37 protein-coding genes and 2 tRNA genes (1 of these 39 only partly in view) are annotated in these 43,104 nt (G+C 60.3%); 18 read left to right on the top strand and 21 right to left on the bottom strand.

The window, feature by feature from the left end; all coding sequences use genetic code 11:
- Both DK870_RS19105 and colR read right to left on the bottom strand, forming a co-directional pair.
- Positions 1 to 797, bottom strand: the 5' portion of a protein-coding gene (locus DK870_RS19105) for a HAMP domain-containing sensor histidine kinase (protein ID WP_060754247.1). It extends 484 nt beyond the left edge of the window; only the first 797 of its 1,281 coding nucleotides appear in the window; it begins with the start codon at positions 795 to 797; its stop codon lies off the left edge, out of view.
- A complete protein-coding gene (gene colR / locus DK870_RS19110) occupies positions 787 to 1,470 on the bottom strand; it encodes a two-component system response regulator ColR (RefSeq protein ID WP_060754248.1) in 684 nt (227 codons plus the stop codon). Before colR ends, DK870_RS19105 begins: the two co-directional genes overlap by 11 nt.
- 205 nt (positions 1,471 to 1,675) lie before the next feature.
- Between colR and DK870_RS19115 the strand changes: the two genes are divergently transcribed.
- From DK870_RS19115 to DK870_RS19130, 4 genes are all read left to right on the top strand, one after another.
- Positions 1,676 to 3,625, top strand: a complete 1,950-nt coding sequence (locus DK870_RS19115; RefSeq protein WP_161549397.1) for an LTA synthase family protein — start codon at positions 1,676 to 1,678, stop codon at positions 3,623 to 3,625.
- Between the two features lie 89 nt (positions 3,626 to 3,714).
- Positions 3,715 to 4,413, top strand: a complete 699-nt coding sequence (locus DK870_RS19120) for a response regulator transcription factor (RefSeq protein WP_060754249.1) — start codon at positions 3,715 to 3,717, stop codon at positions 4,411 to 4,413.
- Positions 4,403 to 5,704 carry a sensor histidine kinase KdpD gene (locus tag DK870_RS19125; protein WP_161549398.1) on the top strand — a complete coding sequence of 434 codons (1,302 nt, stop codon included), beginning with the start codon at positions 4,403 to 4,405 and terminating at the stop codon, positions 5,702 to 5,704. Before DK870_RS19120 ends, DK870_RS19125 begins: the two co-directional genes overlap by 11 nt.
- An 86-nt stretch (positions 5,705 to 5,790) precedes the next feature.
- Complete coding sequence (locus DK870_RS19130; protein WP_161549399.1) at positions 5,791 to 7,218, top strand: glycosyl hydrolase family 8; 1,428 nt, start codon at positions 5,791 to 5,793, stop codon at positions 7,216 to 7,218.
- A 74-nt stretch (positions 7,219 to 7,292) separates the two neighbouring features.
- On the opposite strand, the gene groL is transcribed toward DK870_RS19130, so the two are convergent.
- The 5 genes from groL to DK870_RS19155 form a co-directional block, all read right to left on the bottom strand.
- Complete coding sequence (groL, locus tag DK870_RS19135; RefSeq protein WP_060754252.1) at positions 7,293 to 8,939, bottom strand: chaperonin GroEL; 1,647 nt, start codon at positions 8,937 to 8,939, stop codon at positions 7,293 to 7,295.
- A 50-nt stretch (positions 8,940 to 8,989) separates the two neighbouring features.
- A complete protein-coding gene (locus DK870_RS19140; protein ID WP_003227685.1) occupies positions 8,990 to 9,283 on the bottom strand; it encodes a co-chaperone GroES in 294 nt (97 codons plus the stop codon).
- A gap of 247 nt (positions 9,284 to 9,530) precedes the next feature.
- Positions 9,531 to 10,007 carry an FxsA family protein gene (locus tag DK870_RS19145; protein ID WP_060754254.1) on the bottom strand — a complete coding sequence of 159 codons (477 nt, stop codon included), beginning with the start codon at positions 10,005 to 10,007 and terminating at the stop codon, positions 9,531 to 9,533.
- A gap of 66 nt (positions 10,008 to 10,073) precedes the next feature.
- Complete coding sequence (locus DK870_RS19150; RefSeq protein ID WP_060754255.1) at positions 10,074 to 10,805, bottom strand: HugZ family protein; 732 nt, start codon at positions 10,803 to 10,805, stop codon at positions 10,074 to 10,076.
- A gap of 115 nt (positions 10,806 to 10,920) precedes the next feature.
- Entirely contained in the window at positions 10,921 to 11,928 is a 1,008-nt protein-coding gene (locus tag DK870_RS19155) for a DUF481 domain-containing protein (protein ID WP_060754256.1), read from the bottom strand.
- 192 nt (positions 11,929 to 12,120) lie between these two features.
- On the opposite strand from DK870_RS19155, the gene DK870_RS19160 reads away from it, so the two are divergent.
- The 4 genes from DK870_RS19160 to DK870_RS19175 all read left to right on the top strand — a co-directional run bounded on the left by DK870_RS19160 (position 12,121) and on the right by DK870_RS19175 (position 16,900).
- A complete protein-coding gene (locus DK870_RS19160) occupies positions 12,121 to 12,435 on the top strand; it encodes an MGMT family protein (protein WP_232965689.1) in 315 nt (104 codons plus the stop codon).
- A gap of 43 nt (positions 12,436 to 12,478) precedes the next feature.
- Complete coding sequence (locus DK870_RS19165; RefSeq protein ID WP_060754258.1) at positions 12,479 to 14,011, top strand: AmpG family muropeptide MFS transporter; 1,533 nt, start codon at positions 12,479 to 12,481, stop codon at positions 14,009 to 14,011.
- Positions 14,012 to 14,210: 199 nt separating this feature from the next.
- Positions 14,211 to 15,926: a proline--tRNA ligase gene (locus tag DK870_RS19170; protein ID WP_060754259.1), complete on the top strand. Its 1,716-nt coding sequence runs from the start codon at positions 14,211 to 14,213 to the stop codon at positions 15,924 to 15,926.
- 20 nt (positions 15,927 to 15,946) lie between these two features.
- On the top strand, positions 15,947 to 16,900 hold the full coding sequence (locus tag DK870_RS19175; RefSeq protein WP_060754260.1) for a hypothetical protein: 954 nt from the start codon (positions 15,947 to 15,949) through the stop codon (positions 16,898 to 16,900).
- A gap of 130 nt (positions 16,901 to 17,030) precedes the next feature.
- Here DK870_RS19175 and dinB read toward each other — a convergent pair whose 3' ends face one another.
- Positions 17,031 to 18,089: a DNA polymerase IV gene (gene dinB, locus DK870_RS19180; RefSeq protein WP_060754261.1), complete on the bottom strand. Its 1,059-nt coding sequence runs from the start codon at positions 18,087 to 18,089 to the stop codon at positions 17,031 to 17,033.
- Positions 18,090 to 18,368: 279 nt separating this feature from the next.
- On the opposite strand from dinB, the gene DK870_RS19185 reads away from it, so the two are divergent.
- The 4 genes from DK870_RS19185 (at position 18,369) to DK870_RS19200 (ending at position 23,071) form a co-directional block, all read left to right on the top strand.
- Positions 18,369 to 18,445, top strand: a tRNA-Met gene (locus DK870_RS19185).
- 341 nt (positions 18,446 to 18,786) lie between these two features.
- Positions 18,787 to 18,863: transfer RNA gene (locus DK870_RS19190), tRNA-Met, on the top strand.
- A 279-nt stretch (positions 18,864 to 19,142) separates the two neighbouring features.
- Positions 19,143 to 21,785, top strand: a complete 2,643-nt coding sequence (mprF, locus tag DK870_RS19195) for a bifunctional lysylphosphatidylglycerol flippase/synthetase MprF (RefSeq protein WP_090368783.1) — start codon at positions 19,143 to 19,145, stop codon at positions 21,783 to 21,785.
- On the top strand, positions 21,785 to 23,071 hold the full coding sequence (locus DK870_RS19200) for a virulence factor family protein (RefSeq protein WP_060754263.1): 1,287 nt from the start codon (positions 21,785 to 21,787) through the stop codon (positions 23,069 to 23,071). The genes mprF and DK870_RS19200 overlap by 1 nt, the downstream gene beginning before the upstream one ends.
- A gap of 134 nt (positions 23,072 to 23,205) precedes the next feature.
- Here the strand turns inward: DK870_RS19200 and recJ are convergent, their stop codons facing one another.
- Positions 23,206 to 24,915, bottom strand: coding sequence for a single-stranded-DNA-specific exonuclease RecJ (recJ, locus tag DK870_RS19205; RefSeq protein WP_060754264.1), 1,710 nt, complete (start codon positions 24,913 to 24,915; stop codon positions 23,206 to 23,208).
- Between the two features lie 51 nt (positions 24,916 to 24,966).
- Positions 24,967 to 25,509, bottom strand: a complete 543-nt coding sequence (locus DK870_RS19210; RefSeq protein ID WP_090368781.1) for a YaeQ family protein — start codon at positions 25,507 to 25,509, stop codon at positions 24,967 to 24,969.
- A gap of 149 nt (positions 25,510 to 25,658) precedes the next feature.
- Here DK870_RS19210 and DK870_RS19215 point away from each other — a divergent pair, with 149 nt between their 5' ends.
- A complete protein-coding gene (locus tag DK870_RS19215) occupies positions 25,659 to 26,858 on the top strand; it encodes a CaiB/BaiF CoA-transferase family protein (RefSeq protein WP_161549401.1) in 1,200 nt (399 codons plus the stop codon).
- Positions 26,858 to 27,742 carry a TIGR02285 family protein gene (locus DK870_RS19220; RefSeq protein WP_161549402.1) on the top strand — a complete coding sequence of 295 codons (885 nt, stop codon included), beginning with the start codon at positions 26,858 to 26,860 and terminating at the stop codon, positions 27,740 to 27,742. The genes DK870_RS19215 and DK870_RS19220 overlap by 1 nt, the downstream gene beginning before the upstream one ends.
- Before the next feature lie 170 nt (positions 27,743 to 27,912).
- Here the strand turns inward: DK870_RS19220 and DK870_RS19225 are convergent, their stop codons facing one another.
- The 5 genes from DK870_RS19225 to xerD form a co-directional block, all read right to left on the bottom strand.
- A complete protein-coding gene (locus tag DK870_RS19225) occupies positions 27,913 to 28,197 on the bottom strand; it encodes a DUF3509 domain-containing protein (protein ID WP_060754268.1) in 285 nt (94 codons plus the stop codon).
- Between the two features lie 281 nt (positions 28,198 to 28,478).
- Positions 28,479 to 29,888, bottom strand: a complete 1,410-nt coding sequence (thrC, locus tag DK870_RS19230; protein WP_090368774.1) for a threonine synthase — start codon at positions 29,886 to 29,888, stop codon at positions 28,479 to 28,481.
- Between the two features lie 67 nt (positions 29,889 to 29,955).
- Positions 29,956 to 31,260 carry a homoserine dehydrogenase gene (locus DK870_RS19235; RefSeq protein ID WP_060754270.1) on the bottom strand — a complete coding sequence of 435 codons (1,305 nt, stop codon included), beginning with the start codon at positions 31,258 to 31,260 and terminating at the stop codon, positions 29,956 to 29,958.
- 129 nt (positions 31,261 to 31,389) lie between these two features.
- Positions 31,390 to 32,121, bottom strand: coding sequence for a thioredoxin fold domain-containing protein (locus DK870_RS19240; protein WP_161549403.1), 732 nt, complete (start codon positions 32,119 to 32,121; stop codon positions 31,390 to 31,392).
- A 150-nt stretch (positions 32,122 to 32,271) separates the two neighbouring features.
- A complete protein-coding gene (xerD, locus tag DK870_RS19245; RefSeq protein ID WP_090368769.1) occupies positions 32,272 to 33,168 on the bottom strand; it encodes a site-specific tyrosine recombinase XerD in 897 nt (298 codons plus the stop codon).
- 107 nt (positions 33,169 to 33,275) lie between these two features.
- Here xerD and DK870_RS19250 point away from each other — a divergent pair, with 107 nt between their 5' ends.
- Positions 33,276 to 35,084: a sodium:proton antiporter gene (locus tag DK870_RS19250; protein ID WP_161549404.1), complete on the top strand. Its 1,809-nt coding sequence runs from the start codon at positions 33,276 to 33,278 to the stop codon at positions 35,082 to 35,084.
- 1 nt (position 35,085) lies between these two features.
- Here DK870_RS19250 and DK870_RS19255 read toward each other — a convergent pair whose 3' ends face one another.
- The 6 genes from DK870_RS19255 to ffh form a co-directional block, all read right to left on the bottom strand.
- Entirely contained in the window at positions 35,086 to 35,499 is a 414-nt protein-coding gene (locus tag DK870_RS19255) for an acyl-CoA thioesterase (protein WP_003193963.1), read from the bottom strand.
- A gap of 81 nt (positions 35,500 to 35,580) precedes the next feature.
- On the bottom strand, positions 35,581 to 35,931 hold the full coding sequence (rplS, locus tag DK870_RS19260; protein ID WP_003175895.1) for a 50S ribosomal protein L19: 351 nt from the start codon (positions 35,929 to 35,931) through the stop codon (positions 35,581 to 35,583).
- Between the two features lie 45 nt (positions 35,932 to 35,976).
- A complete protein-coding gene (gene trmD, locus DK870_RS19265) occupies positions 35,977 to 36,750 on the bottom strand; it encodes a tRNA (guanosine(37)-N1)-methyltransferase TrmD (protein WP_174554031.1) in 774 nt (257 codons plus the stop codon).
- Positions 36,732 to 37,268, bottom strand: a complete 537-nt coding sequence (gene rimM, locus DK870_RS19270) for a ribosome maturation factor RimM (protein WP_060754274.1) — start codon at positions 37,266 to 37,268, stop codon at positions 36,732 to 36,734. Before rimM ends, trmD begins: the two co-directional genes overlap by 19 nt.
- A 5-nt stretch (positions 37,269 to 37,273) precedes the next feature.
- A complete protein-coding gene (gene rpsP, locus DK870_RS19275) occupies positions 37,274 to 37,525 on the bottom strand; it encodes a 30S ribosomal protein S16 (RefSeq protein WP_025854836.1) in 252 nt (83 codons plus the stop codon).
- 250 nt (positions 37,526 to 37,775) lie between these two features.
- Positions 37,776 to 39,152: a signal recognition particle protein gene (gene ffh / locus DK870_RS19280; protein WP_060754275.1), complete on the bottom strand. Its 1,377-nt coding sequence runs from the start codon at positions 39,150 to 39,152 to the stop codon at positions 37,776 to 37,778.
- Between the two features lie 234 nt (positions 39,153 to 39,386).
- Here ffh and DK870_RS19285 point away from each other — a divergent pair, with 234 nt between their 5' ends.
- The 3 genes from DK870_RS19285 (at position 39,387) to DK870_RS19295 (ending at position 42,982) form a co-directional block, all read left to right on the top strand.
- A complete protein-coding gene (locus tag DK870_RS19285) occupies positions 39,387 to 40,199 on the top strand; it encodes an inner membrane protein YpjD (protein ID WP_060754276.1) in 813 nt (270 codons plus the stop codon).
- A 12-nt stretch (positions 40,200 to 40,211) separates the two neighbouring features.
- Positions 40,212 to 41,450 (top strand): transporter associated domain-containing protein, encoded by a 1,239-nt coding sequence (locus DK870_RS19290; RefSeq protein ID WP_060754277.1) that lies wholly within the window; start codon positions 40,212 to 40,214, stop codon positions 41,448 to 41,450.
- A 221-nt stretch (positions 41,451 to 41,671) separates the two neighbouring features.
- Positions 41,672 to 42,982: an MFS transporter gene (locus tag DK870_RS19295; protein WP_161549405.1), complete on the top strand. Its 1,311-nt coding sequence runs from the start codon at positions 41,672 to 41,674 to the stop codon at positions 42,980 to 42,982.
- Positions 42,983 to 43,104 lie beyond the last annotated feature (122 nt).

The following is a 43,104-nucleotide window of genomic DNA, read 5'->3' on the forward strand; positions in this document are numbered from 1 at the left end:
TGCACCAGCTCGCGCATTTCCTCACTGGCGCGGGCGATGCGCTCGACCTGGGCACGGCCGCGCTGATCAATCGCCGGGTTCTCCAGTAACAGTTCGCAGGAAGTGGCCAACACCATCAAGGGTGTGCGCAATTCATGGCTCACGTCGCTGGTAAACAACTGCTCACGGGACAACGCCTGCCGCAAGCGGCCGAGCGTGGCATCGAAAGCCACCGCCAGTTCACCCACTTCATCGGCCGCATAATCCGGGGCCAACGGCGGCGCCAGGCCCAGCAACTGGTCACGATGGCGTACCTGGCGGGCCAGGCGTACCACCGGTGCCATCACCTTGCGGGCCAACACCCAACCCAGGAACACCGCCAGCGCCAGGCTGAGCACGAACCCCACCAGCACCACCGCAAACAACACGCGCTCACGCTCTTCAAAGTCGCTCTGGTCTTGCAGCAGGACATAGCGCCGACCGTCGACCACTTCGACCATGGCGTGGTACGACAGCGCTTCGCGAAACACCTCATGAAAGCCTGGGTCCAGGTGTCGCAAATCCTTGGGCAGTTCGAAATCGCCGCGCCCACCGCTGAAATAGAACAACTGGTCCGGCTCCGGCCGGTGGCTCCAGTCTTCGACGCTGTCCATCAATAGCAACCGTTGCAGGTCGCCACCCAGGCCCGCCGAGATCAGTTTCTCTTCCACCAGGTGCACCGTCGCAACAATGCCCATGGCGAAAGCCCCCGCCACCAGCGCGCTCATCAAGGCAAAGGCGATGATGATCCGCTGGGCAAGGCTTTGCTTAAACTCCATCACGCCCCTCGGCCAGGCGATAACCGACGCCGTGCACCGTCTGCAGCAATGGCTTGGCGAAAGGTTTATCGATCACCTGGCGCAACTGGTGAACGTGGCTGCGCAGGCTGTCGCTGTCCGGGCAGTCATCGCCCCACAGGGCTTCTTCGAGGACTTCGCGGCGCAACACATGCGGACTCTTCTGCATCAGCACCGCCAGCAACTTCAGGCCCACCGGGTTGAGCTTGAGCAGGCGCCCTTCGCGGGTGACTTCCAGGGTATCGAGATCGTAGTACAAGTCGCCCACCTGCAAGGCGCGACGACCACCGCCCTGGGCGCGGCGCAGCACAGCTTCAATGCGCGCAGCCAATTCGGACAAGGCGAACGGCTTGAGCAGGTAATCATCGGCACCCGACTTGAAGCCCTGCAACCGGTCATCCAACTGATCGCGGGCAGTGAGCATGATCACCGGTGTGTCACGGCGCGCGTCTTCGCGCAGGCGTTTGCACAAGGTGTAGCCATCAATGCCTGGCAGCATGATGTCGAGCACGATCAGGTCGTAATGCTCGGTGGCCGCCAGGTGCAGGCCCGACAAACCGTCCTGCGCGCAGTCAACGGTATAGCCCTTGAGCCCCAGGTAGTCTGCCAGGTTGGCCAGAATATCGCGGTTGTCTTCAACCAATAGAATTCGCATGAGCAGTGTCTCCGTACTGTCGTGCCAGCCGTGCTGGCTCGCGCAGCTTAAGGCCTGGCGTGGCTCAGGGATAGACCTGTCGGACTTATCGATTAATCTTCTCAACCAACTTTATGATCTAATGAGTTTTTCACTATAGATTCACAGGCCGCCAACAAGGCCTGGCCGAAGATCATCGCCCATTAATAGAAGGATTATGCTGGACATGGGGTTTCTCAAAACCGCGCCTATGCGCTACCTGCTGCTCGTCACCGGCGCATGGTTGGTTATTTTCCTGCTCACCCGCAGCGTCCTGCTACTGACTCACCTGAGTGAAGTCGGAGGCAACGTACTGCCGGTGTTTGGCGTGGGCTTGCTGTACGACTTGGGCTTCCTGACCTATGCAGCCTTGCCGCTGGGCCTGTATTTGCTGCTTTGCCCACCGGGGCTGTGGCGCCGTCGCGGCCATCGCTGGTTCCTGCAAGCGGTGTTGACGGTCAGCCTGTTCGCCATGTTGTTTACCTCGGTGGCCGAATGGCTGTTCTGGGACGAGTTCGGCGTGCGCTTCAACTTTATCGCCGTGGATTACCTGGTGTATTCCGACGAGGTGCTGAACAACCTGCTGGAGTCTTATCCGATCGGCAAGTTGCTCAGCCTGTTGGCGATGCTGGCGGTGGTGCTGAGCGTGGCACTGCGCAAACCCTTCAACGCCGCCTTGAATGCACCGCTGCCGCCGATGCGCGGCCGCTTGCTGAGCGCCTTGAGCCTGTTGATCGCCGCCGGCCTCAGCCTGCAACTGATCAGCCAGGATAGCCCGCGTACCCAAGGCGGCAACGCCTACAAGAACGAACTGGCGAGCAATGGCCCGTATCAGTTTTTCGCGGCATTTCGCAATAACGAGCTGGACTACACGCAGTTCTACAAGAGCATGCCAACCGAGGTGGTCGCCCAGCAGCTACGCACCGAACTCAGCGAGCCCAACGCGCGCTTTATCGGCAAAGACCCGCTGGATATCCGCCGTGCCATCGAGAACCCCGGCACCTTGCGCAAGCCCAATATCGTGCTGGTGACCATCGAAAGCTTCAGCGCCAAATACATGGGCAGCAACGGTGATGGGCGCAACCTTACGCCCAACCTCGATGCGCTGCGCAAGCAAAGCCTGTACTTCAATAACTTCTATGCCACCGGTACGCGTACCGACCGTGGCCTGGAAGCCATCACCCTGGCCATTCCGCCAACGCCAGGGCGCTCGATCGTCAAGCGCATAGGGCGCGAAAGCGGCTTTGCCAGCCTGGGTCAACAACTCAGCGCCATCGGCTACGACAGTGTGTTTGTCTATGGCGGGCGTGGTTACTTCGACAACATGAACGCGTTCTTCAGCGGCAATGGCTATCGGGTCGTGGACCAGAGCAGCGTGGCCGAATCGGATATCTCGTTTAAAAATGCCTGGGGCATGGCCGACGAAGACCTCTACCGGCAGACCCTGAAACTGGCCGACGCCGACTACGCCAAGCAGCAGCCGTTTCTGCTGCAATTGATGACCACCTCCAACCATCGCCCCTACACCTACCCGGACGGGCGTATTGATATCAAGTCCGGCAAGGGCCGAGACGGTGCGGTCAAATACACCGACTACGCCATCGGCCAGTTCCTTGAGGCCGCACGCCAGAAGCCCTGGTTCGATAACACGATCTTCGTGTTCGTCGCAGACCATACGGCCGGCAGCGCGGGCAAGGAAGACTTGCCGATCACCAACTACCAGATCCCCCTGTTCATCTACGCCCCGAAATTGATCGAGGCCCGGGAAACCGCGCAACTGGCCAGCCAGATCGACTTGGCGCCCACTTTGCTGGCCCTGCTCAACCTGAGCTACGAGTCCACCTTCTTTGGGCGCAACCTGTTGCAAGACAGCCCATTGCCGCCACGTGTGGTGGTCGGCAACTACCAGCACCTGGGGTTGTTCGACGGCAAGGACCTGGCGATCCTCAGCCCGCGCCAAGGGTTGCGTCGCCATGACCAGGCGCTGGGTGAAAGCCAGGAGTTACGCGTGGGCAGCGATGATCCGTTGATCCAGCGGGCGATCACCTACTATCAAGCTGCCAGCTACGGTTACACACAACAACTGCTCGGCTGGAAAGCCCCCAAGAACGCGGCACCGGCGCTCACCGCCGACTGATAAACCCACGAAGTGCGCGTCCCGCCCTTGCCTCCTCCCAGGCAAGGGCGTAACACTTGCGGCCTTGCTTCGGCGACGGCCCCTTTTTCATGTCCGACACCCTCCTGCTGATTGAAGACGACCGCCCACTGGCCGCGTTGACGGCCGAGTTCCTGCGCGCCGAAGGTTTTACCGTTGCGGTGGAGCACCGTGGCGATCATGCAGCCCAGCGCATTCTCGATGAACAGCCGGCGCTGTTGATCCTGGACGTGATGTTGCCGGGTATCGACGGCTTCACTCTGTGCCGACAGATCCGTGATCACTACCCCGGGCTGATCCTGATGATGACGGCATTGGATGAAAACGCCGAACAATTGACCGGCTTCGATGTGGGTGCGGACGACTATGTGGTCAAGCCCGTCGACCCGCTGCTGTTGCTGGCGCGTATCCGCTCACTGCTGCGCCGCCGTGCGCAAACGCCCCGCGCCACTTACCAATGGGGTAGTTTCCGATTGGACTTGAACAGCCATTTCGCTTGGCTCAAAGAAACCCCTTTGCAGTTTTCGGTGGCCGAGTTCGAATTGCTGGCGATTTTCGCCCGCCATTGCGGCGTGTTGCTGACCCGCGAAAAACTCCTCCAGAGCCTGCGGGGCCTGGAGTACGACGGGGTCAACCGCTCCATCGATATGCGCGTGTCGCGCCTGCGTAAAAAGCTGATGAACCTGGCTTGCCCAGTGACCATCCAGACCATCACGGCCCAAGGCTATCTCTTTGTCGAAATCCCACAGGACGGCCAAGATGCTGTCTAAAGTGCGCCCCTGGATGGCCGTCGTGGCGGGCACCGCTTGGGCGGCCTTGACGTGTTATCTGTTGTGGCTGTGCGCCAACGCTTCGGTGTTTGTCGGTGAAGACAGCTTTCTACGCTTGATGGCTGGGCCGGGCTACCTGGTGGCCGAGCAGCTCAAGGCCTTGCCGGCCGACCAACGCGAATCGCACATGGACACCTTGCGCGCACATTTCCAGTACCCGGTGGCACTGGTCGCGCTGGATGACGTCGAGCTGCCGCCGGAAGCCTTGGTGATGCTGGAACATCAACAGCCGGCGCTCAATAGCGACGAAGACATTACCTACTTCCCGCTGGACGATGACACCGTGATCCAGTTCGGCCCCATGTGGGGCACGGCTGAGGTCGATGACCTGCTGAAATTTCCGATTTACTGGATAACAGCAGGCGTCGCTGGCCTGCCGGTGTTACTGCTGCTCTGGCTCGGCTTACGCGCACACAGCCGGCGCGCCAGCGAACTGGGCAAGCTCAATGCCTGCCTCGGTACACTGGCGCACACGCCGAATGTGATGTTGCCCGCGATGGGCAAGGAATGGGCGCCGTTGCTGCAGACGCTGCAACAACATGCCCAGGCCATCAGCGCCATGGGCGAACGCCACCGCGAAGTCTCCCAAGCGGTGTCGCATGAACTGCGCACGCCCCTGGCACGCATGCGCTTTGCCCTGACCCTGCTGGGCAAAAGTGACGACCCGCCCACGCGCACCCGACTTCAGGAGCGCTTGCTCACCGACGTCGAAGAACTGGAAGCCTTGGTGCGGGCCAGCCTGGCTTTCGCACGAATGGCCGGTTCTGCATCAGACCTGCACTACGAGCCCATCCGCATTCGCGAGTGGCTGCATCAGGAATTTGCCTTGCTGGACGGACATCAGCGCCACCTGAGCCTGGAGACCGACCCACCGGAGCTGGAGCTGATCGGCGACCGTGCGCTGCTGCACCTGATCGTGCGTAACCTGCTGAGCAACGCCATCACCTATGCCCGCGACCAGGTGTGTGTCAGCGCGGCCTACCATGGCCAACACCACCTGATACTGCACGTCGACGATGACGGCCCTGGCGTCGTGGCGGAAAACCGTGAAAAAATCTTCGAGCCTTTCGTACGGCTGGCCATGGGCGGTGACGCCCCAGGCGGCTTCGGCCTTGGCCTGGCGCTGGCCAAACGGGCGACGCAGTGGCACCGCGGTGAACTCTCGGTGGCCCGCAGCCCGCGGGGTGGCGCACGCCTGAGCCTGGTCCTGCCGCTGCGCCCACCTCAGTAGCGCATAGCGTGTTACAGCCTGTGACAGCGAACAGTTCGTATCGCCCGTAACCTCGCCACCTGAATTCCAGGTTGGAGAGCCCGCCCATGCGTCCCCCGAAAAAGCACCTGCACCGGCTGATGGGGTCATTGTGCATTGCCGCCAGCTCATTGTTCGTCAGCGATGCCTGGGCTTTTGCCCAAGCGGCGCCTTACCACGCCGGCTCGATCAAGCCAAACCACCTGCCCCAGGCGGTCATGGATCAGCAACTGACCCGGTTCTACACGCAATGGAAGGCGCTTTATCTATCCGCCGAATGCGGCAACGGGCGCTATTTCATCAAGGTCAATGCCGACGGCAAGCCGGTGGGCGGCGGCACCGCCCCGCACACCATTACCGTATCCGAAGCCCACGGCTATGGCATGCTGCTCAGCGTGATGATGGCCGAGCAGGACCCGGACGCGCAGCAGATCTTTGACGGCATGGTGCGCTATTTCAAAGACCACCCAGCCAAATCCGATCCCGGGTTGATGGCCTGGAACCAGATCGAAGGCTGCGGCAACTCCACTGGCCGGTTCCGCGGCAACGCCAGCGCCACCGACGGTGACCTGGATATCGCCTACGCCCTGCTGCTGGCTGACCAGGCGTGGGGCAGCCAAGGTGCGATTGACTACCGCAGCCAAGCCAACCAAGTGCTGGCGGCGATCATGCACCATGAGGTACACCCGCGAACCCATCATCTGCTGCTCGGCGACTGGGCCGGCACCGATGGCGATTCCGAGCTTGAATACGCCACCCGCAGCTCGGATTTCATGCAGTCGCACCTCAACAGTTTTTTTGCGATGACCGGTGACAGGCGTTGGCTGGCTGTTCGTGACAAAACCTACTCGATCATCCACACCTTCACCGAGCGCTACAGCGCAGGCAGCGCGCTGCTGCCAGACTTCATCAGCCACCTCGACACCTCGATCACACCCGCCCGCGCCGACCTGCTGGAAGGCAAGCACGACGGCGATTACGCGTGGAATGCGGCCCGCTACCCGTGGCGGGTCGGCCTGGACTACCTGATGTACGGCGACGTGCGTGCGCTGGAGGCCCTGACTCCGTTCAACCACTGGGCGCGCACAATCACCGGCGATCAGCCCGCGGCGTTCAACAACGGTTACCGGGTCGATGGCAGCGTATTCGACGAAGACCAGGATGACCCGGTGTTTATTTCCGCCTTGGGGGTCAGCGCCATGATCAGCCCCGGCAACCAGCCATGGCTCAATAACATCTGGGACAACCTGCAACACCGTCCACTCAAGGCCCATGACTACTACGCCAATACCCTCAAGTTGCTGGGGATGGTGGTCATGTCCGGCCACTGGGAACGGCCCAGGCCTGCGCCCCCTGAAAGAACCGCGCACCTGCCTGTTCATCAGCCGCTCGACCAAGCTCTATCGCAACCCATGGCCCTCATGTCGAGTACCCGACTGACCTTGGCACGGGGGTTCACGTTCAAGAAACTGCTGAGGCGCCGCTCAATAGGCTGAGCGCTGGCGCTGCATAAAAAAACCCCGCCTGCATCACTGCAGGCGGGGTTTTTCAGGTGCCGGGTAAGGCTGGCTTACATCATGCCGCCCATGCCACCCATGCCGCCCATGTCTGGCATACCGCCGCCAGCTGCGCCTTCTTTCTTCGGTGCATCAGCGATAGCCGCTTCGGTAGTCAGGATCAGACCGCCGATGGAGGATGCCGCTTGCAGCGCGGAACGGGTTACCTTGGTTGGGTCCAGGATGCCCATTTCGATCATGTCGCCGTATTCGCCAGTAGCAGCGTTGTAACCGTAGTTACCTTTGCCGTTCTTGACTTCGTTGACCACAACGCTCGGCTCGTCGCCGGAGTTGGCAGCGATCTGACGCATCGGAGCTTCAACAGCGCGACGCAGAACAGCGATACCGACGTTCTGGTCAGCGTTGTCGCCGGTCAGGCCAGTCAGGGCTTCCAGAGCACGGATCAGCGCAACGCCACCGCCAGGTACCACGCCTTCTTCGACGGCTGCGCGGGTTGCGTGCAGGGCGTCTTCAACGCGGGCTTTCTTCTCTTTCATTTCAACTTCGGAACCAGCGCCAACCTTGATCACTGCAACGCCGCCGGACAGCTTGGCCAGACGCTCTTGCAGTTTTTCACGGTCGTAGTCCGAGGAAGTTTCAGCAACCTGGGCACGGATCTGAGCGATACGGGACTCGATGTCGCCGTCAACGCCAGCACCGTCAACGATGATGGTGTTTTCCTTGGAGATGGTCACGCGCTTGGCGCTACCCAGGTTTTCCAGGGTGGCGCTTTCCAGGCTCAGGCCGATCTCTTCGGAGATAACGGTACCGCCGGTCAGGACGGCGATGTCCTGCAGCATGGCCTTGCGACGGTCGCCGAAGCCCGGTGCCTTGACGGCTGCGACTTTGACGATGCCACGCATGTTGTTCACAACCAGCGTCGCCAGGGCTTCGCCTTCAACGTCTTCGGAAATGATCAGCAGTGGGCGGCCGGCTTTGGCAACGGCTTCCAGCACTGGCAGCATTTCGCGGATGTTGGAGATCTTCTTGTCGACCAGCAGGATCAGCGGGCTGTCCAGCTCGGCAACCATGGTGTCCGGCTTGTTGACGAAGTACGGGGACAGGTAGCCACGGTCGAACTGCATGCCTTCTACAACCGACAGTTCGTTTTCCAGGCCGGTGCCTTCTTCAACGGTGATCACGCCTTCTTTACCGACTTTTTCCATGGCTTCGGCAATGATGTCGCCGATGGAGCTGTCGGAGTTGGCGGAGATGGTACCTACCTGAGCGATAGCCTTGGAGTCCGCGCAAGGCTTGGACAGGTTCTTCAGCTCTTTGACGATGGCGATGGTCGCCTTGTCGATACCGCGCTTCAGGTCCATCGGGTTCATGCCGGCAGCGACGGCTTTCAGGCCTTCGTTGACGATCGACTGAGCCAGAACGGTGGCGGTGGTGGTGCCGTCGCCTGCGTCATCGTTGGCACGGGAGGCAACGTCTTTGACCAGCTGCGCGCCCATGTTTTCGAAACGGTCTTCCAGTTCGATTTCTTTGGCGACGGAAACGCCGTCCTTGGTGATGGTCGGAGCGCCGAAGCTCTTCTCGATGATCACGTTACGGCCTTTCGGGCCCAGGGTCGCTTTTACCGCGTCAGCCAGGACGTTGACACCGGTGAGCATTTTCTTGCGGGCGGAATCGCCGAATTTAACTTCTTTAGCAGCCATGATCGATATTCCTTAAATTCTTTGGAGTAACGGAAAAATGAGCGGGGAAATCAGCCTTCCAGTACGGCGAGAATCTCGTTCTCAGCCATTACCAGGAGGTCTTCGCCGTCAACTTTCACAGTGTTGCTACCGGAGTAAGGGCCGAAAACAACCTTGTCACCGACTTTAACGGCCAGCGCACGTACTTCACCGTTTTCCAGAGTCTTGCCTGGGCCCGCAGCGACGATCACACCGTGGTTGGCTTTTTCAGCAGCCGAACCTGGCAGAACGATACCGCCAGCGGTTTTCTTTTCTTCTTCGCTGCGACGGATTACGACGCGGTCGTGCAGAGGACGAAGCTTCATTGTCGATCTCTCCTAATTGTGTTTTTCATCGGCCGGTATCAATTCCGGCGGGTTAAATTCCGGCGGGGCCGGTCGCGGTTCGCAAAGCAAACCGCTGAAGTCTGTCTGGTGTCGCCACCAGAAACCTTGCGGTGACCGTTACATAAGGGCGCCTGGGCTTATTACAAGGGGCCATGAATGAAATTTTTTGTGTCTACGGTCGGGTAAAAGCAACACGGCACCCGAAGGTGCCGTGCCGATAAAGCGCTTATTTGGAGTCGCGGTGTTCGAACTCGCCTTCGATCACGTCACCTTCACGCCCCAGGGGCTGGCGCGGAGCCGGACCGCCACGGGGTTGCAGGTCATCGGCGAAGGCACGCTGGCGAATCGCAGCCTCTTCGGCGCGCTGGCGCATCTTGCCGGCCAGCAGCTTGCGGGTGAACGGCAGCAGCATGACCAGGCCGACCACGTCGCTGACAAAGCCCGGCAGGATCAACAGGCCACCGGCCAGGGCCATCATCAAGCCTTCTAGCATGGTCTGGGCCGGCAACTCGCCGCGATTCAGGCTTTCACGGGCACGCAGGGCCGTAGCCAGGCCCGCGACGCGCAGCACCAGGACGCCGAGCATCGAGCCGGCAATAATCAGCAACAACGCCGGGAAAAACCCGATTGCGCTGCTGACTTGAACGAATACGAACAGCTCCAGCACCGGGAACAGCAGAAAGAGCAATAAAAAAGGGCGCATCAAATGGTTCCTCAACGCAAGAATGCCTTGCTAGTCCACCTTAGATGACGTCGCCATTTCGTGAATTCAAGCGCCGGCCGCTGCTTTTTTCGGCCAGACCTCGGCGTGAGCCAATGAAACCAAGGCCTCGCGCACTTGTGTCGGAGTATTACAAGGCTCGGCAAACGGCAACCAATGCAACGTTTGGCCGATGCGCAGGTGCATGCCTTCACTGTCGATACCGACCAATTGCGCAGGCTCGGACGTCGGCAAACCGGCCAGGTCGACGTAATGGGCAATCGCTTTGGTGTGATCGCTGTTCATGTGCTCGATCATGCTGCGCTCAGCCTTGCCCGCGAAGGGGTTGGCCAGGGTCAACTGGTCGACCCAGTGAATCGCGCCAAAACCACCGATATAACGGTGGCGTACCGGCTTGAGTACCCAGAAATCAAAATCATGGGCCTTGTGGTAGTTGGCCGATTCGGGGAAGTAGCGGTAATAACGCTCGGCCGCCGCGTCGATCGCCGCCTGATCGTCCAGTTGCTCGGCTTCGGCCAGGTAGGTCAGGCGCCCGACGGCCTGCACGTCATCGGCCTCGCGCTCACCCACCAGCAGCGAGCATTTCGGGTCCTTGTGCAGGTTATGGGTGTGCTGGGCGATGCGGCTGATCAGGATCAGCGGGCGGCCCTGCTCGTCCAGGCAATAAGGCACGACCGAACCGAAAGGGAAGCCGGGCATGGCTTTGGACAGTGTGGAGAGAGCCCCACGGTATTCCTTGAGCAACAGCTCTCGGGCGTTCTTGGCAACGTGCGCGCTCAACGTATGACTCCTCGGGTATTCGGTCGCCCATGGCACATGGGAATGGATCTCAACACAAGGTAATCAATATCCGCGCAGGTTGCCAGCGCCGCCCCGGCAGCTTTTGCCGTGTGGGTTACCAGGCCACGCCAAAGCCCGCGGTGTAGCGCGTCTTGCTCAAGCTGCTTTCCGAATCGCCACTGATAATGTCGCGCTCGGCCTTGAGATTGAGCGAAGCCCACTCGGTGACTTTGTAGCGCAGGCCCATTTGCGCATCCACGGAGTATTCGGACGGCCCGGCCAGCGGCTTGCCCAATTCACCGCTGGTGAAGAACTCAACGGTCTTGCCCACCAGGTAGCGGTTGTAGTTCCACTTCATGGCCAGGGAGTAGAAGTTGTCCTTGCCGCCGTCGGCATATTCGTAATCGGTGCGGTTGACCAGGGAGCCGAGGGAGAATGCGCCCAGCTCATCATCCCAGAACTGGTAGCCGGGGCCGGTACCCACGGTGCGTTGCCGCGACAGGTCTTCCACCTTGTCGCGCTTGTAGGTCAGGCGGCCCTGCCAGAACCAATGTTCGGTGATGAAGCGGTCCAGGTCATATTCCAGGGCCCAGTTGTCGGTGGTGGTGACGTCGTCCTGGAACTCGCGGTTGTACTCACCCTTCCCGGTATGACGCCACTGGCCGTGACGGGCGGTGGTCTTGAAGTCAATGTCGTAATCGTTGGTGTCTTTGTCGGCCCGCTTGTAGTCCAGCGCCAGGTCGACATTGCCCTTCCACACCAAGTCCTCGATCACTGGCTTGGGCTTGATGATCTGCTGGATGCTCGCCAGGTCCACGGTCTTGGGCGCTTCACCGTTGGCCAGGACCACCTTTCCATCGTCTGCGGCCTTCAGCGACTTGGCTTTCTCACCGGTATAGGCGTCCTGCTTGACCAGCAACTCCTGGTCGCTCTCCAGGGTTTTCACCTGCTTCCAGTCCACCGGGATCGAGCCGGCGTAGTCTGTCTGGATCAGCAGTTTGCCGCCGTCAAAGACTTTGATCTTGCCGGTCAGCCGGTCGCCGTTCTTCAACCACACGGTGTCGGCGAGCAAAGGGGTGGAGGCGCTTAAAACAGCAAGGCACAGCAGGGTTCTGGACAACATAAGCAGATTCGGGGCTCGAGGTTGGCGAAAAAAGGGCGCTATCGTGTTAGATAGCTACGACTGACTCAAGGATTTATATTGAGTTCAATTCTCATCGCCATGTTTACAGACGTTTCTTACAAATACGCGAAGATCTCAACGGATATATCCACAGTGAATCCACCTGCCGATACGCCGCAAAACCCCGCCGAGATGCGCCGTACCGCGCTGTACCTGACGCTGGCGCAAGTCCCGCAAGGTTGTGTCGTGAGTTACGGCGAATTGGCGCGCCTGGCCGGCCTGGGTCGGGCGGCACGCTGGGTGGGGCGCACCCTCAGCCAACTGCCCGAAGACACTCGACTGCCCTGGCATCGCGTGCTGGGCGCCGGTGGTCGGATAAGTCTGCCGGTGGGCAGTGCTTCAGGTGACGAACAACGTGCGCGTTTACGCAGCGAAGGTGTCAGCATCCTGAACAATCGCGTTGATATTCAGCGTCATGGCTGGCGCCCGGTAGAGCACAGCGGTTAGAGTGCGCGCTTTGTTTCCGCAAATCTGAGGCAGATTCCAGCCCATGCCCCGTAAAACCTGGCGCGCCGCGCTCGCCGCCTATGCCAGCCCTTCGACGTTGGTGCTGTTGTTGCTCGGCTTCGCCGCCGGCTTGCCTTACATGTTGGTGTTCTCGACGCTTTCCGTATGGCTGCGCGAGGCCGGTGTGGCCCGCGAGACCATCGGTTATGCGAGCCTGATCGGCTTGGCCTATGCCTTTAAATGGGTCTGGTCACCGCTGCTCGACCAATGGCGCCTGCCGCTCCTCGGAAAACTGGGGCGACGCCGCTCATGGTTGGTGCTTGCCCAGTCGCTGGTGATCCTCGGATTGATCGGCATGGGGTTCTGCGACCCGCAAAAACACCTGTCCTGGTTGATCGCCATTGCGGTGATCGTGGCCTTCGCCTCGGCCACCCAGGACATCGCCGTAGATGCCTATCGCCTGGAAATCGCCGACGACAGCCGCCAGGCCGCCCTGGCCGCCAGCTACATGTCCGGCTATCGCATTGCAGCCTTGCTGGCCACGGCCGGCGCGCTGTTCTTTGCCGAAGGTTTCGGCTCTACCGGCTTCAACTATAAGCATTCGGCCTGGACCGGCACCTATGTCATGTTCGGCGTGCTGATGATCCCGGCACTCCTGACCACCTTGTTCATGCGCGAACCCGATGTGCCGCTGCGTACCCAACTGCAGGCCGGCCGCTACAGCTTCTCGCACCAACTGGTCTCGGTATTCGTCTTGATCGTGCTGCTGGTGTCGGTCCCGGCGATGTTCACCCAGCTGTACAACACCGATTTCGCCAGCGTGCTGTTCCACGGCGTCACCCTGTGGGAGCTGTTGATGGAAGATCGCGCCTTCCTGCGTGCCATCCTCTATATCCTGCTCACCACCCTGTGCCTGTCGACCATGGGCCGCCGCGGCCTGGCGCCGGTGCTGACACCGGTCAACGACTTTATCCTGCGCTACCGTTGGCAGGCGTTGCTGCTGCTCGGGCTGATCGCGACCTATCGCATGTCCGACACCGTGATGGGCGTGATGGCCAACGTGTTCTATATCGACCAGGGCTTTACCAAGGACCAGATTGCCGGGGTCAGCAAGATCTTCGGCCTGATCATGACCCTGCTCGGCGCCGGCATGGGCGGCCTGCTGATTGTGCGTTTCGGTATCTTGCCGATCCTGTTTATCGGCGGCGCGGCCTCGGCCGCGACCAACCTGCTGTTCGTGATGCTGGCCGATATGGGCCCGGACCTGCAGATGCTGATCTTCACCATTTCCCTGGATAACTTCAGCTCGGGCCTGGCCACTTCGGCGTTTGTCGCCTATCTGTCGAGCCTGACCAACCTCAAGTTCTCCGCCACCCAATATGCGCTGCTCAGTTCGATCATGCTGTTGCTGCCGCGCCTGATTGGCGGGTACTCCGGCGTGATGGTGGAGAAGTTCGGTTATCACAACTTCTTTATCATCACCTGCCTGCTGGGCGTACCGACGTTGTTCCTGATTGCGTTGCACTGGTTTCAGGAAAGTCGACGGGCGCGGTTGAGTCCTCCAGTAGAAGACTGACAAGCACTCCGTGGCGAGGGCGCTTGCCCCCGGTGGGGTGCGCAGCGCCGTCAAAAAAAAGCGGGCGACTGCTGCGCAGTCGAACGGGAGCAAGCTCCCTCACTACAGACAGCCCTTTATTCTGATACCTGTACGGCGGCGGCTCACGCCCGTACAATCCCAAGTCATTTCAAGTCCAAGCAACCGACAACGGCCTACCATGCGTACCAGTCAATATTTGCTCGCCACACAGAAAGAAACGCCTTCCGACGCGGTTGTGATCAGCCATCAGTTGATGCTGCGCGCCGGCATGATCCGCAAACTGGCCTCCGGCCTGTACACCTGGCTGCCCATGGGCTTGAAGGTGATGCGCAAGGTCGAAGCCATCGTTCGTGAAGAAATGAACGCCGCCGGGTCTCTGGAAGTGTTGATGCCGAGCACCCAACCGGCTGAGCTGTGGCAGGAATCCGGGCGCTGGGAAGAGTATGGCCCTGAGTTGCTGCGCTTCAAGGATCGCCATGGTCGCGACTTCTGCGCCGGCCCGACCCACGAAGAAGTGATCACCGACCTGATGCGCAACGAGCTGAGCAGCTACAAGCAGCTGCCGCTGAACCTGTATCAGATCCAGACCAAATTCCGTGACGAAATCCGCCCACGCTTCGGCTTGATGCGTGGCCGCGAATTCATCATGAAAGACGCCTATTCATTCCACGCCGACCAGGCGTCCCTGCAGGTCACCTACGACCGCATGCACACGGCCTATTGCAACGTGTTCACGCGCCTGGGCCTGAAGTTCCGCCCGGTTGAAGCCGACAACGGCTCCATCGGCGGTGCCGGCTCCCATGAGTTCCATGTGCTGGCCGAGTCCGGCGAAGACGATATCGTATTCAGCAACGGTTCGGACTACGCGGCAAACATCGAGAAAGCCGAAGCCGTGCCACGCGAAACCTCCCGCCCGGCACCGACTGAAGAACTGCGCCTGGTGGACACCCCGGACACCAAGACCATCGCGGCCCTGGTGGAAAAATTCAATCTGCCGATTGAAAAGACCATCAAGACCCTGATCGTGCGCGCCGAAGAAGAAGGCAAGCTGATTGCGCTGGTGATCCGTGGCGACCACGAACTCAACGAAATCAAGGCGGCCCAGCAACCTGGCGTCGCCAGCCCACTGGTCATGGCCACCGATGCCGAACTGCGCGACGCGATTGGCGCCGGCGCCGGCTCCCTCGGCCCGCTGAACCTGCCGCTGCCGATCATCATCGACCGCTCGGTCGAGCTGATGAGCGACTTCGGTATTGGCGCGAACATCGACGACAAGCACTACTTTGGCGTGAACTGGGAACGTGACCTGCCGGTTCCGACCGTGGCTGACCTGCGCAACGTTGTTGCCGGCGACCCAAGCCCGGACGGCAAGGGCACCCTGGAAATCAAGCGCGGCATCGAAGTCGGGCACATCTTCCAGCTGGGTAACAAGTACAGCAAGGCGATGAAGTGCGAAGTACTGGGCGAGAACGGTAAGCCGATCACCCTGGAAATGGGCTGCTACGGCATTGGCGTTTCGCGCGTGGTGGCCGCTGCCATCGAGCAGAACAACGACGACAAAGGCATCATCTGGAGTGACGCCCTTGCGCCGTTCCAGATCGCCCTGGTGCCGCTGCGTTATGAAACCGAGCAAGTACGCGAAGCCACCGACAAGCTGTACGCCGAACTGACGGCGGCCGGTTTTGAAGTGCTGCTGGATGACCGGGACAAGAAGACCAGCCCGGGCATCAAGTTCGCCGACATGGAGCTGATTGGCATCCCGCACCGGATCGTGGTCAGTGACCGCGGCCTGGCTGATGGCAATCTGGAATACAAGAGCCGGACCGAAGCCGAAGCCCAACCGTTGCCGGTGGCTGACGTGCTGTCTTTCCTTCAGGCGCGTATTCGTCGCTGAAAACCAGATCAAGAGAAGTCATGTTCAAGCGAAACACCAGAGCCCTGGGGGGCGCCGCCTTGTGCGGTGCCCTGCTGGTCAGCGGCTGTGCCAACCATATGTCACAGCGCAGTGAGCACGAGGAGCGGATCGAGCGCAAGTTGCTCGACCACAGCCTGCAGATCGATGTAGGCGAGCCCAAAGTGCTGGAACTGCCGCAACGCCGGGTTCGGATTCACGAGCAAAAGACCTTTGAGGTCACCGAATTCGAAGTGACCCGCCGTTACGATCGCTATACCCCCTACCAACCCTGGCGCAAGGTCTACGAGATGCCTTTGGGCGCGGTAGCCCTGGTGGCGGGCGCGGGAGCCAACGTGGCGAACATCTTCGCCCTCGGCAACCTGCCCACCAGCATGACCCGCGACTGGCTGAGCTACGGCGTGGACGGCATCAACCCGTTCATGAACGTGCAATCCCATGGCCGTGCGCAACAGAACCTGGCGGGTATCGATGAAGTCCAGCGCGACAAGCGCCTGGAGTATTCGAGCCTGCCCTGGAGCGAACGCCCGGTACAGGTCACCGCCGGCAAGCAAACCCATGAACTGACCACCGACCGCAACGGCGTCTTGCGCCTGAACCTGTTGGACAGTCCGTTTGCCGAGCAAGACCTGAACCGGATCAGCACGCTGAAAATCAGCGTCGAAGATGGCCAGGACGACGTGCACTCAGACTCCACCTTGGCGATCAGCAGCACTCTGCGCAGCAAGTTGCTCGAAGCCCATGGCCTGATTTACGACGACCTGGAAGACGACGAAGTCAACCAGTGGGTGCATCGCGTCAAGCGTCTGTCAGAGCTGGGCCTGGAAGAAGAAGCCAGTGAGCTGGAGCAAAGCCTGATCGAGCTGACCCGCAATGATCCTGAATTGCAGCAGGAATTCCTGCAGGCACTGACCAAGGATGCGGGGCGACTTGTCGCAGATCCTGGGACTCGCTGATATTCCTGGGCCAATGTAGATCCAAATGTGGGAGGGGGCTTGCTCCCGATAGCAGTGTGTCAGCTATGCATAAGCTAACTGATAGACCGCAATCGGGAGCAAGCCCCCTTCCACATGTTGCTCCCGGTGTTTACCAGGAGAACTCTAATTGCTCGTTGCCACCACTCAAGTCCAGTAAGCGCACACCTATACCGAGCAAGCGCACCGGTTTCCCACCCCGATTGAACGCCTGCGTCAGCAGCTGTTGATAACTCTCCAAATCCCGCCCTGCCCCCGCCTGCTCCAAGGTCGTCTGGGTAAAGTCATGAAATTTCACCTTAACGAACGGCTTGCCCGCACGGTAGCTGCTGTCGATGCGCGCCATGCGCCCGGCCAGGGTTTCCATCAGCTCAGGGAGTTTTGCCAGACAACTTGAGAGATCCGGCAGGTCCACATCGTAGGTATTTTCCACACTGATGGATTGCCGACGGCTGTCGTTGTGTACCACGCGGTCATCGATCCCACGCGCAAGGCTCCAAAGCCGCTCACCAAAACTGCCGAATTCGCGCACCAGCGCCAGCTTGTTCCACTCACGTAGTTGCAGGCAGTCCTCAATGCCCAGGCGCGCCAATTTGTCGGCCGTCACCTTGCCCACACCATGCAACTTGTTCACCCGCAACTGGGAAACAAAGTCTTCGACCTGGTCTGGGGTGATCACAAACAGACCGTTGGGCTTCTTCCAATCGCTGGCGATCTTCGCCAGAAACTTGTTCGGCGCTACGCCGGCCGACACCGTGATGTGCAATTGGTTGGAGACGCGGCGACGAATGTCCTGGGCTATACGTGTGGCGCTGCCGCCAAAATGCTGGCTATCGGAGACGTCCAGGTAGGCTTCGTCCAGCGACAGCGGTTCGATCAGGTCGGTGTAGTCACGAAAGATCGCCTGGATTTCCTTCGACGCTTCCTTATAGGCATCCATACGCGGCTTGACGATGGTCAGGTCGGGGCACAATTTCAGGGCGTGGCGTGATGACATAGCGGAACGCACCCCGTACGCCCGAGCTTCATAGTTACAAGTAGCGATCACGCCCCGGCGATCGGCGGAGCCACCCACGGCCAGGGGCTTTTGGGCCAGGCTCGGGTCGTCACGCATCTCAATGGCGGCGTAGAAGCAATCACAGTCGATGTGGATGATTTTGCGCTGCGTCATATAAACGGGGGTGTGGCCCAACGGGTGGTCAGTATCGCATTCGTTACTGTATATAGCACCAGTAGTTTGAAACTTCCGTTTGAGCGGTAGGAAATCGCCCAAAGGAATTTATTTTCTCAATCGAATCCAGCGCCCCAATAGAGCTGAAAGCCTCGGCCAGACTGGCCCCGCGCCCATCCATAGCTGACTTTTCAGAGCTAACCGATTGAACCACAAGCGCTTTTTTTAGAATCACGGGTTGACACGGTGACATTCCTCTGTAAAATGCCGACCCACAGACGCGGGATGGAGCAGTCTGGTAGCTCGTCGGGCTCATAACCCGAAGGTCGTCGGTTCAAATCCGGCTCCCGCAACCAAACATCAAAAAAGGCTACTCGAAAGAGTGGCCTTTTTTGTGCGTGCTGATTTTTCCTTGTTAAGCCACTACGTGCTGCGGCATAACTCTGTAGTAGTGAGCGGGCTTGCCCCGCACTGGGTGGCGCAGCCGCCCCAACAAGGACGCCGCGCGATTTCAAAAAGACCGAGGTGGCTGGATCTAGGGCGGCTGCGCCACCCAGCGCGGGGCAAGCCCGCTCACTACAAAGCGTTTTCAATCGCGGACTTAGGCCAGCCCGAGCGGCTGATTCACACTTATTTGACTCATTAGCCCATTAACGGTTGACACCTCGTCGCTGGACTGTAGAATGCCGCCCACAGACGCGGGATGGAGCAGCCTGGTAGCTCGTCGGGCTCATAACCCGAAGGTCGTCGGTTCAAATCCGGCTCCCGCAACCAAATATCAAGAAAGGCCACTCGAAAGAGTGGCCTTTTTTGTATCCTGTGAAAAAGTTCTTCTGAAACAATGGCATGGCATCTTTCATGAAACCGTACACGGTTTGCAGAGTCCATGTCATTGCAAGCTATGCTCAGTACTCAAGCAAGACCCTCTACGACCAATGGCCGCAGTCGCCGCTCCCGGCGATACGCGTTAATATTTGTAATTATTTTGTCCATAGGGATTGGTAACTTGGCTCGATACCTCCATCCTGTCGCGCACGATCCACGAGGTGATTGATGCGCGCCAACTCGTCTGAACCACAAGACACCGTCACAGCAGAACAACCGATCCCACCCACCCGCTTGCGCTGGATAGATCTGTTGAGCAAGTACCGCCAACCCATCGGGCTGGCCGTCACCCTGTTGCTGTTCGCAATCGCCCTGATCGCCTGCCGACACCTGTTGCTGGAACTGGACCTGTACGCCCTCCACGACTCGATCCTGGAAGTGCCCAAGCCGGCGCTGCTGGGTGCGTTTGCCGCAGCGGTCGCCGGCTTTATCATTCTATTGGGCTATGAATTTTCCGGCGCACGCTATGCCGGCGTGACACTGCCCGCCAAAACCCTGGCCATGGGCGGCTTCACCGCCTTTGCCATCGGCAATGCCATTGGCCTGTCGATGCTCTCGGGTGGTTCGGTGCGCTATCGTTTATATGCCCGCCACGGTATCGGGGCCACTGAAGTCGCCCACATGACCGTGTTCGCCAGCCTGGCCCTGGGCACCGCCCTGCCACCGCTGGCCGCATTGGCCACGCTGAGCAACCTGCCGGCGGCGTCCACCTACCTGCATTTGCCGCAAAGCTTGCTGGGCGGTATTGCCGGCGCGGTGCTGGTGCTGTCGGCGGTGCTGTGCATCGGCATTTATCGCCGCCGCCTGCCCGAACAGCCTTACCCGGACAATCTGCTGGTCAAGGCCGGGCGTCGTACCTTGCGCCTGCCAGGCCGTCGCCTGACCTTCCTGCAATTGATTATTACCGCATTGGACGTCGCCGCTGCCGCGACCGTCCTTTATATGCTGTTGCCGGAAGCCCCGCCGTTTGGCCCGTTCCTGCTGGTGTACCTGCTGGCCCTGGCCGCAGGCGTGCTCAGCCATGTACCGGGCGGTGTCGGCGTGTTCGAAGCTATTCTGCTGGCCGCGTTCGCCGACAAACTCGGCGCGGCACCGCTGGCGGCAGCCTTGCTCTTGTACCGCATGATCTACGTGGTACTGCCGCTGTTGATCGCCTGTATCTTCCTGCTGGTCAACGAAGCCCAACGCCTGTTCCAGACCCAGCAGAGCCTGCGGGTGGCATCCGGTCTCGCGGCGCCCGTACTGGCCGTACTGGTTTTTTTGTCCGGCGTGGTCCTGCTGTTTTCCGGCGCAACCCCGGAAATCGACTCACGCCTGGAAAACATCGGTTTCCTGATTCCCCACCGCCTGATTGACGCCTCGCACTTTGGTGCCAGCCTGATCGGCGTACTGTGCCTGCTGCTCGCCCAGGGCTTGCGTCGACGCTTGTCCGCCGCCTGGATGCTGACCATGGTGCTGCTGTTGACCGGCGCCCTGCTCTCCCTGCTCAAAGGCTTCGACTGGGAAGAAGCCAGCCTGATGATCATGACCGCCGTGCTGCTGGCGATCTTCCGTCGTTCGTTCTACCGCGCCAGCCGCTTGACCGAACTGCCGTTCTCGCCGTTGTACCTGGTGGCCAGCGTGTGCGTACTGGGGGCCTCGATCTGGCTGCTGCTGTTCGCCTATCAAGACGTGCCTTACAGCCACCAGCTGTGGTGGCAATTCACCCTGGACGCCAACGCCCCACGCGGCCTGCGCTCGCTGCTGGGCGCGGCGGTGCTGCTGGTGATCGTCTCACTGACCTGGTTGCTGCGTACCGCACGCCCGATCATTCACTTGCCGACACCGGATGAATTGGAACGCGCCACCAGGATCCTGATGGCCTCCTCCCAGCCCGACGGCGGCCTGGCGCTGACCGGCGACAAGGCGTTGCTGTTCCACCCCAACGACGAAGCCTTCCTGATGTACGCCCGTCGCGGACGCAGCCTGGTGGCCTTGTATGATCCGATCGGGCCGACCCAGCCGCGCGCCGAAATGATCTGGCAGTTCCGCGACCTGTGCGACATCCATCATGCCCGCCCGGTGTTCTATCAGGTACGTGCCGAGAACCTGCCGTACTACATGGATATCGGCCTCACCGCGATCAAGCTGGGCGAAGAGGCCCGCGTCGACCTGAAACGCTTTGACCTGGAAGCCAAGGGCAAAGAGATGAAGGACCTGCGCTACACCTGGAACCGTGGCACCCGGGACGGTCTGTCCCTGGAGATCTTCGATCAGGGCCAGGCCCCGATGGATGAACTCAAAGTCATCTCCGATGCCTGGCTGACCGGCAAGAACGTACGGGAAAAAGGCTTCTCCCTGGGACGCTTCAGCGACGACTACCTCAAGCACTTCAGAATTGCGATCGTCCGCTTCGAAGGGCGCCCGGTGGCCTTCGCCAACCTGCTCGAGACTTACAACCACGACCTGGCCAGCCTCGACCTGATGCGCGCCCACCCCGACGCGCCCAAGCTGACCATGGAATTCATGATGGTTGGCCTGATTCAACACTATAAGAACCATGACTACGCCCGCTTCAGCCTCGGCATGGTGCCCTTGTCAGGCTTGCAGCCACGCCGCGGTGCCCCGCTGACCCAGCGTCTGGGTTCGATGGTGTTCCGTCGTGGCGAGCAACTGTATAACTTCCAAGGTTTGCGCCGCTTCAAAGACAAGTTCCAGCCCGACTGGGAACCCCGTTACATGGCCGTGCCCGCAGGACTTGATCCGCTGGTGGCACTGGCCGATACCGCCGCCCTGATTGCAGGCGGCTTGACTGGATTGGTGAAACGCTGATGATTCGACGCTCCTGGCGGTATGTATTGGCCATCGTAGTGCTGCTCGTCCTGATTGCAGGCGGTGGCTATTGGTACTGGAACCGCCCTGCCCCGCAACCGATCCTGGAACAATTGCCTCAGGCCGATGGTTCGGTGATGACCCGCGTAACCCCCAACGGCACACCGAAAGCCCGCGTGGCGGTAGCCGTGCTGGCCGATGAAGTCCTGAGCGACAGCCAGCTGATTGCCCTGAGCCAGGGCGGCAAGGCACAAATCGTTCAGGTCATCCTGCCAAAGGGTGACTGCACGTTGCAGGAACAAGCGCTGCAAAGCGCTCTGGGCCAGCTTAAAGGCCCGGCGACCCTGGTCAGCGGTATCGGCCCGGGTGCGGCACTGGCATGGCGCTGGCTCGCCACACAGAACGATGACAAGGCCAACGCTATCTCCGTCGGTTTCGCTTTAGTGCAGGAAGGTTGCAAGGACCCGCTGCCGAAAACCGCCGCCCATGGCAACTGGCTGGTGGCCTGGAACGACAACCCCGACGACGAGAGCGCCAGTTTCGTACGTGATACCCCGCGCGCGACCACCAGCATCAGCGACTACGACATTCACTACCCACAAGTGCTGAACAACGAACTGCGCAAGCAACTGGTGGGTTCGGACAACGGCGGCCTGGCGATTCCCGTGGTTGAAGTGCCGGCCGGCCAAGCCAAGGACACCGTCACCCTGTTCCTCTCCGGTGATGGCGGCTGGCGCGACCTGGACCGCGACGTAGCCGGTGAAATGGCCAAGATCGGCTACCCGGTCGTCGGTATCGACACCCTGCGCTACTACTGGCAGCACAAGACCCCTGAGCAAAGCGCCAAGGACCTCACCGAACTGATGCAACACTACCGGCAGAAGTGGGGCACCAAGCGCTTCGTACTGACCGGCTACTCGTTCGGCGCCGATGTGCTGCCTGCCATCTACAACCGCATGCCGGAAAACGAACAGCAACGGGTTGACGCGATCATCCTGCTGGCCTTCGCACGTACCGGCAGCTTTGAAATCGAAGTGGAAGGCTGGCTGGGCAACGCGGGCAAAGAAGCCGCTACCGGCCCGGAAATGGCCAAGCTGCCGGCTGACAAAGTGGTGTGCATCTACGGCGCCGAAGAAGTCGACGAGAGCGGCTGCACCGACAAGACTGCCGTGGGCGAAGCCGTGAAGCTGCCAGGCGGGCATCACTTCGATGAGAACTACCCGGCACTGGCCAAGCGCCTGGTGGATATCATCGTGAAGCACCAGGCCAAGGACAAAACCGAGTAATTCCTTTACACCCAACAAACTGTGGGAGGGGGCTTGCTCCCGATAGCGGCAAGTCAGTCACATCATCGTTGACTGACACACCGTAATCGGGAGCAAGCCCCCTCCCACTGTTGTTTTGGGGGTGTTGCTCAGATCTAGCGCGGTTCTATGTGCGCAATCATCAACTGCACTGTTTCATTGCCTCGAAACTCGTTCACATCCAGCTTGTAGGCCAACTCAACCCAACGCACGCTCGGGTTCGGCCAGACCTCTCGGTCCACACCAAACGCAATGCCATCAAGCTTCACCGACCCGCATTCGCTCTTGAGCACTACTTTCAGGTGCCGCTCACCGACCACGCGCTGCTCCACCAACTGGAACACCCCGTGAAACAACGGCTCCGGGAAGTGTTGCCCCCAAGGCCCGGCATGTCGCAGTGCGCGTGCCAGCTCCAGATGAAATTCTTCCACCGCCAGCGTGCCGTCAGACAGCAGGCGCCCCGTAAGGTCTTCCTCACGCAGTTGCCGACGTACTTCAGCATCAAACGCTTGGGCAAACAGTGGGAAATTCGCCTCGGGCAACGTCAGGCCAGCCGCCATCGCGTGGCCGCCGTATTTGGTGATCAGGTTGGGATGCTGGCTCGCCACGACGGCCAGGGCATCACGGATATGAAAACCCTGTACGGAGCGCCCAGAGCCCTTGAGCAGCCCATCACCGGCATCGGCAAAAGCGATGGTCGGGCGGAAATAGCGTTCTTTCATGCGTGACGCCAGAATGCCGATGACACCCTGGTGCCACTCCGGGTCGAACAGACACAAGCCATAAGGCATCGACTCCACCGGCAAGTCCTTGAGCTGAGCCAGCGCCTCGCGCTGCATGCCTTGCTCAATGGATTTGCGGTCCTGGTTCATGCCATCAAGTTGCGCAGCCATTTCCCGTGCCGCGGCAAAGTCGCTCGTGAGCAGGCACTCAATGCCCAGGCTCATGTCATCCAGGCGCCCGGCAGCGTTGAGCCGTGGCCCCAGGATAAAACCGAGGTCGGTGGACGTAATGCGCGCGTGATCACGCTTGGCGACTTCGAGGATCGCCTTGATCCCCGGCCGGGCGCGACCGGCACGGATGCGCTCCAGACCCTGATGCACCAGGATGCGATTATTGGCATCCAACGGCACCACGTCGGCGACACTGCCCAAGGCCACGAGGTCGAGCAATTCACCGATATTCGGTTGCGGCTGGCTGTCGTACCAGCCCAGGCTGCGCAAACGGGCGCGCAGGGCCATCAATACGTAAAAGATCACCCCTACGCCGGCCAGCGCCTTGCTGGGAAACTCGCAGCCCGGCTGGTTCGGGTTGACGATGGCATCCGCCGCCGGCAACTCATCCCCGGGCAAGTGGTGGTCAGTGACCAGCACCTTCAAACCCGCCGCCTTCGCCGCCGCCACACCTTCGACGCTGGAAATGCCGTTGTCCACGGTAATCAGCAACTGCGGCTGACGCTGCAGCGCCACTTGGACAATTTCCGGGGTCAAACCGTACCCATACTCGAATCGGTTCGGCACCAGGTAATCCACATGGGCCGCCCCCAGCAGACGCAGGCCCAGGGTGCCCACGGTGCTGGCCGTGGCGCCGTCGGCATCGAAGTCACCGACGATCAGGATGCGCTGGCGCTGCTCCAGGGCCGTCACCAACAGGTCTACCGCCGCGTCGATGCCCTTGAGCTGCTGGTAGGGAATCAACCGCGCCAGGCTCTTGTCCAGCTCGGCTTGCGACTGCACCCCGCGTGCGGCGTACAAACGGGTCAACAACGGTGGCAAGTCACCGAGAAACGGCAGGACAGCAGGCAACGGGCGAGGATCGATACGCATGGGACGCTTGGGAAATCTCTTTGGGTAAATGAGGAACTGGCTGGCTTGTTTTCAACCGCGCTCGCCGGCCAGCCATTGCAATTGCACTTCGTGCTGCCCACGGTCGTCGGTGACGAACATCGTGCCTTCGCTGATCATCACATCCCACTTGATAACGCGGGGCATGTCCTTGGCCAGGGTCTCGAGGACGTCCTGCGGCACGGCCGCGATATTTACGTTCTTCAGGTTGTTCGCCACCGGGACCACCTTGCCCTCCCACACACGCAGGCTGCCATAGGCCAAAAGGCTGGTGCGCTCGGTACGGCGTGAACACCAGGTCAGGCGGTCGGCGTCAGGTTGGCCGACTTCTATCCAGTGCAGAACACGGTCATCCAGACTTTTTTCCCACAGGGCCGGCTCGTCTACATCTGACAGACCGCGGCCAAACGTCAACTGCTCGTTGTACCAGAGGGCATAGGCCAGCAGGCGTACAGTCATGCGTTCTTCGGTTTCCGAAGGGTGGCGGGCAATGGTCTGCTTGACGTTTTCGTACACCGAACGGTCAAGGTCGGTGAGGTTGAGTTCGAATTTGTAGGTCGTGGACGGCTGGGCCATGAACGGGCTTCTAGTAGACTGGGAAAGGTTGCCAGTCTACCCGATGCGAGGGCCATTCAACGAATACTGCGCTGCATCATCCTTATCCGTGCGCCGCTCGCCTATGTTAAAAGGCATCACACCACCGTCCTGAGCAGACAAGGAACCTCATGTCGTTTAATGCCAAACCACTCGCCGGCCTGAAAGTCATCGAATTGGGCACCCTGATCGCCGGCCCGTTTGCGTCGCGTATCTGCGCCGAATTTGGCGCAGAGGTCATCAAGGTCGAATCTCCGGACGGCGGCGACCCGCTGCGCAAATGGCGCAAGCTGTATGAAGGCACCTCGTTGTGGTGGTTTGTGCAGGCGCGCAACAAGCAGTCACTGACGCTGAACCTCAAGCATCCGGACGGCCTGGCGATCCTCAAGCAGCTGTTGGCGGACGCCGACATCCTGATCGAAAACTTCCGCCCCGGCGTCCTGGAGAAACTCGGCCTCAATTGGGAAACCCTGCATGCACTGAACCCAAAACTGGTGATGGTGCGTCTGTCCGGCTTCGGCCAGACAGGGCCGATGAAGGACCAGCCGGGGTTCGGCGCGGTGGGTGAGTCCATGGGCGGCTTGCGCTACATCACCGGCTTCGAAGATCGTCCGCCGGTGCGTACCGGGATTTCTATCGGTGATTCGATTGCCGCGTTGTGGGCGGTCATCGGCGCGTTGATGGCGTTGCGTCATCGGGAGGTCAACGGTGGCCTGGGGCAGGTGGTGGACGTGGCGTTGTATGAAGCCATTTTCGCGATGATGGAAAGCATGATTCCGGAGTTCGACGTGTTCGGGTTCATCCGCGAGCGCACCGGCAACATCATGCCGGGCATCACACCCTCCTCGATCCATACCAGTGCCGATGGCAAGCACGTGCAGATCGGCGCCAATGGCGATGCGATCTTTAAACGCTTCATGGTCGCCATTGGCCGTGAGGACTTGGCCAACGATCCGCAACTGGCCGGCAACGATGGGCGCGACAGCCGTCGTGATGAGCTCTACGGCGTGATTGATCGCTGGGTCAATTCGCTGCCGCTGGCTCAAGTGATAGAGGTCCTGAACCAAGCCGAGGTGCCCGCCAGTCGCATCTACAGCGCTGAAGACATGCTGGGCGACCCACAATTTCTGGCCCGCGAGATGTTCCTCAAGGCACAGCTGCCGGACGGCAAGGACTTCAAGATGCCGGGGATCGTGCCCAAGCTCTCGGACACACCGGGCAGTTGTGAATGGGTCGGGCCGCAGTTGGGCGAACACAACAACACGGTTCTCAATGAGCTGGGCTACGACGCCGCCGCCATTACCCGTCTGCGTGAGGATGGCGCGATCTGATGACTCGCCGCGCCCTGCGCAGGTTCATGCACGCGTGCCTGGCCAGCGTGATAACCCTCAGTTGGCCCCTATCGGCCAGCGCCGAAGACACACTGACTTGGCTGCTGCGCGACCTGCCACCACTGACTATCTTCGAAGGACCGCAAAAAGATCATGGGGCACTGGACCACCTGATACCGATGCTTGAAGCGCAGCTGCCGGAATATCACCATCAGGTGCTGCACGTGAATCGTGCCCGCGGCATGCAGATGCTGCGCAACCCATCATTGACCTGCGACCCCTCAGTGCTGTGGACCCAGGAGCGAGCAGCGTACGTGGCCTTTTCCGAACAGGCATTCGTGGTACTCAGCAATGGGGTGATGATCCGTCGCAGCCAGCGGGAAGCGATGGCACCGTTTATCGTCGATGGGAAGTTTGACCTGCAGGCATTCCTGCAAACCCCCGACGCCCGCCTTGGGGCCATCGCTGAGCGCAGCTACGGACCGGCGATCGATGAGCGTCTCAAGCAGACCGATTCGCACAAGCTCGCCCTGCATTACGGTAATGACGCCCTGGGCAGCCTGCTGCAAATGCAACGCCTGGGTCGGTTGGAAGCCGTGCTTGGTTACTGGACGGAAATCCGCTACCAGGCCACACGACAGGGCATAGCCCCTGATGACCTGATGTTCCTTGCGATAAAAGGCGCTGCGCCTTACCAACGCATCTACATCGGGTGTTCGGACACCGTCGAGGGGCGCCGGGCCATCGCGCGGATCAATCAGGCACTGGAAGGCCTGCCACAGGCCGATGTGCAGAACGCTTATGCGCTATGGCTCGACCCGCACATGCGCGAGCGGTATTTGAAGGACAACCCGCACTTTTTCCAGGTTTCGCCGCTGCCCTGACAAATTTCAGGCAAAAAGAAACCCCGAGCAGTGGGGAGACAACTCGGGGTTAAACGTGGCCTACAAAGACCAGTACAGCAAGCCACAAACACCGGAGCACAATGTTTGCTCTTGCTGTTAAAAAATCTGACCGAGCTTGCTGTGGGAAGTTTCCACAGATGAACAATTCTTCATGCGCAGGCGGTGCTGCGGGTCTGGGCGGCGTTGCGCAAAGCCGCGATCACCGACGGCTCCAGGCGCCCCTCAGCAATCTTCAGGTCACGCAGCAGGCAATCCACCACGTCCACCAGGACGCGCTTATCGGTCAATTGTGCGCGATCGACTTCACGCTCCACCACGATGGCGCCGGCAGGGTTCTTCACAGTGACCAGGCACTCGTCCTGCACACCCGCGGTGGTCAACGTAACCTGATAAGGGCTCAGTGCTTCTTCGAGCAATAGGCTGATACTTTCCATCTCGATCACCACTCAATAGTTCGGGAACAATCGTTTCAACGGGAGCTGCATCTATCCTAAGTGACTGGTTGTGACGTAGGAAAGTTCGCTTTTTCGTCTTTATGGGGCCGTTAGGGTGTGACTTGGACCAGCATGCGCTTGCAACATGACAACGAAAAAACGGTCGCACCTAAGTGCTTACGCACGGGGGACTGTTTTTCGGGGTGTCCGAGGACGCCAGAAACAAAAAACGCCGCTGACCCAGGGAAGGGAAAGCGGCGTTTTTGCCTACGTGGTTTGCCTTACAGCGGCTTACCGCGGTTGCCATGCTGGCTGACAAACGCCTGCACAGCCTTCAGGTCATTGGCCAACACCGTGCAACGCTCTTCACGCTCGAACAGGTCAGTCAGGTGCGCCGGCAGTTCCAGCGCCTTGCCCACCCCGGCCTTCTCCACCGCTTCCGGGAATTTTACCGGGTGAGCAGTGCCGAGGATCACCATCGGGATATCCAGACTGCGACGGCATTCACGGGCGGCCTTCACGCCGATGGCAGTATGCGGGTCAAGCAGTTCGCCAGTCTGGGCATAGACTTCAGCGATGGTTTCGCAGGTCTGCGCATCGTCCACGGCCAGGGAGTCAAACAGTTTGCGGGTCTCGGTCCAGCGCTCTTGCTCAACGCTGAAACCACCACCGCTTTTGAAGTTGTCCATCAAGCCCGCAATGGCTGCGCCGTTGCGCCCGTGCATGTCGAACAGCAGGCGTTCGAAGTTCGACGACACCATGATGTCCATGGAAGGCGACAAGGTGGCGTGCAGGGTTTCCTTGACGTACTGGTTGCCGCTCATGAAGCGGTGCAGGATGTCGTTGCGATTGGTGGCGACGATCAACTGGTTGATCGGCAAGCCCATATTGCGCGCCAGGTAACCGGCGAAGATGTCGCCGAAGTTGCCGGTTGGCACTGAGAACGACACCGAACGCGCCGGCCCGCCCAACTGCAGCGAGGCGTGGAAGTAGTAGACGATCTGGGCCATGATGCGCGCCCAGTTGATCGAGTTCACTGCCACCAAGCGGGTGCCTTTCAGGAAGCTCTGGTCGGCGAAGCTGTTCTTGACCATTTCCTGGCAGTCATCGAAATTGCCTTCGATGGCGATGTTATGGATGTTGTCACCCAAAATACTGGTCATCTGGCGACGCTGCACCTCCGACACGCGCTTGTGCGGGTGCAGGATGAAGATGTCGACGTTTTCGCAGTGCTTGCATCCCTCGATAGCCGCCGAGCCGGTATCACCGGAGGTCGCGCCGATAATCACCACACGCTCGCCGCGCTTCTCCAGCACGTAGTCGAGCAGGCGACCCAGCAATTGCAAGGCGAAGTCCTTGAACGCCAAGGTCGGGCCGTGGAACAGCTCGAGTACCCACTCGTTGCCGTTCAGTTGACGCAATGGCGCGATGGCGTTGTGGGAAAACACACCGTACGTCTCTTCCAGGATCTTCTTGAAATCCGCGTCCGGAATGCTGCCGGTAACGAACGGGCGCATCACCCGGAACGCCAGTTCGTGGTACGGCAGGCCGGCCCACGAAGCGATTTCTTCCTGGGTGAAACGTGGCAGGTTTTCCGGCACGTACAGGCCGCCGTCAGTGGCAAGGCCCGCCAGCAAAACGTCTTCGAAATTCAGGGCCGGTGCCTGGCCGCGGGTGCTGATATAACGCATGACTGGCTCCTCTAAAACATTCTCGAACAGAGGCCGCCGCACACACGGGGCCTCTGGATCAAATCGGTTAGCTCAAGTGTTCGACACGAATGCGTACCACCGGGCCGACCACGCCCTGCAGGGCTTCCAGCGCGGTGATGGCGTCGTTGATATGCTGCTCGAGCACGCGATGGGTCAGCAGGATCATCGGCACCTGGCCGTTCTGTTCCTCGACTTCCTTCTGCATGATCGACTCGATGTTGATACCGCGCTCCGACAGGATGCTTGCCACCTGGGCCAATACGCCCGGGTGATCCTTGGCCTGGATGCGCAGGTAGTAGGCACTTTCGCAGGCCTCGATCGGCAGGATCGGGTGGGCCGACAGCGAATCCGGCTGGAAGGCCAGGTGCGGGACACGGTTTTCCGGGTCGCTGGTCATGGCGCGAACCACGTCCACCAGGTCGGCGATCACCGACGAAGCGGTCGGCTCCATGCCGGCGCCAGCGCCGTAGAACAGGGTCGAGCCCGCCGCGTCACCGTTGACCATCACCGCGTTCATCACGCCATTGACGTTGGCGATCAGGCGATCGGCCGGGATCAGGGTCGGGTGTACACGCAACTCGATACCGGCCGCAGTGCTGCGCGCCACGCCCAGGTGCTTGATGCGGTAGCCCAGGGCTTCGGCGTAGTTCACGTCGGCGGTGGTCAGCTTGGTGATCCCCTCGGTGTAGGCTTTGTCGAACTGCAGCGGGATACCAAAGGCGATGGACGCCAGGATGGTCAGCTTGTGGGCGGCGTCGATGCCTTCGACGTCGAACGTCGGGTCGGCTTCGGCATAACCCAGTGCCTGGGCTTCGGCCAGCACGTCTTCGAAGGTACGGCCCTTCTCGCGCATTTCGGTGAGGATGAAGTTGCCGGTGCCGTTGATGATGCCGGCCACCCAGTTGATACGGTTGGCGGAAAGGCCCTCACGGATCGCCTTGATCACCGGGATGCCGCCCGCCACGGCGGCTTCGAACGCAACGATCACGCCCTTCTCGCGGGCTTTGGCGAAGATTTCGTTGCCGTGTACGGCGATCAGCGCCTTGTTGGCGGTGACCACGTGCTTGCCATTCTCGATGGCCTTGAGCACCAGCTCACGCGCCACGGTGTAGCCGCCGACCAGTTCGATGACGATATCGATTTCAGGGTTGGTGGCCACTTCGAAGACATCGTTGGTAATCGCGATACCGGTCGTTTGGAACTGAGGCTTTGGCGAACGCGTGGCAATTTGCGCCACTTCAATCCCACGCCCTGCGCGGCGGGAAATTTCTTCGGCGTTACGCTGAAGTACGTTGAAGGTACCGCCACCGACGGTCCCTAACCCACAGATGCCTACTTTGACCGGTTTCACTGAAGAACTCCCCATGAAACGGCCGACGCTAGGTCGGCCGTGGAAAACAGCCGCACGACTGCGGCTTTCAATTGATGGCCCGTCGATCTGTCGGCGGGCCATGGTCGTCAAAGGTTCGACGACGCTGATTTACTTGGCGCTCAGAGCCAGTTTGGCAACTTGTGGTGCCGGCTGGTAGCCCGGAATTACCTGACCGTCAGCCAAAACGATGGCCGGTGTACCGTTCACGCCGATTGACTGGCCCAGTGCGAACTGCTTGGAAACCGGATTGGCACATTTGGCCGCCTTGATTTCCTTGCCATCGACCATCTTGTCCATGGCCGCCTTCTTGTCGGTCGAGCACCACACCGCCTGCAATTGCTCGTCACCCGGCGAGCCCAGGCCCTGGCGCGGGAACGCGACGTAGCGGACTTCCACGCCGAGCTTGTTCAGCGCAGGCACTTCGGCATGCAGCTTGTGGCAGTACGGGCAGGTGGTGTCGGTGAATACGGTGATGTGGGTCTTGGTCTCGCCAATGGCCGGGTAGACCACGGTTTCAGCCACCGGGATACCGTTGATCAGCTTGGACACACCCAGGCGCTCGGCTTTTTCGGTCAGGTTGACCGGCTTGCCGTCCTTGAGCTGGAACAGGTAGCCCTGGACGATGTACTGGCCATCGGCACTGGCATACAGCACACGGCTGCCCTTGAGCTTGACTTCATACAGGCCGGTCATGGGGCTGGCGCTGATGCTTTCGATCGGGGTGTCGAGTTGCAGGTTGGCCAGGCTTTTGCGGATGGTCTGCTCGGCGGCGTCATCGGCGAATGCGAAGGTGGAAACCAACGCAATGGCTGCGGCGGCAATAATCTGGGTCAAGCGCATGGGAACTCCTGAAGGCAGATGCAGGGACGGGTGCGGAGCACCGCTTGAAGACACCGGGCTATAAACACAGGCGCCGTCCCCCTTACTAACCGGCAAAGCCTACCACAGTTGGGCCGCAGGGCAGCCCGTAGCCGGATAAATTGGCGGTTTTCAGCCACGCGGGTGATGTTTGGCATGCATGTCCTGCAAACGCGCACGCGCGACGTGGGTGTAGATCTGGGTTGTGGATAAGTCGCTGTGGCCCAGCAACATTTGCACGACCCGCAAATCCGCCCCATGGTTGAGCAAATGGGTGGCAAAGGCGTGACGCAATGTATGGGGTGACAACGCTTTGCCAATCCCGGCCACTTTGGCCTGGTACTTGATGCGGTGCCAGAAGGTCTGGCGGGTCATCTGCTCGCCGCGCAGGCTGGGAAACAGTACATCACTGGGCCGCCCACCGAGCAATTCGCTGCGGGCATCGCGCATATAGCGCTCGACCCACACGATCGCTTCCTCGCCCATCGGCACCAAGCGCTCCTTGCTCCCCTTGCCCATCACCCGCAATACCCCCTGGCGCAGATTGACCTGCTCCAGAGTCAGGCTGATCAGTTCAGTCACCCGCAGGCCGCAGGCATACAGCACTTCGAGCATGGCGCGATCACGCTGGCCGATGGCCTCGCTGAGGTCGGGCGCGGCGAGCAAGGCATCCACATCGGCTTCCGACAAGGATTTGGGAAGAGGCCTACCGAGTTGCGGCATGTCGACCTGCAGGGTCGGGTCGACAGCGATCAGCTTTTCCCGCAGCAAGTAGCGATAAAAACCACGCACACCAGAGAGAAATCGTGCAGTGGAACGCGGCTTGTAGTTTTGCTCCAGGCGCCAGGCCAGATGGTCCAGGATCAACTCGCGACCGGCATTGATCAGTTCGAGATTTTTCTCCTGCAACCAGCCATTGAACAGGGCCAAATCGCTGCGGTAGGCCTGGCGGGTGTTGTCCGACAAGCCTTTCTCCAGCCATAAAGCGTCAAGGAAGCGGTCGATCAGCGGGTGGTCAATGGCAGGCATGGGCACTCAAGCGGCGCAGCACAGGGCTTTGCGCGAATTATTTAGTGAACTGTGACAAGGCCCACTAGTCTTTCATAGCCCGCTATTTCAAGGAACAGGGAGCTTCAATGAACGAACAACAGATCCTGCTGGCACTGGGCGGCATTGGTGTAGCCGCACTGGCCTGCCAATGGCTGGCATGGCGCCTGAAACTTCCAGCCATCCTGTTTCTGTTGTTGAGCGGCATCCTGGCGGGCCCGGTGCTGGGCTGGCTCAATCCCCAGGAAATGTTCGGCCCGCTGCTGATGCCCCTGGTATCCCTGGCCGTGGCACTGATTCTGTTTGAAGGCAGCCTCACCCTGCACCTCTCGGAATGGAAGGAAATCGGCAGCGTCGTCCATCGCCTGGTCACGCTCGGCGCCCTGTCGACATGGGCGGTGATTACCGTTGCCACCCATTGGCTGCTGGGGTTCGACTGGCTGCTCGCCCTCTTGTTCGGCACCCTGACCCTGGTCACCGGGCCCACCGTGATTGTGCCCATGCTGCGGGTGGTGCGCCCCAAGGCGTCCATCGCCAATATCCTGCGCTGGGAGGGCATTGTCATTGACCCGATCGGCGCGCTGCTGGCCGTGGTGGTCTACAGCTTCATCATCGCCCGCGCATCGGGCGACGGCCTCAGCCACAGCCTGCTGACCTTCGGCGGGGTCATCCTGTGCGGCAGCCTGTTCGGTATTGCCGGCGGCTGGGTGCTGGGGCAGATCATGCGTCGGCAATGGCTGCCCGAATACCTGCACAACCTGGCCACACTGGCGGGGGTGTTGGGGATATTCATCGCCGCCAACCTGGTGATGCATGAGTCCGGCCTGCTGGCGGTGACCCTCATGGGCATGTGGATGGCCAATATGAAGGGCGTGGATGTGCGGCACATCCTGCACTTCAAGGAAAACCTCAGCGTGCTGCTGATCTCCGGGCTATTCATTCTGCTGGCAGCGCGCCTGGACCTGAATGCCTTGATCGCCTTGGGGCCGCTGGTGCTGATTCTGTTGCTGGTCATTCAATTTATCGCACGCCCCTTGAACGTCGTGCTTTCAACCTGGGGTTCCGGGCTGAATTGGCGCGAGCGTGCGCTGCTGTCATGGATCGCCCCACGCGGGATCGTGGCCGCAGCGGTTTCAGCGATCTTCGCCATTCGCCTGGATGAGGCGGGCCATGAAGGCGCATTACTCCTGGTTCCACTGACGTTCGCCGTGATCATCGGCACCGTGGTCCTGCAAAGCGCCACGGCACGCCCGCTGGCCCGTCTGCTGAAAGTCGCCGAGCCTGCGCCCAGCGGTTTTCTGATCGTCGGTGCGAATGGCCCGGCGCGCATCCTGGGCAAGGCCCTGCAGCAACTGGGCAGCCGCGTGTTGCTGACCGACTCAAGCTGGGAAAACATCCGCGCCAGCCGCATGGAAGGACTGCCCACTTACTTCGGCAATCCTGCTTCACAACACGCCGAATCGCATCTGGATCTGGTTGGGCTGGGGCACCTGTTGGCACTCTCCCCCTCCGGCGAGCTGAATACCCTGGCCGCCATGCGTTTTCGCCACGACTTCGGCCATCGCCTGTTCGCCTTGGCCAGCAGCCAGGAAAGCCGCCGCACCGATAAACACAAGGCCAGCCACGAGCACCGCGGGCACTTGCTGGGCAGTCAACCCTTGAGCTATACCAAACTCGCCAGCCTGTTGGGCCAGGGCGCCGAGCTATACAGCACGCATCTCACGGAGGGGTTTGGGCTGGAGCAGTACCAGGCACTGCATGGTGATCGCGCGACACTGCTGTTTGCCCGCGATACCAGCGGCTGGGTGCACGTCATCACCCCGGACAGCAGCTTGAAGCCCACCGCCGGCTGGACCTTGCTGGCAGTGATCCAACCGCAAACCTGCGCAGCCGGATAAATCAGTCAACAAACCCAGGCAACACCGGCACCGGGCGTTTGTCGGCATCGATCGCTACAAAGCTGAATACGCCCTGGATCGCCTTCTCGCGGCCATCGGCGCTCATGCTCTCGACGAAGACTTCCACTTCGACCTTGAGACTGGTATTGCCCACTTTGATCACGCGGCCGATCAACTCGACGATGGAGCCGGCCGGTATCGCATGGTTGAAGTCAATCCGATCAGTGGAAACCGTCACCAACGGCAGGCGGCAAAAACGCGTGGCGGTGATGAACGACACTTCGTCCATCCAGGCCAAGGCAGTGCCGCCGAACAAGGTGTTGTGGTGATTGGTGGTCGGCGGGAACACCGCCTTGGTGACGTGAGTGACGGACAGGTCGGTGCGGCGTTGGATTTCTTCGAGGCGGGTGGTCATGGACAATACCGGCAAATAGACAAATTTCAGGCACAAAAAAGCAGCCCGTAGGCTGCTTTTTTCTGCATCGGGAAGCTGGACTTAAGCCAGTTTTTCCTTGATGCGAGCTGCTTTACCGGACAGGTCACGCAGGTAGTACAGCTTGGCTTTACGTACGTCACCGCGACGCTTGACGGCCATGCTGTCGATTTGCGGGCTGTAGGTCTGGAAAGTACGCTCTACGCCAACACCGTTGGAGATTTTACGAACAGTGAAAGCACTGTTCACACCACGGTTACGCTTGGCGATTACCACGCCTTCGAACGCTTGCAGACGCGAACGGTCGCCTTCCTTCACTTTCACCTGAACGACAATGGTGTCGCCCGGGGCAAAGGTAGGGATCTCTTTGGTCATCTGCTCTGCTTCGAGTGCAAGGATGATTTTGTTAGTCATGCTGTGCTCCTAAGGTAAGTCAATGGACCTACCATCGATACGTTGTTAACTATCGTCCCGCGCGAGGATGTATTCCTCGAGCAGCTTCTTCTCTTCTCCAGAAAGCGAGCGGCTTTCCAGAAGATCGGCGCGTCGTTCATAGGTCCGACCAAGGGACTGCTGTAAACGCCAACGCCGGATGTGTGCGTGATTGCCACTTAGCAATACGTCGGGAACACGCTGATCCGCATACACCTCCGGTCGGGTGTAGTGCGGGCAATCCAGCAAACCATCCGTGAAGGAATCTTCCTCCGCAGAGTCCACATGCCCTAAAGCTCCAGGCAGCAGTCGTGTAACCGCATCTATCAGGACCATCGCCGGCAGCTCGCCGCCAGACAGGACATAGTCCCCAATCGACCACTCTTCATCGACATGAGCTTCAATAAAACGCTCGTCAATGCCTTCATAGCGACCGGCAATCAGGATCAATGCTTCCTCATTCGCCAGTTCGCGTACCGCAGCCTGTTTCAGCTGACGGCCTTGAGGGGACAGGTAAATTACCTTCGCCTTCTCCCCGGCTGCAGCCTTGGCCTGAACCAACGCGTCTTCCAGGGGCTTGATCTTCATCACCATGCCCGGGCCACCGCCAAATGGGCGATCGTCCACAGTGTGATGTCGATCCGTCGTGTAGTCTCGCGGGTTCCAACAGGTAAGTTGCAACAGCCCCTGTTTCACCGCCCGACTGGTGATGCCGTACTCGCTGATGGCGGAAAACATCTCGGGAAACAAACTGATCACTTCAATGCGCAAATTAGCCACGCTTAGAAGTCCGCGTCCCATTCCACCTTCATCTCGCCTGCGACCAGGTCGACGGCCAACACGCATTGCTCCGTATAGGGCAACAGGCGTTCGCGATCATCCAGGCTGCCAGCGCAAGGCTTGACCACCATTACATCATTGGCGCCGGTTTCCAGAAGATGATCGATTTTCCCAAGCAGTTGCCCGAGTTGATCAATAACCTTCAGACCTTCCAGCTGGTACCAGTAGTACTCGCCGTCGGTCAATTCAGGGAACAGGTTGCGCGGCACGCAGATCTCATAACCGGCCAGAAGACGAGCTTCTTCACGATCATCAAGACCCTTGAGCTTTGCGACCAGGAACTTATCGCTCCCGCGTCCACTGACCAGCTCGACCTGTTTCACACTCCCTTCGCGCTTGAGCGTCCAGGTTTTGTACTGCAACAGGTTTTCAGTCGGATCAGTAAAGGAATACACCTTCACTTCGCCGCGAACGCCATGAACAGAATAAATCTTGCCGATAACGATCAAATCATCAGCAACAGCTGGCGTCGCGCTCATGTTGCTCAGGCCGCGGCCTTAGCCGAGTCCTTCAACAGCTGAGCAACACGCTCAGATGGTTGTGCACCAACGCTCAGCCAGTAGGCTACGCGCTCTTGGTTCACGGACAGACGAACTTCTTGACCACGAGCGATCGGGTTGAAGAAGCCAACTTGTTCCTTGTGAGAGCCGTCACGTGGGTTGCGGCTGTCAGTTACGGTCAAGTGGTAAAACGGGCGCTTTTTGGAGCCGCCAAGGGCAAGACGGATTGTTAGCATGTGAACATCGTTCCTGTAGTCGGTGCTGCAAATCTAAATGCACAGCGGGCATAGGTGCCCGAAAGGCCGCATATTCTAAGGAATATCCGGACTTTTGCAAATGTCTTTTTCTGGCGCCTATCGGCGTGCCATTCAGATCTGCTATAGGGCCGTCGGTTAAAACGGCGAGTCAGCCCCCGCCAACGGCGGGTTTGCTGGAGATCCCACATCCTTGTGGGGCGGAGCAGGAGCACGCTCCCGCTCGAAACTTTTACATTTTTGGCATGCCGCCGCCGGGCAACATACCGCCCATGCCGCGCATCATCTTGGCCATGCCGCCTTTGGCGGAGAACTTCTTCATCATCTTCTGCATCTGCTTGTGCTGCTTGATCAAGCGACCGATGTCCTGCACCTGGGTGCCGGAACCCATGGCGATCCGGCGCTTACGCGAACCGCTGATCAGCTCAGGGTCGCGGCGCTCGGCCGGGGTCATCGAGTTGATGATGGCTTCCATCTGCTTGAACTGCTTCTCTGCCGCCCCCTGGGCATTGCCCATCTGCGCCAGGTTCACACCGCCGATGTTCGGCAGCTTGTCCATCAGGCCGCCAAGGCCGCCCATGTTCTTCATCTGTTGCAGCTGGTCGCGGAAGTCTTCGAGATCGAAGCCCTTGCCCTTCTTCAGCTTCTTGGCCAGCTTGTCGGCCTTATCCTTGTCGAGGGTCGCTTCGGCCTGTTCGATCAGGCTGAGTACGTCGCCCATGCCGAGGATGCGCGAAGCAATACGCTCAGGGTGGAACGGTTCGAGCGCTTCGCTCTTTTCGCCCATACCGATGAACTTGATCGGCTTGCCGGTAATAGCACGCACCGACAACGCGGCACCGCCACGGGCATCACCATCGACCTTGGTCAGGATCACACCGGTCAACGGCAGCGCGTCACCGAAAGCCTTGGCCGTGTTGGCCGCATCCTGGCCGGTCATGGCGTCGACCACGAACAGGGTCTCGACCGGGTTGATCGCGGCATGCAGCGCCTTGATCTCGCCCATCATCTCTTCGTCGACGTGCAGGCGACCGGCGGTATCTACGATGACCACGTCGATGAATTTGAGTTTTGCTTCTTTAATAGCAGCGTTAGCAATGTCGACCGGCTTCTGGCTCAGGTCGGACGGGAAGAAGGTCACGCCCACTTCGCCCGCCAGCATTTCCAACTGCTTGATTGCCGCCGGACGGTATACGTCGGCCGACACCACCATGACCGACTTTTTCTTGCGCTCTTTAAGGAAGCGCGCCAGCTTGCCGGCGGTGGTGGTCTTGCCCGCACCTTGCAGACCGGCCATCAGCACAACGGCCGGAGGCACGGCGCTGAGGTTCAGATCTTCGTTGGCCGCGCCCATCAGGCTTTCGAGTTCAGCCTGGACGATCTTCACAAAAGCCTGGCCCGGCGTCAGGCTGCGCGACACTTCGGTGCCGACCGCGCGCTCCTTGACCGAGTTGACGAAGTCCTTGACCACAGGCAAGGCCACGTCGGCTTCCAGCAACGCCATGCGTACTTCACGCAAGGTGTCTTTAATATTGTCCTCGGTCAGCTTGGCCTTGCCGGTAACGTGGCGCAGCGTCTGCGAGAGACGGTCAGTCAAGTTTTCAAACATGCGCGATCCTTTCAGGCCCTATTCATCGAAGTGCAATGGTAGACCGAGGTAATGGCAGCCCAGGCTGTGATAAATCGCTATTAAAAACAGCGCTCGGCGAGCCTGCGGCGTGGGCAGATCGCGGATTATAGCGAAGACTGCGCCCATGCACACCCGCTGTCTGGCCCGGGAGTCTTTCGTGGAACGCGGGGGTATGCCAAACTCAACGCCTTTCGGGCTTGTCTATCAGGATTTATGCTCCCTTTGTCACCCAGCTTGCTACCCAGCCTCGCCGCCGCCATCTTGTACGCCGCTGCGACCCTCTATCAGGGCACTCGTCTGGCCCAAGGCACTAAAGCGGACAAACGTCTGCTCGTCGGCCTTGGCGTCCTGGCCCTGCTGGCCCATGCCACGAGCCTGTTCATCCACCTGATGACACCGGTCGGCCTGGGCCTGGACTTTTTCAGCGCCGCCAGCCTGATCGCCGCCGCCGTCATCGCGCTGACCCTGCTGGCGTGCTACCGCATTCCCGTCGAGAACCTGTTGGTCCTGCTATTCCCGCTGGGAACATTGACGGTACTGCTGGCGCACTTCACGCCGACCGGCACCGTGCAGGTCATTGATGAAGGGCCCGGCATCCTGACTCACATCCTGCTGTCGGTCCTGGCCTACGGCATGTTCACCATTGCGGTGTTCCAGGCTCTGCTCCTGCTGTTGCAGGACCACCAGCTGAAAAACAAACATCCGTCCGGGCTGATCAAGAACTTCCCACCGCTGCAAACCATGGAAAGCCTGTTGTTCGGCTTCCTGTGGGCCGGCTGGACGCTGCTGTCGCTGTCACTGATCTCCGGCTGGCTGTTCGTCGAAAACCTGTTCGCCCAGCACCTGGTGCACAAAACCCTGCTGGCGTGCCTGGCCTGGGTGGTGTTCAGCGTGCTGCTGTGGGGGCGCAACCGCCTTGGCTGGCGCGGGCACAAGGCGATCCGCTGGACCCTGGCCGGGTTCTGCCTGCTGATGCTGGCCTATTTCGGCAGCAAGCTGGTTCGCGAATACATCCTGCATATCTGACGGGCAGCAAAAATGGACAACTTGCCCCTGGGGCCGATGCTCGCGGTAATCGCCCTGCTGATTTTATGGGCGGCGCTGTTTACCGCCATCGAAGCCGCACAACAGCACCTGCTGGCCCTGCGCCCCGGTACACGCCAGGGCGACAAGGCCGCCGCCCGCCTGAGCTTCCCGCGTAACAGCCTGATCCTGTGCAACAGCCTGTGCCGCGCTGGCGTGGTGATTCTCTGCACCTTGCTGGCCATCTACGCCTGGGCGCAGAACGGCCCCTGGCTCGGCTGGCTGATTGCCTGCGCGCTGTTGCTGATACTCGCCGACTACCTGCCCCGCGCCCTGGCCACCCGCCAGCCACAGGCCGTATTGGGGTTTGGCAATGCGCTGCTGGGCATCCCCCTGAAAATCCTCTACCCCCTGGCCTGGCTGCTCAATGGCATCAGCCTGTTGCTGCTGCGCCCGTTCGCGCGTAAATCCGGCGTGGTAAAAAACAGCGACCAGCCGTTGCCCGAGCATGACGATGAGCCGCAACCAGACTCGGACGAAGGCCGAACGCCTGGCTTGCCGGGTATCCACGCGCTGGACAACATCACGGTCAACGACATCCTGGTGCCTCGCAGCGAGGTGGACGGGATCAACCTGGACGACTCGACCGAAGAGATCATTGAACAACTGCGCACCTCCCAGCACACCCGCCTGCCGGTGTTCCACAGCGACATCAACCAGGTCGAAGCCGTGCTCAACACGCGGCAGATCCAGCACTTGTTGCCCGATGCCAGCCTGACCAAGGAAGCGTTGCTCGCCGCCTGCCATGAGCCTTACTTCGTACCGGAAAGCACGCCCCTGCAGCTGCAACTGCTGAACTTCCACAAACAGCAACGCCGCCTAGGCATGGTGGTGGACGAATACGGCGAAGTGCTGGGCATCGTCACCCTGGAAGATATCCTCGAAGAAATCGTCGGCGAATTCGAAAGCGAGCAAAGTTCGGACAACCCGCATATCGAAGCCCAGACAGACGGCCGCTACATCATCGACGGCGCCGCCTCGATCCGCGAGCTGAACAAGAGCCTGGGCTGGCACCTGCCCAGCGACGGCCCCAAGACCCTCAACGGTCTGGTGACCGAAGCGCTGGAGACCATTCCCGACTGCGCGGTGTGCCTGAAAATCGGCCGTTATCGCCTGGAAATCCTCGAGACCGAGGACAACCGCGTCAGCAAAGTGCTGATCTGGCACACCAGCCGGGTGCCGGTCGCCGCCTGACCCTCTTGTTGGAACTGCAACCCCCTTCCTATAATCGGGCGGCTTATCCAAGCCCCGCCCGACCGCGTGCTACCCGCACTGAGCGCGTCCAGGCACCGCACCATCCTGTCTGACCGGTGTTTGCTCCCATCCCGAGCCACTCCGCGCACTGCCCTGAACCCTGGGTGTTCGACCAATAAAAATCCGCGTCCAAACGCGCAATGACTGTCAGGGATACTGCCATGAGCACCACCTACAACGAGGCCGCGAGCGCCGCCCAGAGCAACTCGACCGCACGGGTCGCCACGGCGAGCATCGTCGGCACTGCCATCGAATTCTACGATTTCTACATCTATGCCACCGCTGCGGCGCTGGTGATCGGCCCGGTGTTCTTCCCGCAGACCTCCGGTACTGCCCAGATGCTGGCGTCGTTCCTGACCTTCGGTATCGCTTTTATCGCCCGCCCGCTGGGTTCGGCGCTGTTTGGCCACTTTGGCGACCGCATCGGCCGCAAATCCACGCTGGTCGCGTCCTTGTTGCTGATGGGGGTGTGTACCACGCTGATTGGCTTGCTGCCCGGCTATGACAGCATCGGAGCGTGGGCGCCGATCCTGTTGTGCGTGCTGCGTTTCGGCCAGGGCCTTGGCCTTGGCGGGGAATGGGGTGGCGCAGCGTTGCTGGCCACCGAGAACGCGCCGAAAGGCAAACGCGCCTGGTTCGGCATGTTTCCGCAACTGGGGCCTTCGATTGGGTTCCTGGCCGCCAACGGCTTATTCCTGATTTTGGCCATGAGCCTGAGCGACGAGCAATTTCGCAGTTGGGGCTGGCGCATCCCGTTCATCCTCAGCGCCGCGTTGGTGATGGTCGGCCTGTATGCACGCTTGAAGCTGCACGAAACCCCGGTGTTCGCCAACGCCGTGGCCAAAGAGGCTCCGGTGAAAGTGCCGCTGGTGGAGTTATTCAGCCAGCATTGGGCACCAGTGCTGCTGGGGGCCGCGTCGATGGTGGTGTGCTATGCCCTGTTCTATATCACCACCGCCTTTTCCCTGAGCTATGGCGTGTCGACACTGGGCTACAGCCGCGAGACATTCCTCGCCCTGTTGTGCTTTGACGTGCTGTTCATGGGGTTGGCGACGCCACTGGCGGCCCTGGCCAGTGACCGCTATGGGCGCAAGCCGGTACTGATTGCCGGGGCGATCCTGGCGATTTTGTCGGGTTTCACCATGGAGCCGCTGCTGACCCATGGCTCAACCTGGGCCGTGGCGCTGTTCCTGGCGCTGGAGCTGTTCCTGATGGGCGTGACCTTCGCCCCCATGGGCGCACTGTTGCCGGAATTGTTCCCGACCCGCGTGCGTTATACCGGCGCTTCGGCGGCGTATAACCTGGGTGGGATTGTCGGCGCGTCGGCCGCCCCCTTCTTCGCGACCAAGCTGGTGGCGATGGGCGGGCTGAGTTATGTCGGCGGGTATGTCTCGGCGGCGGCGCTGCTCAGCTTGATTGCGGTGCTGTGCCTGAAAGAGACGCGGGATAACGACTTGAACAAGGTCGCCTGATGATCGTTCCCACGCTCCGCGTGGGAATACAGACCGGGACGTTCCGCGTCCCAAAGCGTGACGCAGAGCGTCACAAGCGGCATTCCCACGCAGAGCGTGGGAACGATCTGTACGCGATTACA

Origin of the sequence: Pseudomonas sp. Q1, assembly GCF_009935975.1 — a bacterium.
In the GTDB taxonomy this organism is placed as follows: domain Bacteria; phylum Pseudomonadota; class Gammaproteobacteria; order Pseudomonadales; family Pseudomonadaceae; genus Aquipseudomonas; species Aquipseudomonas palleroniana.

Excerpts from the sequence above, each read along its gene's own strand:
- rimM (WP_060754274.1), bottom strand. The coding sequence starts at position 37,268 with ATGAGCGCGACGCCAGCTGTTGCTGATGATTTGATCGTTATCGGCAAG.
- DK870_RS19210 (WP_090368781.1), bottom strand. The coding sequence starts at position 25,509 with ATGGCCCAGCCGTCCACGACCTACAAATTCGAACTCAACCTCACCGAC.
- DK870_RS19215 (WP_161549401.1), top strand. The coding sequence starts at position 25,659 with ATGTCGTTTAATGCCAAACCACTCGCCGGCCTGAAAGTCATCGAATTG.
- DK870_RS19285 (WP_060754276.1), top strand. The coding sequence starts at position 39,387 with ATGCTCCCTTTGTCACCCAGCTTGCTACCCAGCCTCGCCGCCGCCATC.
- DK870_RS19290 (WP_060754277.1), top strand. The coding sequence starts at position 40,212 with ATGGACAACTTGCCCCTGGGGCCGATGCTCGCGGTAATCGCCCTGCTG.
- DK870_RS19250 (WP_161549404.1), top strand. The coding sequence starts at position 33,276 with ATGAACGAACAACAGATCCTGCTGGCACTGGGCGGCATTGGTGTAGCC.
- dinB (WP_060754261.1), bottom strand. The coding sequence starts at position 18,089 with ATGACGCAGCGCAAAATCATCCACATCGACTGTGATTGCTTCTACGCC.
- DK870_RS19115 (WP_161549397.1), top strand. The coding sequence starts at position 1,676 with ATGGGGTTTCTCAAAACCGCGCCTATGCGCTACCTGCTGCTCGTCACC.
- trmD (WP_174554031.1), bottom strand. The coding sequence starts at position 36,750 with ATGGGACGCGGACTTCTAAGCGTGGCTAATTTGCGCATTGAAGTGATC.
- xerD (WP_090368769.1), bottom strand. The coding sequence starts at position 33,168 with ATGCCTGCCATTGACCACCCGCTGATCGACCGCTTCCTTGACGCTTTA.
- DK870_RS19160 (WP_232965689.1), top strand. The coding sequence starts at position 12,121 with ATGCGCCGTACCGCGCTGTACCTGACGCTGGCGCAAGTCCCGCAAGGT.
- DK870_RS19240 (WP_161549403.1), bottom strand. The coding sequence starts at position 32,121 with ATGCGCTTGACCCAGATTATTGCCGCCGCAGCCATTGCGTTGGTTTCC.
- DK870_RS19120 (WP_060754249.1), top strand. The coding sequence starts at position 3,715 with ATGTCCGACACCCTCCTGCTGATTGAAGACGACCGCCCACTGGCCGCG.
- DK870_RS19165 (WP_060754258.1), top strand. The coding sequence starts at position 12,479 with ATGCCCCGTAAAACCTGGCGCGCCGCGCTCGCCGCCTATGCCAGCCCT.
- DK870_RS19170 (WP_060754259.1), top strand. The coding sequence starts at position 14,211 with ATGCGTACCAGTCAATATTTGCTCGCCACACAGAAAGAAACGCCTTCC.
- thrC (WP_090368774.1), bottom strand. The coding sequence starts at position 29,888 with ATGCGTTATATCAGCACCCGCGGCCAGGCACCGGCCCTGAATTTCGAA.
- DK870_RS19175 (WP_060754260.1), top strand. The coding sequence starts at position 15,947 with ATGTTCAAGCGAAACACCAGAGCCCTGGGGGGCGCCGCCTTGTGCGGT.
- rplS (WP_003175895.1), bottom strand. The coding sequence starts at position 35,931 with ATGACTAACAAAATCATCCTTGCACTCGAAGCAGAGCAGATGACCAAA.
- DK870_RS19225 (WP_060754268.1), bottom strand. The coding sequence starts at position 28,197 with ATGGAAAGTATCAGCCTATTGCTCGAAGAAGCACTGAGCCCTTATCAG.
- DK870_RS19220 (WP_161549402.1), top strand. The coding sequence starts at position 26,858 with ATGACTCGCCGCGCCCTGCGCAGGTTCATGCACGCGTGCCTGGCCAGC.
- DK870_RS19130 (WP_161549399.1), top strand. The coding sequence starts at position 5,791 with ATGCGTCCCCCGAAAAAGCACCTGCACCGGCTGATGGGGTCATTGTGC.
- DK870_RS19295 (WP_161549405.1), top strand. The coding sequence starts at position 41,672 with ATGAGCACCACCTACAACGAGGCCGCGAGCGCCGCCCAGAGCAACTCG.
- ffh (WP_060754275.1), bottom strand. The coding sequence starts at position 39,152 with ATGTTTGAAAACTTGACTGACCGTCTCTCGCAGACGCTGCGCCACGTT.
- groL (WP_060754252.1), bottom strand. The coding sequence starts at position 8,939 with ATGGCTGCTAAAGAAGTTAAATTCGGCGATTCCGCCCGCAAGAAAATG.
- mprF (WP_090368783.1), top strand. The coding sequence starts at position 19,143 with ATGCGCGCCAACTCGTCTGAACCACAAGACACCGTCACAGCAGAACAA.
- colR (WP_060754248.1), bottom strand. The coding sequence starts at position 1,470 with ATGCGAATTCTATTGGTTGAAGACAACCGCGATATTCTGGCCAACCTG.
- DK870_RS19155 (WP_060754256.1), bottom strand. The coding sequence starts at position 11,928 with ATGTTGTCCAGAACCCTGCTGTGCCTTGCTGTTTTAAGCGCCTCCACC.
- DK870_RS19145 (WP_060754254.1), bottom strand. The coding sequence starts at position 10,007 with ATGCGCCCTTTTTTATTGCTCTTTCTGCTGTTCCCGGTGCTGGAGCTG.
- DK870_RS19140 (WP_003227685.1), bottom strand. The coding sequence starts at position 9,283 with ATGAAGCTTCGTCCTCTGCACGACCGCGTCGTAATCCGTCGCAGCGAA.
- DK870_RS19125 (WP_161549398.1), top strand. The coding sequence starts at position 4,403 with ATGCTGTCTAAAGTGCGCCCCTGGATGGCCGTCGTGGCGGGCACCGCT.
- DK870_RS19200 (WP_060754263.1), top strand. The coding sequence starts at position 21,785 with ATGATTCGACGCTCCTGGCGGTATGTATTGGCCATCGTAGTGCTGCTC.
- rpsP (WP_025854836.1), bottom strand. The coding sequence starts at position 37,525 with ATGCTAACAATCCGTCTTGCCCTTGGCGGCTCCAAAAAGCGCCCGTTT.
- recJ (WP_060754264.1), bottom strand. The coding sequence starts at position 24,915 with ATGCGTATCGATCCTCGCCCGTTGCCTGCTGTCCTGCCGTTTCTCGGT.
- DK870_RS19255 (WP_003193963.1), bottom strand. The coding sequence starts at position 35,499 with ATGACCACCCGCCTCGAAGAAATCCAACGCCGCACCGACCTGTCCGTC.